The sequence below is a fragment of the Pseudonocardia sp. genome, from assembly GCF_035305885.1.
In the GTDB taxonomy this organism is placed as follows: Bacteria; Actinomycetota; Actinomycetes; order Mycobacteriales; family Pseudonocardiaceae; genus Pseudonocardia.
In genome coordinates this window covers 1-55,077 of sequence record NZ_DATGOP010000022.1, presented here as the reverse complement: position 1 = coordinate 55,077, position 55,077 = coordinate 1, and the positions used below count along the sequence as shown (strand labels likewise).

The 55,077-nt window shown below is 75.3% G+C and carries 58 protein-coding genes; 13 read left to right on the top strand and 45 right to left on the bottom strand.

Going from position 1 to position 55,077, the window contains the following annotated elements; translation table 11 throughout:
- Positions 1-371: 371 nt before the first annotated feature.
- The 3 genes from VKZ81_RS03935 to groES form a co-directional block, all read right to left on the bottom strand.
- On the bottom strand, positions 372-1,304 hold the full coding sequence (locus VKZ81_RS03935; RefSeq protein WP_324240008.1) for a MerR family transcriptional regulator: 933 nt from the start codon (positions 1,302-1,304) through the stop codon (positions 372-374).
- Between the two features lie 119 nt (positions 1,305-1,423).
- Entirely contained in the window at positions 1,424-3,046 is a 1,623-nt protein-coding gene (gene groL / locus VKZ81_RS03930) for a chaperonin GroEL (protein WP_324240007.1), read from the bottom strand.
- 92 nt (positions 3,047-3,138) lie between these two features.
- Positions 3,139-3,429 carry a co-chaperone GroES gene (groES, locus tag VKZ81_RS03925; RefSeq protein ID WP_324240006.1) on the bottom strand — a complete coding sequence of 97 codons (291 nt, stop codon included), beginning with the start codon at positions 3,427-3,429 and terminating at the stop codon, positions 3,139-3,141.
- Positions 3,430-3,706: 277 nt separating this feature from the next.
- On the opposite strand from groES, the gene VKZ81_RS03920 reads away from it, so the two are divergent.
- A complete protein-coding gene (locus VKZ81_RS03920) occupies positions 3,707-4,639 on the top strand; it encodes an aldo/keto reductase (protein ID WP_324240005.1) in 933 nt (310 codons plus the stop codon).
- Here the strand turns inward: VKZ81_RS03920 and VKZ81_RS03915 are convergent.
- Positions 4,596-5,492 (bottom strand): DMT family transporter, encoded by an 897-nt coding sequence (locus VKZ81_RS03915; protein WP_324240004.1) that lies wholly within the window; start codon positions 5,490-5,492, stop codon positions 4,596-4,598. The genes VKZ81_RS03920 and VKZ81_RS03915 overlap by 44 nt on opposite strands.
- Before the next feature lie 81 nt (positions 5,493-5,573).
- Between VKZ81_RS03915 and VKZ81_RS03910 the strand changes: the two genes are divergently transcribed.
- Positions 5,574-6,167 (top strand): CGNR zinc finger domain-containing protein, encoded by a 594-nt coding sequence (locus tag VKZ81_RS03910; RefSeq protein ID WP_324240003.1) that lies wholly within the window; start codon positions 5,574-5,576, stop codon positions 6,165-6,167.
- Here VKZ81_RS03910 and tsaD read toward each other — a convergent pair.
- The 8 genes from tsaD to VKZ81_RS03870 form a co-directional block, all read right to left on the bottom strand.
- Positions 6,145-7,185: a tRNA (adenosine(37)-N6)-threonylcarbamoyltransferase complex transferase subunit TsaD gene (gene tsaD / locus VKZ81_RS03905; RefSeq protein WP_324240002.1), complete on the bottom strand. Its 1,041-nt coding sequence runs from the start codon at positions 7,183-7,185 to the stop codon at positions 6,145-6,147. The two genes, VKZ81_RS03910 and tsaD, sit on opposite strands and share 23 nt — an antisense overlap.
- Positions 7,182-7,661: a ribosomal protein S18-alanine N-acetyltransferase gene (gene rimI / locus VKZ81_RS03900; RefSeq protein ID WP_324240001.1), complete on the bottom strand. Its 480-nt coding sequence runs from the start codon at positions 7,659-7,661 to the stop codon at positions 7,182-7,184. Before rimI ends, tsaD begins: the two co-directional genes overlap by 4 nt.
- The gene (gene tsaB / locus VKZ81_RS03895) at positions 7,661-8,323 is read right to left on the bottom strand and encodes a tRNA (adenosine(37)-N6)-threonylcarbamoyltransferase complex dimerization subunit type 1 TsaB (protein ID WP_324240000.1); all 663 of its coding nucleotides are present in this window, start codon (positions 8,321-8,323) and stop codon (positions 7,661-7,663) included. The genes rimI and tsaB overlap by 1 nt, the downstream gene beginning before the upstream one ends.
- Before the next feature lie 16 nt (positions 8,324-8,339).
- Positions 8,340-9,062: an HAD family hydrolase gene (locus VKZ81_RS03890; protein ID WP_324239999.1), complete on the bottom strand. Its 723-nt coding sequence runs from the start codon at positions 9,060-9,062 to the stop codon at positions 8,340-8,342.
- Positions 9,059-9,517, bottom strand: coding sequence for a tRNA (adenosine(37)-N6)-threonylcarbamoyltransferase complex ATPase subunit type 1 TsaE (gene tsaE, locus VKZ81_RS03885; RefSeq protein WP_324239998.1), 459 nt, complete (start codon positions 9,515-9,517; stop codon positions 9,059-9,061). Before tsaE ends, VKZ81_RS03890 begins: the two co-directional genes overlap by 4 nt.
- A complete protein-coding gene (locus tag VKZ81_RS03880; protein ID WP_324239997.1) occupies positions 9,514-10,551 on the bottom strand; it encodes an alpha/beta fold hydrolase in 1,038 nt (345 codons plus the stop codon). The genes tsaE and VKZ81_RS03880 overlap by 4 nt, the downstream gene beginning before the upstream one ends.
- Before the next feature lie 62 nt (positions 10,552-10,613).
- The gene (gene alr / locus VKZ81_RS03875) at positions 10,614-11,765 is read right to left on the bottom strand and encodes an alanine racemase (protein ID WP_324239996.1); all 1,152 of its coding nucleotides are present in this window, start codon (positions 11,763-11,765) and stop codon (positions 10,614-10,616) included.
- A gap of 31 nt (positions 11,766-11,796) precedes the next feature.
- The gene (locus tag VKZ81_RS03870) at positions 11,797-13,251 is read right to left on the bottom strand and encodes an NAD(P)H-hydrate dehydratase (RefSeq protein ID WP_324239995.1); all 1,455 of its coding nucleotides are present in this window, start codon (positions 13,249-13,251) and stop codon (positions 11,797-11,799) included.
- An 85-nt stretch (positions 13,252-13,336) separates the two neighbouring features.
- Here VKZ81_RS03870 and VKZ81_RS03865 point away from each other — a divergent pair, with 85 nt between their 5' ends.
- Positions 13,337-14,173 (top strand): dienelactone hydrolase family protein, encoded by an 837-nt coding sequence (locus tag VKZ81_RS03865; RefSeq protein ID WP_324239994.1) that lies wholly within the window; start codon positions 13,337-13,339, stop codon positions 14,171-14,173.
- Between the two features lie 190 nt (positions 14,174-14,363).
- Here the strand turns inward: VKZ81_RS03865 and VKZ81_RS03860 are convergent, their stop codons facing one another.
- The 9 genes from VKZ81_RS03860 to eccCa all read right to left on the bottom strand — a co-directional run bounded on the left by VKZ81_RS03860 (position 14,364) and on the right by eccCa (position 23,450).
- Positions 14,364-14,708 (bottom strand): hypothetical protein, encoded by a 345-nt coding sequence (locus tag VKZ81_RS03860; protein ID WP_324239993.1) that lies wholly within the window; start codon positions 14,706-14,708, stop codon positions 14,364-14,366.
- Positions 14,705-14,971 (bottom strand): hypothetical protein, encoded by a 267-nt coding sequence (locus VKZ81_RS03855; protein WP_324239992.1) that lies wholly within the window; start codon positions 14,969-14,971, stop codon positions 14,705-14,707. Before VKZ81_RS03855 ends, VKZ81_RS03860 begins: the two co-directional genes overlap by 4 nt.
- Before the next feature lie 54 nt (positions 14,972-15,025).
- Positions 15,026-16,369: a phosphoglucosamine mutase gene (glmM, locus tag VKZ81_RS03850; protein ID WP_324239991.1), complete on the bottom strand. Its 1,344-nt coding sequence runs from the start codon at positions 16,367-16,369 to the stop codon at positions 15,026-15,028.
- A 4-nt stretch (positions 16,370-16,373) separates the two neighbouring features.
- A complete protein-coding gene (gene rpsI / locus VKZ81_RS03845; protein WP_324240025.1) occupies positions 16,374-16,805 on the bottom strand; it encodes a 30S ribosomal protein S9 in 432 nt (143 codons plus the stop codon).
- Positions 16,806-16,942: 137 nt separating this feature from the next.
- Positions 16,943-17,386: a 50S ribosomal protein L13 gene (gene rplM, locus VKZ81_RS03840; RefSeq protein ID WP_324239990.1), complete on the bottom strand. Its 444-nt coding sequence runs from the start codon at positions 17,384-17,386 to the stop codon at positions 16,943-16,945.
- 206 nt (positions 17,387-17,592) lie between these two features.
- A complete protein-coding gene (locus tag VKZ81_RS03835; RefSeq protein WP_324239989.1) occupies positions 17,593-17,883 on the bottom strand; it encodes a WXG100 family type VII secretion target in 291 nt (96 codons plus the stop codon).
- 9 nt (positions 17,884-17,892) lie between these two features.
- Positions 17,893-18,204, bottom strand: a complete 312-nt coding sequence (locus VKZ81_RS03830) for a WXG100 family type VII secretion target (protein WP_324239988.1) — start codon at positions 18,202-18,204, stop codon at positions 17,893-17,895.
- A gap of 90 nt (positions 18,205-18,294) precedes the next feature.
- The gene (locus VKZ81_RS03825) at positions 18,295-19,620 is read right to left on the bottom strand and encodes a type VII secretion-associated protein (RefSeq protein WP_324239987.1); all 1,326 of its coding nucleotides are present in this window, start codon (positions 19,618-19,620) and stop codon (positions 18,295-18,297) included.
- Positions 19,620-23,450 carry a type VII secretion protein EccCa gene (eccCa, locus tag VKZ81_RS03820; RefSeq protein WP_324239986.1) on the bottom strand — a complete coding sequence of 1,277 codons (3,831 nt, stop codon included), beginning with the start codon at positions 23,448-23,450 and terminating at the stop codon, positions 19,620-19,622. Before eccCa ends, VKZ81_RS03825 begins: the two co-directional genes overlap by 1 nt.
- A 129-nt stretch (positions 23,451-23,579) precedes the next feature.
- Between eccCa and eccD the strand changes: the two genes are divergently transcribed.
- Entirely contained in the window at positions 23,580-24,950 is a 1,371-nt protein-coding gene (gene eccD / locus VKZ81_RS03815) for a type VII secretion integral membrane protein EccD (RefSeq protein ID WP_324239985.1), read from the top strand.
- Positions 24,951-24,958: 8 nt separating this feature from the next.
- Positions 24,959-26,326, top strand: a complete 1,368-nt coding sequence (gene mycP / locus VKZ81_RS03810) for a type VII secretion-associated serine protease mycosin (RefSeq protein WP_324239984.1) — start codon at positions 24,959-24,961, stop codon at positions 26,324-26,326.
- Between the two features lie 180 nt (positions 26,327-26,506).
- On the opposite strand, the gene eccB is transcribed toward mycP, so the two are convergent.
- The gene (eccB, locus tag VKZ81_RS03805; RefSeq protein ID WP_324239983.1) at positions 26,507-27,940 is read right to left on the bottom strand and encodes a type VII secretion protein EccB; all 1,434 of its coding nucleotides are present in this window, start codon (positions 27,938-27,940) and stop codon (positions 26,507-26,509) included.
- A 125-nt stretch (positions 27,941-28,065) separates the two neighbouring features.
- Here eccB and VKZ81_RS03800 point away from each other — a divergent pair, with 125 nt between their 5' ends.
- Positions 28,066-28,740: a hypothetical protein gene (locus tag VKZ81_RS03800; RefSeq protein WP_324239982.1), complete on the top strand. Its 675-nt coding sequence runs from the start codon at positions 28,066-28,068 to the stop codon at positions 28,738-28,740.
- A 10-nt stretch (positions 28,741-28,750) separates the two neighbouring features.
- Here the strand turns inward: VKZ81_RS03800 and VKZ81_RS03795 are convergent, their stop codons facing one another.
- The 12 genes from VKZ81_RS03795 to infA all read right to left on the bottom strand — a co-directional run bounded on the left by VKZ81_RS03795 (position 28,751) and on the right by infA (position 36,725).
- Positions 28,751-29,695 carry an isopenicillin N synthase family dioxygenase gene (locus VKZ81_RS03795; protein ID WP_324239981.1) on the bottom strand — a complete coding sequence of 315 codons (945 nt, stop codon included), beginning with the start codon at positions 29,693-29,695 and terminating at the stop codon, positions 28,751-28,753.
- Positions 29,692-30,147 carry a nucleoside deaminase gene (locus VKZ81_RS03790; protein WP_324239980.1) on the bottom strand — a complete coding sequence of 152 codons (456 nt, stop codon included), beginning with the start codon at positions 30,145-30,147 and terminating at the stop codon, positions 29,692-29,694. The genes VKZ81_RS03795 and VKZ81_RS03790 overlap by 4 nt, the downstream gene beginning before the upstream one ends.
- Before the next feature lie 5 nt (positions 30,148-30,152).
- Positions 30,153-31,571: a purine-cytosine permease family protein gene (locus VKZ81_RS03785; RefSeq protein WP_324239979.1), complete on the bottom strand. Its 1,419-nt coding sequence runs from the start codon at positions 31,569-31,571 to the stop codon at positions 30,153-30,155.
- 52 nt (positions 31,572-31,623) lie between these two features.
- Positions 31,624-31,872, bottom strand: a complete 249-nt coding sequence (locus tag VKZ81_RS03780; RefSeq protein ID WP_324239978.1) for a hypothetical protein — start codon at positions 31,870-31,872, stop codon at positions 31,624-31,626.
- Between the two features lie 156 nt (positions 31,873-32,028).
- On the bottom strand, positions 32,029-32,898 hold the full coding sequence (gene truA, locus VKZ81_RS03775) for a tRNA pseudouridine(38-40) synthase TruA (protein ID WP_324239977.1): 870 nt from the start codon (positions 32,896-32,898) through the stop codon (positions 32,029-32,031).
- Complete coding sequence (rplQ, locus tag VKZ81_RS03770) at positions 32,895-33,650, bottom strand: 50S ribosomal protein L17, sunset domain variant (protein WP_491723608.1); 756 nt, start codon at positions 33,648-33,650, stop codon at positions 32,895-32,897. The genes truA and rplQ overlap by 4 nt, the downstream gene beginning before the upstream one ends.
- A 2-nt stretch (positions 33,651-33,652) precedes the next feature.
- The gene (locus VKZ81_RS03765; RefSeq protein ID WP_324239976.1) at positions 33,653-34,702 is read right to left on the bottom strand and encodes a DNA-directed RNA polymerase subunit alpha; all 1,050 of its coding nucleotides are present in this window, start codon (positions 34,700-34,702) and stop codon (positions 33,653-33,655) included.
- Positions 34,703-34,795: 93 nt separating this feature from the next.
- Entirely contained in the window at positions 34,796-35,401 is a 606-nt protein-coding gene (gene rpsD, locus VKZ81_RS03760; protein WP_324239975.1) for a 30S ribosomal protein S4, read from the bottom strand.
- Between the two features lie 17 nt (positions 35,402-35,418).
- On the bottom strand, positions 35,419-35,826 hold the full coding sequence (gene rpsK, locus VKZ81_RS03755; protein ID WP_142106596.1) for a 30S ribosomal protein S11: 408 nt from the start codon (positions 35,824-35,826) through the stop codon (positions 35,419-35,421).
- Positions 35,826-36,206, bottom strand: a complete 381-nt coding sequence (rpsM, locus tag VKZ81_RS03750) for a 30S ribosomal protein S13 (protein WP_324239974.1) — start codon at positions 36,204-36,206, stop codon at positions 35,826-35,828. Before rpsM ends, rpsK begins: the two co-directional genes overlap by 1 nt.
- Positions 36,207-36,359: 153 nt before the next feature.
- Positions 36,360-36,473: a 50S ribosomal protein L36 gene (gene rpmJ, locus VKZ81_RS03745; protein ID WP_214402186.1), complete on the bottom strand. Its 114-nt coding sequence runs from the start codon at positions 36,471-36,473 to the stop codon at positions 36,360-36,362.
- Between the two features lie 30 nt (positions 36,474-36,503).
- Positions 36,504-36,725, bottom strand: coding sequence for a translation initiation factor IF-1 (infA, locus tag VKZ81_RS03740; protein WP_028929190.1), 222 nt, complete (start codon positions 36,723-36,725; stop codon positions 36,504-36,506).
- 254 nt (positions 36,726-36,979) lie between these two features.
- Here infA and VKZ81_RS03735 point away from each other — a divergent pair, with 254 nt between their 5' ends.
- From VKZ81_RS03735 to VKZ81_RS03725, 3 genes are all read left to right on the top strand, one after another.
- Entirely contained in the window at positions 36,980-38,281 is a 1,302-nt protein-coding gene (locus VKZ81_RS03735) for an MFS transporter (RefSeq protein WP_324239973.1), read from the top strand.
- Between the two features lie 81 nt (positions 38,282-38,362).
- Positions 38,363-39,310, top strand: coding sequence for an NAD-dependent epimerase/dehydratase family protein (locus tag VKZ81_RS03730; RefSeq protein WP_324239972.1), 948 nt, complete (start codon positions 38,363-38,365; stop codon positions 39,308-39,310).
- Positions 39,307-40,236 (top strand): RNA polymerase sigma-70 factor, encoded by a 930-nt coding sequence (locus VKZ81_RS03725; protein ID WP_324239971.1) that lies wholly within the window; start codon positions 39,307-39,309, stop codon positions 40,234-40,236. The genes VKZ81_RS03730 and VKZ81_RS03725 overlap by 4 nt, the downstream gene beginning before the upstream one ends.
- On the opposite strand, the gene VKZ81_RS03720 is transcribed toward VKZ81_RS03725, so the two are convergent.
- Entirely contained in the window at positions 40,217-41,122 is a 906-nt protein-coding gene (locus VKZ81_RS03720; RefSeq protein ID WP_324239970.1) for an AraC family transcriptional regulator, read from the bottom strand. The genes VKZ81_RS03725 and VKZ81_RS03720 overlap by 20 nt on opposite strands.
- A 124-nt stretch (positions 41,123-41,246) precedes the next feature.
- On the opposite strand from VKZ81_RS03720, the gene VKZ81_RS03715 reads away from it, so the two are divergent.
- Positions 41,247-42,266: a saccharopine dehydrogenase family protein gene (locus VKZ81_RS03715; RefSeq protein WP_324239969.1), complete on the top strand. Its 1,020-nt coding sequence runs from the start codon at positions 41,247-41,249 to the stop codon at positions 42,264-42,266.
- Positions 42,267-42,275: 9 nt separating this feature from the next.
- Here the strand turns inward: VKZ81_RS03715 and VKZ81_RS03710 are convergent, their stop codons facing one another.
- The 4 genes from VKZ81_RS03710 to VKZ81_RS03695 all read right to left on the bottom strand — a co-directional run bounded on the left by VKZ81_RS03710 (position 42,276) and on the right by VKZ81_RS03695 (position 45,825).
- Positions 42,276-43,196: a VOC family protein gene (locus tag VKZ81_RS03710; protein WP_324239968.1), complete on the bottom strand. Its 921-nt coding sequence runs from the start codon at positions 43,194-43,196 to the stop codon at positions 42,276-42,278.
- Between the two features lie 321 nt (positions 43,197-43,517).
- Entirely contained in the window at positions 43,518-43,805 is a 288-nt protein-coding gene (locus VKZ81_RS03705) for a hypothetical protein (protein WP_324239967.1), read from the bottom strand.
- The gene (locus VKZ81_RS03700; RefSeq protein ID WP_324239966.1) at positions 43,802-44,350 is read right to left on the bottom strand and encodes an RNA polymerase sigma factor; all 549 of its coding nucleotides are present in this window, start codon (positions 44,348-44,350) and stop codon (positions 43,802-43,804) included. The genes VKZ81_RS03705 and VKZ81_RS03700 overlap by 4 nt, the downstream gene beginning before the upstream one ends.
- On the bottom strand, positions 44,347-45,825 hold the full coding sequence (locus tag VKZ81_RS03695; protein ID WP_324239965.1) for a sodium:solute symporter family protein: 1,479 nt from the start codon (positions 45,823-45,825) through the stop codon (positions 44,347-44,349). Before VKZ81_RS03695 ends, VKZ81_RS03700 begins: the two co-directional genes overlap by 4 nt.
- Positions 45,826-46,011: 186 nt before the next feature.
- Between VKZ81_RS03695 and VKZ81_RS03690 the strand changes: the two genes are divergently transcribed.
- The 3 genes from VKZ81_RS03690 (at position 46,012) to VKZ81_RS03680 (ending at position 49,340) form a co-directional block, all read left to right on the top strand.
- On the top strand, positions 46,012-48,162 hold the full coding sequence (locus VKZ81_RS03690; RefSeq protein ID WP_324239964.1) for a carbon starvation CstA family protein: 2,151 nt from the start codon (positions 46,012-46,014) through the stop codon (positions 48,160-48,162).
- Positions 48,159-48,350 (top strand): YbdD/YjiX family protein, encoded by a 192-nt coding sequence (locus VKZ81_RS03685; RefSeq protein WP_324239963.1) that lies wholly within the window; start codon positions 48,159-48,161, stop codon positions 48,348-48,350. The genes VKZ81_RS03690 and VKZ81_RS03685 overlap by 4 nt, the downstream gene beginning before the upstream one ends.
- Positions 48,351-48,503: 153 nt before the next feature.
- Positions 48,504-49,340: a siderophore-interacting protein gene (locus VKZ81_RS03680; RefSeq protein ID WP_324239962.1), complete on the top strand. Its 837-nt coding sequence runs from the start codon at positions 48,504-48,506 to the stop codon at positions 49,338-49,340.
- A 48-nt stretch (positions 49,341-49,388) separates the two neighbouring features.
- Here the strand turns inward: VKZ81_RS03680 and VKZ81_RS03675 are convergent, their stop codons facing one another.
- The 6 genes from VKZ81_RS03675 to secY form a co-directional block, all read right to left on the bottom strand.
- Entirely contained in the window at positions 49,389-50,771 is a 1,383-nt protein-coding gene (locus VKZ81_RS03675; protein ID WP_324239961.1) for an NAD(P)(+) transhydrogenase (Re/Si-specific) subunit beta, read from the bottom strand.
- A complete protein-coding gene (locus VKZ81_RS03670) occupies positions 50,771-51,109 on the bottom strand; it encodes an NAD(P) transhydrogenase subunit alpha part 2 (protein WP_324239960.1) in 339 nt (112 codons plus the stop codon). The genes VKZ81_RS03675 and VKZ81_RS03670 overlap by 1 nt, the downstream gene beginning before the upstream one ends.
- On the bottom strand, positions 51,109-52,215 hold the full coding sequence (locus tag VKZ81_RS03665) for a Re/Si-specific NAD(P)(+) transhydrogenase subunit alpha (RefSeq protein WP_324239959.1): 1,107 nt from the start codon (positions 52,213-52,215) through the stop codon (positions 51,109-51,111). Before VKZ81_RS03665 ends, VKZ81_RS03670 begins: the two co-directional genes overlap by 1 nt.
- Positions 52,216-52,326: 111 nt before the next feature.
- Positions 52,327-53,154: a type I methionyl aminopeptidase gene (gene map / locus VKZ81_RS03660; protein ID WP_324239958.1), complete on the bottom strand. Its 828-nt coding sequence runs from the start codon at positions 53,152-53,154 to the stop codon at positions 52,327-52,329.
- Positions 53,151-53,705, bottom strand: a complete 555-nt coding sequence (locus VKZ81_RS03655) for an adenylate kinase (RefSeq protein WP_324239957.1) — start codon at positions 53,703-53,705, stop codon at positions 53,151-53,153. Before VKZ81_RS03655 ends, map begins: the two co-directional genes overlap by 4 nt.
- 50 nt (positions 53,706-53,755) lie before the next feature.
- Entirely contained in the window at positions 53,756-55,060 is a 1,305-nt protein-coding gene (gene secY / locus VKZ81_RS03650) for a preprotein translocase subunit SecY (RefSeq protein WP_324239956.1), read from the bottom strand.
- Positions 55,061-55,077: the final 17 nt, after the last annotated feature.

Below are 55,077 nucleotides of genomic sequence, written 5' to 3'. Positions count from 1 at the left end.
CCCCCTCATCGGCGGGTGACAGGTTCACCTTGACACGATCAGGGCCGGTTTGTGCCCTCCATTCGGGAGTGTTGCGCCAAGTGGCACTCGTCATGTGGGTGACGTAGGACCGAACGGAGTAGTGAGGTTACCGGGAGCCGAGCATCTCCGCCCGATCGCACCCGCATCGGGCGGCTCCGGAAGGGGGCACATCGGCGCAGGATGACGCTCATCGTGACGGCCTCGGCGTGTCGTCGGCGTGGCGCGTCGCTCGGCGCGCCACTCACCGATCGATCCGCCGTTCGGGCGGCCCGCTCGTTTGCTGTCGAGACTCCGATCGGGGCGTTTTCGATCTCGTTCGCGCGGCGGGCCCCGGCGCCCGCGCGGGAGGGTCAGACCCGGACGGCCTCAGTGATCGTCGCGACCGCCCCGCGGAGCGAGGTCAGCCGCGCGGTGCGCTGCGGGAGCACGGCGCCGTCCCACCCGGGGCCCGCGGCGAAGGTCCGGTAGCGCGGGCGGGTCCGGGGCATGCCCGACAGCAGCCGCGCATCGGCCGTCTGGGGCATCAGCGACCACAGCACCACGGCGGCGGGCGCCGTGCGCCGGGCCGCCGCCACGAGGGCGTCGGCAGGCAGGTCGGCGCCGAGGTAGCGGTGGGCCACCCCGCGGGCCCGCAGCGCCGCGGCCAGCGCGAGCATCGGCAGGGCGTGCTGCTCCCCCGGCGCGGCGGCGAGCAGCACCGGCCGCGCCTCCCGCACGGACCCGGCCTCCCCCACGAGCGCGCCGAAGACCGCGCTCACGCACGCGGTGACGAGGTGCTCGACCTCCACGCCGGTGGCGGTCTCGGCCCACCGCGAGCCCACGGCCCCGAGCACCGGCCGCACGACGTCGTCCCACGTCGACTCGACACCATCCCTGCGCACCGACTCGGTGAGCAGGTCGGACACGGCCGCGGAGTCGAGCGCCAGCGCCGCGCGGCCCAGCCCGCGGGCACGGCCGTCGGTCCCGCGCAGCCGCAGCACCCGGCCACCGACCCGCGGGCCCTCCCGGTCCGGTTCCACGGGCGCGGGCGCACGGTCCGGCACCGGGGCCGACAGGGCGTAGCGGGCGGCCTCGGCGGGCGACACGCCGCGCACGAGGGCGCGCTTCATCAGCTCGAGGCGGGCGAGGTCGGCGGGCGAGTACCGGCGGTGCCTGCCGGGTGCGTGGTCGCTCGGACCGATCCCGTACCGGCGGTCCCAGGTGCGCAGCGTGCCCGGGGCCACCCCGAGCCGGCGGGCCGTCGCAGCGACGGTGAGCCCCGGCGCGTCCGCTGTGTGGGCCACGGGCCCATCGTCGACGGCGCCGTCGGGCGCGGGCAAGGCGGGCCCTCTACGGACGAACGGCCCCCTCGCCGGGCGGTACCCGGCGAGGGGGCCGTTGCTGGTCGAGCGGTGGGGGCCGGTCAGTGACCGTGCCCGTGCCCGTGGCCGTGGCCGGCCGCGGCGGGGGCGGGCGGCTCCGGCTTGTCGACGACGGAGCTCTCGGTGGTGAGCACCATCCGGGCGATCGACGCGGCGTTCACCACGGCGGACCGGGTGACCTTGACCGGGTCGACGACGCCGTCGGCCATCAGGTCGCCGTAGGTGAGGGTGGCGGCGTTGAAGCCGTGGCCCCACTCCATCTCCGCGACCTTGCCGACCACGACCGCGCCCTCCTGGCCGCCGTTGGCGGCGATCCAGAACAGCGGCGCGGCCAGCGCCTGGCGCACGATCTTGACGCCGGTGGCCTCGTCACCGGACAGGCCGAGGCCGTCGTCGAGCGCCTTGGCCGCCTGCACCAGCGCGGCCCCGCCGCCGGGGACGATGCCCTCCTCGACCGCGGCCCGGGTGGCCGACACCGCGTCCTCGATGCGGTGCTTGCGCTCCTTGAGGGCGGTCTCGGTGGCCGCACCGGCCTTGATGACCGCGACGCCGCCGGCGAGCTTGGCCAGCCGCTCCTGCAGCTTCTCGCGGTCCCAGTCGGAGTCGGTCTCCTCGATCTCGCGGCGCAGCTGGGCCACGCGCCCGTCGATGGCCTCCTTGGACCCGGCGCCCTCGACGAGGGTGGTGGTGTCCTTGGTGACCACGACGCGCCGCACCCGGCCGAGCAGGTCCAGGCCCGCCTCGGAGAGCTTGAGGCCGACCTCCGGCTTGATGACCGTGCCGCCGGTGGCGATCGCGAGGTCCTCCATGAACGCCTTGCGGCGGTCGCCGAAGAACGGCGACTTCACGGCGGCGACCTTGATCGTCTTGCGGATCGAGTTGACGACGAGGGTGGACAGCGCCTCTCCCTCGACGTCCTCGGCCACGATCAGCAGCGGCTTGCCCTCGCCGAGCACCTTCTCCAGCAGCGGGAGCAGGTCGGCGATCGCGCTGATCTTCTCCTGGTGCAGCAGGACGTAGGCGTCCTCGAGCACCGCCTCCATCGACTCGGCGTCGGTGACGAAGTACGGCGAGAGGTAGCCCTTGTCGAACTGCAGGCCCTCGGTGATCTCCAGCTCGGTGGCGAGCGTGGAGCCCTCCTCGACGGTGATGACGCCGTCGGTGCCGACCTTCTCGAGCGCCTCGCTGATCAGCGAGCCGATCTCCTCCTCGCGGGAGGCGATGGTGCCGACCTGGGCGATGGCCTTCCCCTCGACCGGGATGGCCTTCTCCTTCAGCACCTGCTCGACCTTCTCGGCGGCCGCGGCGATGCCCCGGCCGAGCGCGGTCGGGTTGGCGCCCGCAGCCACGTTGCGCAGGCCGGCGCTGACCATCGCCTGCGCGAGCACGGTGGCGGTGGTGGTGCCGTCACCGGCCACGTCGTTGGTCTTGGTGGCGACGGTCTTCGCGAGCTGGGCGCCCAGGTTCTCGAACGGGTCTTCCAGGTCGATCTCGCGAGCGATGGTGACGCCGTCGTTGGTGACGGTCGGCCCACCGAACTTCTTGTCCAGCACGACGTGGCGCCCCCGCGGACCGAGGGTGACCTTGACCGCGTCGGCCAGCTGGTTCACCCCGCGCTCCAGCGCCCGGCGCGCCGTCTCGTCGAAGCTGATCTGCTTCGGCATGCCTGCCTCTCTCGTTCAGCCCGAAACGCCGCCGCCCCGGCGGCCCGCTCGGTCGAGGGACCACCGGGGCGGCGGCAACACGGAGTGTGGGGTCAGTTGACGACCGCGAGCACGTCGCGGGCGGAGAGGATGAGGTACTCCTCGCCGTTGTACTTGACCTCGGTGCCGCCGTACTTCGAGTAGATGACGACGTCGCCGACCTTCACGTCGAGCGGAATGCGGTTGCCCTTGTCGTCGATGCGGCCCGGGCCGACAGCGAGGACCTTGCCCTCCTGCGGCTTCTCCTTCGCCGTGTCCGGGATGACGATGCCGGACGCGGTGGTGGTCTCGGCCTCACTGGCCTGGACGACGATCCTGTCCTCGAGCGGCTTGATGTTCGCCACTTGATGACCTCCCCTTCCTGGGGTGCTGCACTCGCTGGAATGGTTCTGGTGGACAGCGCGCGGGCGCCCCGTCGTCGCGGGTGCCGGAACGTCCGGGCCGTTCCGTTGGCACTCTACCCACGAGAGTGCCAACGTCTCAACGCAGGTGGGTCCGGTCGACCGGTCGGGTCCCCCGACCGCTGGGCCGTTCGGTCGCGCGGGGTTCGTCGGCGCGTTCGCGCAGTTCGGGGGCACCGCACCCGGCCGTGGTCCACCCTTGCTCGTAGGCTTGGCCACCATGGTGAAGATCGGCTCGAGCGACCTCGAGGTCTCGCGGCTCTGCCTCGGCGGCAACGTCTTCGGGTGGACGGCCGACCGCGACACGTCCTTCGCCGTCCTCGACGCCTACGTCGCCGCGGGCGGGAACTTCGTCGACACCGCGGACTCCTACTTCTGGCGCAAGCCGGGCAACTCCGGCGGCGAGTCCGAGACGATCATCGGCGAGTGGCTGGCCTCCCGGCGCAACCGGGACTCGGTCGTGATCGCCACGAAGGTGGGCTCGTGGCCGAAGCGCAAGGGCCTGTCCGCGCGCAACATCGCCGAGGCCGTCGAGGACTCGCTGCGGCGGCTGCAGACGGACTACATCGACCTCTACTACGCCCACCGCGACGACCCCGACACGCCGCAGGAGGAGACCGCCGACGCCTTCGACGCGCTCGTGAAGGCGGGCAAGGTGCGCGCGATCGGCGCCTCCAACTTCACCGCCGACCGGCTGCGCTCGGCGCTGGAGATCTCCGCGCGGGACGGGCTCGCCTCCTACGTCGCGATCCAGCCGCACTACAACCTGATGGAGCGCGAGGAGTACGAGAACGCGCTCGCTCCGCTGGTGGCGAGCGAGGGCCTGGGCTGCATGCCGTACTACGCGCTCGCGAAGGGCTTCCTCACCGGCAAGTACCGGCCCGACACCGAGGTCGAGAGCGAGCGCGCCGAGGGGGCGCTCGCCTACCTCGACGACCGCGGCCGGGCCGTGCTCGCGGTGCTGGACGAGATCGCGGCGGGCCACGGCGTCCCGGTGCCCGCGGTGGCGCTGGCCTGGCTCGCCGCCCAGCCGACCGTCACCGCGCCGATCGCGAGCGCCCGCACCCCCGAGCAGCTCGAGGGCCTGCTCCCGATGCTGGACCTCGAGCTCACCCAGGACGAGATCCGGCTGCTGTCGCACGTCTCGGCGTGACCGGGGCACGCCCCACCAGCACCACCCCGGCCAGGGTGAGGGCGAGGCCGGCGAGCGTGCTCGGTTCGAGCGGCTGCCCCAGCAGGGGCACGGCGAGCACGGCCGTGACCGGCGGGACGACGTAGAGCAGCCCGCTGACCGCCGCCGCCGTGCCCCGGCGCAGCAGCGCGAAGAGCAGCAGGACCGCGACGCCCGAGTTGACGACGGTGACCCAGGCGAGCGCGCCGGCGCCGACCGCGGTCCGCGGCAGGACGACGCCGCCGTCGACGAGGAAGGCGAGCGGCGCCAGCACGGCGGCACCGACCAGCACCTGAACGGCCGAGCCGGTCCGCAGGTCCATCCGGGCACCGACCCGCTTCTGGTGGACGGTGCCCGCGGCGAACCCGGCGAGCCCCAGCCCGAGCAGGGCGAGCCCCGCGGCGCTCCCGCCGTCGTCGAGGTGGTCGAAGCCCGCGACCAGCGCCCCGGCCACCGCGATCCCCGACCCGAGCCACCCGAGCGGGCCGAGCCGTTCCCCGAGCACCGGACCGCCGAGCGCGGCGACGACCACCGGGCTCAGGCACAGCACCAGCGCGGCCAGCCCCGCCGACACACCGAGCGCGAGCGCGCAGCTCGTCGCGCCGTACTGCACCGCCTGCATCAGCACCCCCGCGACGACCAGGTCGCCCCACTCCCGCCTGCCCCGCGGCCACCGGGCGCCGGTCGCCAAGCCGACCGCGGTGAGCAGCCCACCCGCGAGCACCAGCCGCACCGTCGCGAGCGACAACCCGGGCACCTCCCGCGTGCCGAACCCGCCCGCGAGGAACCCCGAGCTCCACAGCAGGACGAACAGCGGCCCCAACAGCCGGTGCACCCACCCACCTCCATGTAACGGTTTGAACCGTTACATGCTCGGGCGGCAGCTCGTAACCTGTCAACCCGTTACATTGGTGGGGTGCCCGCTTCGCCCGAACTGCGCCTCGACGCAGGCGCCGCCTGGTTGGACCTCCTGGCCAGCGTCGGGAACGCCTACGGCCCCGAGCCCGTCGAGCGGCTCACCGGCCCGGGGGTGGTGCTGCGCTGGCTCGACCACCACGGTCTGACCCCGGAGCGGGAGCCGACCGACGCCGACGTCGCCGCGGCCAAGGCGCTGCGGGAGACGCTGCGGCCGCTCGCGCTGGCCGTGCTCGACCGCACGCCGGTCCCGCCCGAGCCGCTGCGGGCCCTGCAGCGCTGGCTCGACGCCGACGCGCCGGCGCGCGCGGTCGAGCGGGACGGCCGCCCCGCCCTCGCCCCGCCGCCCACCACGGCGGCCGCGCTCGCCCGGGTGGCCCGGCAGGCCCTCGAGCACCTCGGCGGGCCGCAGGCCCAGTACCTGCGCGCGTGCGCCGACGACGAGTGCCGGATGGCCTACCTCGACCCCGGCGGGCGCAGGCGCTGGTGCGCGGCGAACCGCTGCGGGGTGCGGGCGCGCGTGCGGGCCCACCGGGCCCGGGCCCGCGGGGCCGACGACCGAGCCGGCCCGATCAGCCGATCAGCACCTCGGTGACCGGCAACGCGGAGTCGGCGGGCAGGTCGGCCGGGCTGGGCTTCGCGCCCGCGGCGAGGAGGTGGGCGCCGAGCGCGGCGACCATCGCCCCGTTGTCGGTGCACAGCCCGGGGCGCGGCACGCGCAGGGTGATCCCGGCGGCGGCGCAGCGCTCCTCGGCGAGCGCCCGCAGCCGGGAGTTCGCGGCCACGCCGCCGCCGAGGAGCAGCGTCTCGGTGCCGCGCTCGCGGGCGGCGCGCACGGCCTTGGCGGTCAGCACGTCGACCACCGCCTCCTGGAAGCTCGCGGCCACGTCCGCGACGGGGATCGGCGTGCCGTCCCGTTCGAGCGCCTCCACGTGGCGGGCGACGGCCGTCTTCAGGCCGGAGAAGGAGAAGTCGAACGGCGCGTCACGCGGACCGGTGAGGCCGCGGGGGAACGGGATCGCGTTCGGGTCGCCCTCGCGGGCCACGCGGTCGATGTGCGGGCCGCCCGGGAACGGCAGCCCGAGCAGCCGCGCGATCTTGTCGAACGCCTCGCCCGCCGCGTCGTCGATCGTGGCGCCGAGCGGCGTGACCGGGCCTGCGAGGTCGGGCACCTCGAGCAGGCTCGAGTGGCCGCCCGAGACGAGCAGGGCGAGGCACGGCGGCAGCGGCCCGTGCTGCAGCGTGTCGACGGCGACGTGCGCGGCCAGGTGGTTCACCCCGTACAGCGGCACGTCCCACGCGGCGGCGTAGGCCTTCGCGGCCGCGACCCCGACGAGCAGGGCGCCGGCGAGCCCGGGGCCCGCGGTGACGGCGACCGCGGCGACGTCCCGGCCCCGCACGCCGGCCGTGGTGAGCGCGCGGCGCACGGCGGGCACCATCGCCTCCAGGTGGGCCCGCGAGGCGACCTCGGGCACCACCCCGCCGAAGCGGGCGTGCTCGTCCACCGACGACGCCACCTCGTTGGCCAGCAGCTCGACGCGGCCGTCGTCGGCGAGGCGGACCAGGCCGACGCCGGTCTCGTCGCAGGAGGTCTCGATCCCGAGGACGATCATGCCTTCGGCTCCCGCCGCATCGTGTAGGCATCGGCGCCGCTGGGCCGGTAGTAGCGCTTGCGCAGCCCGACGACGCTGAAGCCCTCCGTCTCGTAGAGCGTCCGCGCGGCCTCGTTGTCCGTGCGGACCTCGAGGAACACCGTCGCGCCCACCTCGTCGGCGATCGCGAGCAGCCCGCGCAGCAGGGCCCGGCCGATGCCGCGGCGCTGGTGGGCGGGGTCGACGCCGATCGTGTGGATCTCCGCCTCGGCGTGCGGCGGGCCCGCGACGAACCCGAGCCCCGCGTACCCGACGAGCAGGTCGCCGTCGCGCGCGGCGAGGTAGGGGTGGCCCGCCCGCAGCTCCTCGCGGAACGCGCGCTCGCTCCACGGGTCGTCGCCGGGGAAGAGCAGCCGCTCCAGCTCGGCGCAGCGCGGCGCATCCGACTCGCGCAGCGCGTCGATCCGCACCGCCTTGCTCGGCACCGGCGCGGACATCAGGCGGTCACCCGCTTGCGGGCGCCGGGTTCCGCGGCGTCGGGCCGGCGCAGGTAGAGCGGCACCAACGGCTCCGGGGCCGCGCCCGCGCGCAGGGCGGGGGCCGCCACCGCGACGAGCCCGCCCGGCGACGGCGACTCCGGCGGGCGCACCGGCAGCCCGGCCAGCGCGGCCGACCCGCCCGCGGCCGCGACGGCGCCCAGCTCGTGCGCGCGCTCGGCCATCGCGGCCGGGGCCTGCACGTGCGGCCCGTCCGTCCGCTGCCCGGCCTCGTCGTAGGCGGCCCAGTAGACCTCGCGCCGCCGCGCGTCGGTGACCACGACCAGCGGGCCGTCCCCGGCCGCGTCGACCGCGATCGCATCGAGCGAGCACACGCCGTGCACCGGGATCTCCAGCGCGTCGCCCAGCGCCGCCGCGGTGACCATCCCGACCCGCAGCCCGGTGAACGGCCCCGGCCCGACGCCCACGACCACCGCGTCGATCCCGGACAGCGACGTGCCCGCGTCGGCGCACGCGGCCTGCACGGCGGGCATCAGCAGCTCGGCGTGCTTGCGCCCGTCCCGCTCGACGCGCGCGGACCGCACGAGGACGGCGTCCGGGGTCAGCTCGACGACACCCGCGGTGATCGCAGGGGTGGCGGTGTCGACGGCCAGGACCAGCACGCCGTCGAGCCTACGGTCACCAGCCGGCGATGAGGTCCGGCAGGTCCGCGAGGCGGTGCAGCACGGCGTCGGGGTGGACGTCGACCGGCACCTGTTGGACCACCGGGATGTCGGAGTGGGGCACGAGCACGGCGCGCATGCCGACCCCCTTCGCCCCGCTGATGTCGTCGTAGGGGCGGTCGCCGACGTAGACGCACCGCCCCGGGTCGTCGACGCCCACGGCGTCCATCGCGGCCCGGAACGCCTCGGGGTGCGGCTTGGTCCACTCCAGCTCGCTCGACCAGACGCAGGCGTCGAACAGGTGGAGCACGCCGTCGGTGCGGAACCGCTCCTCGTGCCACTCCCGCGGCCACGACGTCGACGACAGCACGCCGAGCTTCAGGCCGCGTTCGCGCAGGGCGGCGAGCACCGGCCCCGCCTCGGGGTCGGTGGGCATCTGCCCGAACCAGAACTCGCGGTGCGTGGCCAGCGCCGACTCCCGGACCTCGGCGGGCACGTCCGCCGGGTGGTGGTCGGCGGCGTCGGCGAGCACCTGCTCGAGGGTGAACGCCCGGTGCTCCTCCCGGGCGGCGGCCCAGCGGGCGTCCTCGGCGGCCAGCAGCGCGTCCGCGAGCGCCGCGGCGCGTTCGGTGTCGCCGTCGTGCAGCACCTCGGCGAGCAGGCGCCATCCCTCCAGGTTGTCGATCGTCTTCCAGGGGGTGAGCGTGCCGCCCCAGTCGAAGATGACCGCTTCGATCACGCCGCCTCCATGCGGGTCACGGTGGCCGTTCGCACGTCGTCGGGTCGGCGTTGCAGCCGCACCAGCAGGTGCCGCGGCGCGAGCCGCTCCGCGACGCCCTCGCCCCACTCCACCACGACGACGGCCTCGGCGAGGTCGGTGTCGAGGTCGAGGTCGTCGAGCTCGGCGGCGCCGCCGAGCCGGTAGGCGTCGACGTGCACGAGCGGCACCCCGCGGCCGCCGGGCAGCGGGCGGTGCTCCCGGGCGATCACGAACGTCGGCGAGGTGACCGGGCCCGCCACCCCGAGCCCGCGGGCGATGCCGCGCACCAGCACCGTCTTGCCCGCGCCCAGCGGCCCGGACAGCACGACGAGGTCCCCCGGTCCGAGCTCGGCGGCGAGCCGCTCCCCGAGCGCCTCGGTGTCGGCGGGCTCGGGGAGCACGTGCTCGACGTCCAGCTCCAACCCCGCGGTCACGCCCGCCACCGGAACCGGCGCGGGCGGACCCGCTCGGCGCTGCGCCGGATGAGCTCGATGAGCGCCTCGTCCATCGCGGCGGGCTGCTCGAGCATCGGCAGGTGCCCGACCCCCTCGTAGTGGACGAGCCGCGCCGCGGGCAGCTCCGCCGCGATCACGTCGCTGTGGGTCACCGGGATCACCCGGTCGGCGGTGCCCGCCGCCACGAGCACCTCGCACCCGGAGAGCGCGGGCAGCGCGGCCACCCGGTTGTGGCTGTTGACCGTGTCGGCGAAATCGATGAGCGCGTCGACGGCGTTGGCGCTGATCATCGTGTCGACCAGGTCGACCAGCCACGGCGCGACGTTGTGGTCGCCGTAGGCGAACTTGCGGGTGAGCGACCAGATCACGTCGCCCAGCGCGCGCCGCGCCGTCTCCACCAGCGTGGGCTGCGCCCTGGCGAGCAGGCCGACGGCCCGGGTGAGCGGGTTGTGCCGGGACAGCAGCGTGCCGGGGAGGCCGCCGCTCGCCACCTCGCCCGCCGACGTCGAGATCAGCGCGACCCCGGCCACCCGCTCGGCGAACAGCGCCGGGTTCTGCTCGGCGAGCGCCATGATCGTCATGCCGCCCATGGAGTGGCCGACGAGCACGAGCGGGCCCTCGGGGGCGAGCGCCCTGATCACCGCGTCCAGGTCGCGGCCCAGCTGCTCGATGGTGCAGCTCTCCCGCGGCGCGCGCTCGGACCGGCCGTGGCTGCGCTGGTCGTAGAGCACGATCCGGATCGAGGGATCGGTGAGCGCGGGCAGCGACTGGCGCTGGAAGTGCCACGTGCGCCGGTCGAGCGCGAAGCCGTGCACGAGCACGACGGTGAGCGCCGGGTTGCCGTCCTTGGCCTCGATCTCCTCCGCCGAGATGCGCACCCCGTCGTCGGCCGTGACCGACGACGGTTCGCTCTGCGGCAGGCCCGCGAGCTGCGGCGGCTTCTCCGCCAGCTGCTCGGCCAGGCGCCTGCGCTCCGCCGCGACCCGCGAGTGCTTGCGGGCCGCCACGCCCACGGCGACTCCCGTGACCGCAGCGCCCGCGGCGCCGGCCACCGTTGTCCAGATCTGTCCTCGTCTCACCCTGTGGTCCCGGTGTGGGTGCGGGTCACGCGCCTGCGGTGCACGCCCGTCACGATCTCGTAGTGGATGGTTCCGAGCGCGTCCGCCCAGTCCTGGGCGGTCGGCTCGCCGTCGTCACCGGGGCCGAAGAACACCGCCGGGTCGCCTTCCCGGACGGTCGCGTCCCCGCAGTCCACGACCACCTGGTCCATGCTCACGCGGCCGACGACGGGGCGCCGCTCGCCGGCGAGCAGCACCTCCATCCGCCCGCTCAGCCTGCGCGGCACGCCGTCGGCGTACCCGAGCGGGACGAGCGCGAGGGTGGTCTCGCGGGGGGTGGTCCACTCGTGCCCGTACGACACGCCCTCGCCCGCGGGCACCCGCTTGACCAGCGCCACCCGCCCGCGCAGCGTCATCGCGGGCCGCAGCGGGGTGTCGGCGACCGGGCGGCCGAGCGGGTCGAGCCCGTACACCGCGATGCCCGGCCGCACGAGGTCGAAGTGCAGGTCGGGCCGGGTGAGCGTGGCGGCGGCGTTGGCGAGGTGGCGGATCGGGGTGAACCCGCGCTCGCGGGCCGCCTGCCAGGCCGCGGTGAGCCGCGCCGCCTGGACGTCGAGGCTCGGGTGGTCGGGGACGTCGGCGTTGGCCAGGTGCGACCAGACCGCCACGACTTCGACGTGCCCGTCGGCGGCCGCCTTCTCGACGTCGTCGAGCAGCGCGGGCCAGTCCGCGGGCTGCGCCCCGTTCCGGCACATCCCGGTGTCGGCCTTGAGGTGCACCCGGGCCGGCCGGCCGGCCCGCCTGGCGCCGGCGACGACCGCGGCCAGGTGCGCCCGCGACGCGACCGACAGGTCGACGGCGGTGGCGACGGCCTCGGTGAAGTCCTCGTCGGGCAGGTGCAGCCACGACAGCAGCGGCGCCGTGATGCCCGCCGCCCGCAGCTCGGCGGCCTCCTCGAGGGTGCAGACGCCCAGCCAGGAGGCGCCCGCGGCGAGCGCGGCCTCCCCGACCGCGACCGCGCCGTGGCCGTACCCGTCGGCCTTGACCACGGCCATCAGCTCGGCCGTCGGGGCCGCTTCCCGCAGCACCCCGACGTTGTGCCGGACGGCGGCGAGGTCGACGAGGGCCTCTGCCCTCGGCGCGCTCGACGGAGACTCCACGACGGCCATCATCGCATCCAGCGCGGGCTGCGCATCCCGGCTAACCAGCACACCCCGCCGCGGCGCGCACGGAGCGGATCGCCTCCGGGAGCGCGGCCTGCAGGCGCGACGCGGGCGCCGGAGCGCCCCGCGCGGCCAGCTCGGCGGCCAGGCCGTGCACGTACGCCGCGCAGCCCGCCGCCCACCACGGCTCGAGGCCCGCGGCGAGCAGCGCGCCGATCACGCCGGTCAGCACGTCCCCGGAGCCCGCGGTGGCCGCCCACGACGACGGTGCCGGCTGGACCAGCGCGCGCCCGTCGGGATCGGCGACGACCGTGGCGTTGCCCTTGAGCAGCACGGTGACGCCCAGCTCGGCGGCCGCCCTGCGCGCGGCGCCGATGCGGTCGGTGCCCACCTCGCCCGCCACCCGGGCGAACTCGCGGTCGTGCGGGGTGAGCACCACCGGCCGCCCCCGCAGCGCCTCGCGGAGGTCGTCGTGCGCGGCGAGCAGCGTGATCCCGTCGGCGTCCACGCACAGCGGCACCTCCTCGGCGATGGCGGCCTCCAGCACCTCGCGGCCCACCTCGTCGGTGCCGATGCCCGGCCCGACGGCCCAGGCCTGCACCCGTCCCGCCTCCTCGATCGAGCCGGTGGCCACGACCTCGGGCCAGTGGTCGCGCACCCCGGGCGCCGCGCTGCCTGCGAAGCGCACCATGCCGCTCGTGGCGAGCGCCGCGGCGCCCGCGGCCAGCACGGCCGCGCCCGGGTAGAGCGCGGACCCGGCCGCGATCCCCGTCACGCCCTGGGTGTACTTGTCGTCGGCCGGGCCGGGGACGGGCCAGCGCGAGCCCACGTCCGGGGCGTCGAGCACGTGGGCGTGCGGCTCGGGCAGCAGCGGCGTGAGGCCGATGTCCACCAGGTGCACCGGGCCGCAGCGGGCCGCGGCGAGCACGTGCACCGGTTTGAGCGCGCCGAACGTCACCGTGGCCGCCGCGGTGACCGCGGGCCCGTCGACGGCGCCCGTGTCCGGGTCGACCCCGCTGGGCAGGTCGACGGCGAGCACCGGCACGCCGGCCCCGTCGGCCGCCGCCACCAGGCGGGCCGCGGGCTCGCGCAGCGCCCCGCGGCCGGAGATGCCCACGATCCCGTCGATCACGAGGTCGGCGCCGGGCACGGCGACCACGCCCGCCTGCGCGTCCACCACACGCCCGCCCGCGCGCACCAGCGCGGCGAGCCCGGCCGGGTGCGCCCGCTCCGGGTTGAGCAGCACGGCCGTGACGCCCACGCCGCGCCTGCGCAGGTCCGCGCCGGCCCACAGCGCGTCGCCGCCGTTGTTGCCCGCGCCGACGAGCAGCACGACCCGCCTGCCCGCGACCGGGCCGCCCGCCGCGAGCATCCGGCGGGCCTGCACCGCGAGCCCGAACGCCGCGCGCCGCATCAGGGCGCCCTCCGGGGTGCGCCCGAGCAGCACGGCCTCGGCGTCGCGCACCTGCTGAGCAGTCCAGACCCCCCGCATGGGAGCGAGCGTAGGACCGATCGTCCGCGGGTGTCGCGCGCGTCGGCGTCGCCGACACCCGACCGGGGCCGCTAACGTGCGCACCGTGACCCGCACCCGCTCCGCCGTCCGGCCGCCCGAGGTCCGCGGGGCCAAGGACGCCGTCGAGCAGCTGTCGCGCCCCGGCCCGCACCCCGTGCTGCGCGGCGACCTCGGCATGGTCGGCCTCCCCGGCGTCGTGTTCGCGCCCGAGGCGGGGCTCGGGCTGCCCGCCGTCGCGTTCGGCCACGACTGGCTGCAGCCCCCGCAGCGCTACGCCGACCTGCTGCGCCACCTCGCGTCGTGGGGCTTCGTGGCCGCCGCCCCCGGCAGCCACCGCGGCCCGCTGCCCAGCCACGCCGGCTTCGCCGCCGACCTGCGCACCGCGCTCGACGTGTGCGTCGGCGTGCGCCTCGGCGACGGGCGGATCAGCGTGGACGCCCGCCGCACCGCGTTCGCGGGCCACGGGATCGGCGGCGCGGCCGCGCTGATGGCCGCCCAGGGGCACCAGCGGGTCGGGGCGGTCGTCACGCTCGCCGTGGCGCAGACCCACACGGCGGTGCACGACGCCGCGCGCGCTGTCACCGTGCCGGTGCTGCACCTGGCCGCGGGGAAGGACACCGTCACCCCGCCCGCGGGCAACGCCGAGCCGGTCGCCGCCGCGGCGGGCGGCCCGGTGTGGCTGCGGACCATCAACAAGGCCACCCACACCGGTTTCCTCGAGGGCAGGCACTGGAGCGACTTCGTGCTCTCCGGCGGCCCCGACGCGAAGACCCGCCGGCTCACCCGCGCCCTGGTCACCGCGTTCCTCATGCACCACCTGCTGGGCGAGGACCGGCTCGAGGTGCTGGTCGACGGCAAGGTGCCCGGCACCACCCTCACCCGCCCGCGGGTCGCGCCCTGAGCACAGGCGAGTCGCGGTCTCGGTGTGGGTGAGTCGCGCCCCCACCACCGGCGAGTCGCGCCGTGGGTGCGCGCGAGCCGCGGGCTGGGTGCGCGCGAGTCGCAGGCTGGGTGCGCGCGAGCCGCGGTGTGGGTGACGGCGAGTCACGCCCCGAGCTGAGCGCGGGCGCGTCGCGGTCCGCGTGCGCTGATCAACCGAGCCGGGGCGGGTCGATCTCGGCGATCCGCATCCCCCGCTCCTCCCCGACGCGCTGGGCCTGCGTGCCGCCGAGGCGGATCCCGGTCCGGCCGCCCGCCGGCGAGCCCGCGGCCGCCTCCCGCGCGTACGCCCCGCCCAGCTCGGCCGCGGCGTCCGCCTCCCGCCCGAGCCGGCTGCCGAGCCGTGCCGCGCGATCGGCCCACTCGCGGCCGCGGTCGTCCGGCCAGTCCCGGGCGAGCGAGTCGCCCAGCTCGGCGGCCCGCCTGCCCACGTCCAGCAGCACCTCGGCGAGCCGGGCGGACCACCGCGCCGCGTCGCCGAACGGGTCGGCGTTCACCGCGGCCCCAGCGCGTCGCCGATCCGGGCGAGCGCGGCCGCCACGTCGCCCTCGACCGCGGACCCCGCGGCCGCGACACCGCGCAGCACGGCGGCGAGCTCGGTGAGCTCCGCCGCGGCCGCCTCGACGACGCCCCGCAGCCGCTCGGCCTCACCGTCGTCCGGTGCTCCGCGCAGCGCCTCGTGCAGCTCGTCGGCGAGCCCGGACGCGCGGCGTGCGTGGTGGTCCAGCGCGTCCGGACGCAGGTGCAGCTCGGGTGGCATGCGCCGATGGTGCCCCGCGAACGCCCGGCCCCGGGGCCGAACGCGAGAACTCGGCTACCGGACGGCGGCGACGACCTCGGCCAGCCGGATCGCGGTGGCCTCCGCCTGCTCGGCCGAGGGCGCCTCGACCATCACACGCACCAGCTGCTCGGTGCCCGACGGCCGCAGCAGCACCCGCCCGGCCCCCCCGAGCGCGACCTCGGCCTTCTCGACCGCCTCGCGAACGGCGGCCGACGCGGCCACCGCGGCCTTGTCGGCGACGCGCACGTTCCGCAGCACCTGCGGCAGCGGCGTGACGATCGAGGCGAGGTCGGCGAGGGTGCGGCCGGTGGCGGTCATGCGGGCCATGAGCCGCAGCGCGGTGAGCAGGCCGTCGCCGGTGGTGGCGTAGCGGGGCATGACCACGTGCCCGGACTGCTCGCCCCCGAGGCTGTAGCCGCCCTGGCGCAGCTCCTCGAGCACGTACCGGTCCCCGACGGCGGTGGTGCGCACGGCGATGCCCACCTCGCGCATCGCGAGGTGCAGGCCGAGGTTGCTCATGACGGTCGCGACGAGCGTGTCGTGGGCGAGCTCACCCGCCTCCCGCATGGCGACGGCGAGGACGGCCATGATCTGGTCGCCGTCGACCTCGGCGCCGGTGGCGTCGACGGCGAGACAGCGGTCGGCGTCGCCGTCGTGGGCGATGCCGAGGTCGGCGCCGTGGGCGCGGACGGCCTCGCGCAGCGGCCCGATGTGGGTGGAGCCGACCCCGTCGTTGATGTTGAGCCCGTCCGGCTCGGCGTGCAGCGCCACGACGTCGGCGCCCGCGCGCCGATAGGTCTCCGGGGCGACGGTCGAGGCGGCGCCGTGCGCGCAGTCGACGACCACGCGCAGCCCGGACAGCGAGCCCGGGGTGACGGAGAGCAGGTGGTCGCGGTACCGCTCGGTCGCGTCGGCGAGATCGCGGACGCGACCGATGGCCGCGCCGGTGGGCCGTTCCGCGGCGGCGCCGATGCCGTCCTCGACCGCGCTCTCCACCGAGTCGGGGAGCTTGTGCCCGCCCGCCGCGAACAGCTTGATGCCGTTGTCGGGCATCGGGTTGTGCGACGCGGAGATCATCACCCCGAAGTCGGCCCCGAGGTCGGCGACGAGGAACGCCACCGCGGGCGTGGGCAGGACCCCGACGCGCACGGCGTCGGCGCCGGCCGAGGTGAGCCCGGCGACGACCGCGGCCTCGAGCATCTCGCCGCTCGCGCGCGGGTCGCGGCCGACGACGGCGACCGGACGGCGCGAGCGGTCGCGCTCGGCGAGCACGCGGGCGGCGGACGCGGAGAGCGCGACGGCGAGCTCCGGGGTGAGGAGCTCGCCGTTGGCCAGTCCGCGGACGCCGTCGGTGCCGAACAGACGCCGTGCGCTCAAGGCGTCAGCGCTTGCTGTACTGAGGCGCCTTGCGGGCCTTCTTGAGGCCGTACTTCTTGCGCTCGATGACGCGCGCGTCGCGGGTGAGGAAGCCGGCCTTCTTCAGCGGCGGGCGGTCCTCCGCGTCGGCCTCGACGAGCGCGCGGGCGATCGCCAGGCGCAGCGCACCGGCCTGGCCGGAGGTGCCGCCGCCCTTGAGGTTGGCGTAGATGTCGTAGCGGTCGGTCTTCTCGACCGTGACGAGCGGCTCCCGGATCAGCTGCTGGTGCAGCTTGCTCGGGAAGTACTCCTCGAGGGACCGGCCGTTGAGGCGGAACTCGCCCGACCCGGGGACCAGCCGGACCCGGACCACGGCCTCCTTGCGGCGGCCGACGGTCTGGATCGGGCGGTCGGAGTAGACGGCCGGGATCTCGGGCAGCGCGACGTCGGCGCCGATCTCGGTGTCGTACGCGTCGGTCGCGTCGGCGTACTCGGTGGCCTCGGCGTCGACCGCAGCCTCCTCGACGGCCTCGTACTCGGACTCGGGGGTGGTCACGGGCTGTCCCTCTTCTGGCGTGGTCGCGTCTGGGTACGTCACTGGGCGACCTGGGTGATCTCGAACGCGGCCGGCTTCTGCGCGGCGTGCGGGTGGTCGGGGCCGGCGTAGACCTTGAGCTTCTTCGCCATCGCCCGGCCGAGGCGGTTCTTCGGGAGCATGCCCTTGACCGCCTTCTCGACGAGCCGGTCCGGGTGCTTCTCCAGCATCTCGCCGACCGTGCGCTTCTTCAGCCCGCCGGGGTAGCCGCTGTGCCGGTAGACGAACTTGTTGTCGCGCTTGGTGCCGCTGACGGCGACCTTGTCGGCGTTGACGATGATGACGAAGTCGCCCGTGTCCATGTGGGGGGCGTAGGTCGGCTTGTGCTTGCCGCGCAGCAAGGTGGCGGCGTGCGATGCGAGGCGCCCGAGCACCACGTCGGTGGCATCGATCACGTGCCAGGCGCGGGAGATCTCGCCGGGCTTGGGGCTGTACGTGGGCACGGACCTACCTCGTCGATGTCGTCTGCTCGTGGGAGCTGCCTCTGGTGCATGAGTGCGGCATGCTGGGGCGCCGGGCCCGTTGGGCGGGCCGTGCGGGCCGTGGTGGCACGGCCGCGGGTGTCCACCCGCCGCACATCGAATAACGAGGGTACCCGGCGCGTCGGAGGGGGTGCAAAACGCCCCCCTCCGACGCCCGCTGCGACGCCTCAGCCGCGCCACCGAGCGGCGTTGACCCGCTCGACGTGCTGGTAGTTCTCGTTCGCCGCGCCGAGCGCGACGCCGATCCTGCCCAGCACGTTCGTGAGGCCCTCGGCGGCGGTGTCCCACTGGCGCTGCCTGGCCCGGTACTCGGCGGCGGCCTGGCCCTGCCACGTGGCGACCAGGGGCGCGAGGAACCGCTTCAGCTCGTCCAGCTGCGTGGTCATCCGCCCGGCCGCGCCCGCGACGTCGGCCTGCGCGGCCTCGAGCGCCGCGAACGTGACGACGATCTCGCTCATCGCTCCCCCTCAGCCCAGCGCCGCGCGGATCGCGGACATGTCGCCCGCCTGCTGGTCCTCCTGGGCCTGGTAGCTCACCCCGCTGCCCCGGATCGACTCGCCGATGCCGCGCAGCGCGTCGTTGAGCGCCTTCGCGTCGGCCTCCCAGCGGGCCATGAGGTTGGCGAACTCGGTGGCGGCCCTGCCCCGCCACGCCCCCGCGAGCGGCGCGAGCCGGGCGCGCAGCGTGGCGAGGTCGTTCTGCACCGTGTCGTTCACGGCGAGCACGTGCTGCGCCGCGGCCTGCATCTCCTCGACGCTCGTGCCGAATCCCTGGGTCATGCCGGTCCCCTTCCGTGCGGTTGCCGCCACGCTCGCACCGGCTCCCGGCCCGCGGGGGCGAACGCGGCGGATCGTTCGCAGGTGTGAACGTCAGGCCGCCCCGACGGACGCCACGACGACCGCGCACGCCGCCCGCACCGCCTCCGCGCCGGCGGCCGTGCGCCGGCAGCCGACGCTGAGCTGCGATCCGGCGTCGAACACCACGTACCAGTCGACGACGGTGCCGCCCGGCTCCTGCTGCCGGTAGGTGGTGACCGCCCGCCCGGCGAACCGGCCTTCCGGGTCGTAGCCGGTGAGCGCCGCGCCGTGGGCGCGCGCGGCGTCGTAGGCGGCGCGCAGCTCGGCCCGCGCCCGCTCGGGCTCGGCGACCGGGTCGTAGCCGAGCGGGGAGCGCTCCACCGCGATGAGGTCGCTGCCCTCGGGCGCGGCCACCGGCGTGAGCAGGACCCGCCGCCGCTCGGGGAGCCCGCCGCTGTGCTCCCAGCCCTCGGGCACGTCGAGCCGGTAGCCGTACTGCACGAGGACCCCCGCCGTGCCGGCCGCCGCGGTGGGCGGGACGAGCCGCCCGAGCGCGGGCACCGCGGCGAGCGCGACCGCGGCGGCGACGCAGGCGAGCGCCACCCGGCCCACCCGCGACCGGGCGGGAGGCGCGGGCAGGTACGGCCCGCCCCCGGCGGGCGCCGGCACCGGACCCGTGGGGCAGTGGGCGCGCGGCAGGTCGGGGTCCAGGGCGCCCAGCACCGCGGCCGCCTCGGGGCGGGGAGCGACCTCGACGCGCGGCAGGTCCGCCTCGTCGAGCGCGCGGGCGAGCTCCGGGGTCCGCGCCACCCCGCCGACGACGAGGACCCGCGGCGCACCCGCCAACACCTCGCGCAGCGCCGCCACCGCCGCCCGCAGCGGCCCGGCGACCGCGGCGCGCACCTCGGCGGCTTCGACCCCGTCGACGGCCGGGAGCAGCGACGACGCCTCCCGCAGGGCCCGCGCTGCGGCCGGATCGCGACCCGTGCGCGCGGCCACGAGCTCGTCGAGGAGCCGCCCTCCCCCGTCGACGGCCGCGGTGGCCCGGACCCGGCCGTCCGCGTCCAGGAGGGTGGCCTCCGCCCCGGACGCGCCGACGTCGAGCACGGCGACGCCACCGCCTCCCGCCGCCGCGAGCGGGGCGGGCACCGTGGCGACGCGGTGCGCGAGGTGCGCGTGCTCGCGGGCCCACCCCGTGACGCGCTGCGGCGACCACCGGCCCGGGTGGACGAGCACCAGCTCCTCCGGCGGCGCCCCGACCAGGTGGGTGAGCAGCGCAGCGGTCCCCGGCCCGGGCGCGGGCAGTTCGGCGATCAGCCGGGGCGTGCCGTCCGACCCGGCACCCGCGACCCGGACGAAGCCCACCCCCTCCTGCACCGCGACGCGGACCGGGCGCACTACGCGTCCTCCGCGGGCTGCAGCCACGCGAGCTGGACGCGGCGGGCCCGGCGGCGCCGGTCGACCAGCACACCGCGCCCGGGCGGCTCCGGCGCGGGCTTGACCGTGCCGAGCAGCGCACCCTCGTCGGGGCTGCCGTTCATGACCAGGCCCGGTGCGGCGAGCTCGCGCAGCCGCCCGAGCACGGGGTCGTACAGGGCCCGCGCCGCGCCGCCGCAGCGCCGGGCGACGACGAGGTGCAGCCCGACGTCCTTGGCCTGCGCGAGGAACTCCACGAGCGGCAGCAGCGGGTTCGCCGTGGCCCCGCCCGGGGCGACCAGGTCGTAGTCGTCGACGAGGACGTACACGTCCGGGCCGCTCCACCAGCTGCGTTCGCGCAGCTCCCGCGGCGTGACGTCGGGCCCGGGCAGCCGCCTGCGCAACGAGTCGGCGACCGCGCGCATCGCCGCCGCGGTGGCGTCGGCGGTGCTCGTGCAGCCGATCAGGTGCGAGTCCGGGACGGCGCCGAGCAGCGTGCGCCGGTGGTCGACGAGCACGATGCGCGCCTGCTGCGGGGTGAAGGCGGTGACGACGCCGTGCGCGACCAGCCGCAGCAGCGTGGTCTTGCCGCTCTCCGCGTCGGCGAAGCACAGCAGGTGGGGTTCGGTGGCGGGGTCGAGCACCACGCGCGCGAGCCGATCCTCGTCCACGCCGAGCGGGATCCCGTCGGGGCCGGGCGGCAGCCGGTCGAGGTCGATGCGGTCGGGCAGCAGCCGCACGGGGGCGAACCCGGGGCCGGGCCGCGCGCGGGCGATCTCGGCCACCAGCCCCGGCAGGTCGGCGGTGGAGGTGCGCGGCGCCGCGACCACGGCGGGCGCGCCGTCGGGCGCGAGCCCGTGCCCCGGTCGCGCGGGGACGCCCGCCGCCCTGCGCCGGTCGACCTCGGACTCGGCGGGTTCCCCCAGGCGCAGCTCGATCCGCCCGCCGACCAGGTCCTTCAGGGCCGGTCGCAGCTCGCTCCAACGGGTTGCCGAGAGCGCGAGGTGCAGCCCGTAGGCCAGGCCCTGCGTCGCGAGCGGGAGCAGGCGCGCCTCCAGGTCGTCGAACTCGCCCCGCAGGACGAGGTAGCCGTCGACGACGAGCAGGACGTCGGTGGCCGGCTCGTCCGGGAACCCGCCCGCCGCCCGTCGGGCCCGGAAGTCCTCGACCGAGGCGATGCCGTGCTCGCGGAACAGCTGCTCGCGCCGGGCGAGCACGGCCGCGAACTCGGCGACGACGCGGCGCACGAGGTCCGGCTGCTGTCGGTCGGCGACCGTGCCGACGTGCGGGAGCCCGGCGAGCGCCGCCAGCGCCCCGCCGCCGAAGTCGAGGACGTGCACGCCGAGCTCGGCGGGCGAGCTCGCCGTCGCGAGCGCCAGCACGGTGGTGGCCAGCGCCGAGGACTTGCCGCTGCGCGGGCCGCCGACCACGGCGAGGTGTCCGGAGCCGCCCGCGAGGTCGACGACGAGTGCGTCGCGGCGCTGCTGGTAGGGGCGGTCGACGAGGCCGACGGCCACCTGCAGCGGGCCGCCGGGTGGGGCGAGCTCGTCGAGCCACGGCGGGTCGCCCAGGGGCGGGAGCCACACCTGGTGCGCGGGCGGGCCGGTGCCCGCCATCGCCGCGATGACGGTCTCGAGGACGGTGGGGCCGTCGCCGGGGTCCGGCCCGAACGGCCGCGCGCGGTCGGGTTCGAGCACCGGTGCCACCTGGAACGGGTGTGCGCGCGGCCGCTGCGGCGCGGGGCCCGCCTGCCGGGGCGCCGCGTCCGGGCCCGACACGTACGCGGCGCGGAACCGGACCAGCTCCCCGGTGCCGGTGGCGAGGAACGCCGAGCCGGGCGCCGACGGCAGCTGGTGCGCATCGGGGACACCGAGGACGGCCCGCGACTCCGCAGCGGAGAACGTCCGCAGCGCGATCCGGTAGGACAGGTGCGACTCGAGCCCGCGCAGCCGCCCCTCGTCGAGGCGCTGCGAGGCGAGCAGCAGGTGCAGCCCGAGCGAGCGCCCGAGCCTGCCGATCGTGACCAGCAGGTCGATCAGCTCCGGCCGCTGCGCGAGCAGCTCGGAGAACTCGTCGACCACGACCAGCAGCGCGGGCAGCGGCGGCAGGTCGGCGCCCGCGCGCCGGGCGGCGGCGTACTCGGTGACGCTCACGAGGTTGCCCGCCGCGCGCAGCAGCTCCTGCCTGCGCGTGATCTCCCCGGCGAGCGCGTCGGCCATGCGGTCGACCAGGCCGATCTCGTCGGCGAGGTTGGTGATCACCGCGGAGACGTGCGGCAGGTCGGCGAACCCGAGGAACGTCGCGCCGCCCTTGAAGTCGACGAGCACGAGGTTGAGGTCCTCGGACGAGTGCGCGGCGGCGAGGCCCAGCACGAGCGTGCGCAGGAGCTCGCTCTTGCCCGAGCCGGTGGCGCCGATGCAGAGCCCGTGCGGGCCGCTGCCGCCCTGGGCGGACTCCTTGAGGTCGAGCGTGACCGGCCCGCCCTTCTCGTCGACGCCGATCGGCACCCGCAGCCGGTCGGCGTCCGAGCGCGCCCAGCGGGCCCGCAGCTCGGCGATGCCCCGCGCCCCGGGCCGCAGGTTCAGCAGCGCGGGCAGCCCCGCCGGGGCCGACGGCGCCGGGTCGCCGGCCGCCGTGACCTCGGCCGCGCGGTGGCGGGCGAGCCTGCGGGCGAGCGCCGTGGCCTCCGCGACGGAGAGCGCGTCGGGCCGCCCGATCACGGCGGGCCGGCCGTCCCCGCCGACGCGCAGCAGGACGTCCGGGGTGACCTGCAACCGCACCACCGACGGGGCGGGCCGCCGCCCGGTGGGCGCCCCGACCCGCAGCACCGTGACTCCCGCGACCCCGGCCCACGTCCCCGGCCCCTCGGCGACGTCGTCGACGACCACCAGCAGGTGCGGCTCGCCCAGCCCGGGCCCGGGCGGGCGCCCGGCGAGCTCGGCCTGCCACCACCGCCGCACGTCGGCCGCGTCCGCGGTGACCATCCGCACCGGGCCGACCAGGTCGTGGCGGCGCGGGTGCCCGGCGTGCGGGAGCCACTTCACCCACTCCCACTCGTGGGCGAGCGAGGGCGGCGCCACGACGGCGAGCAGCGCGTCGGCGGGCGCGTGCCACAGCGCGTACTGGGCGACGACCGCGCGGCCGAGCGCCCGCACCCGGTCCATCCCCGCGCCACCGGCGGGCTCCAGCCACACCACGCCGCTCGCGCGCAGCGACAGCGCCACCGGCAGGTCGGGCACGACCGCGTGGGCGAGCAGGAACCGGCGCAGGGCGAGCGCGGTGACCGGTTCGAGGCCGTCGACCGGTCCGGTCTGCGGCGGCACCAGGCGGGTGGCGAGCCGCTGGGCGCCCCGGCCGACGCGGACGTGGCCGAAGTCGGGGTCGGCGGGCCGCCGTTCCCACATCCGGCCGGCGCGCAGCACCGCGGGCCAGGCCGACGGCTCCGGATGGGACCACTCGAGGGCCGCGCGCTGCTCGGCCGCGATGCCCCGCACCCGCTCGCGCAGCACCGACAGGTACCGCAGGTAGTCGCGGCGGTCCTCGTCGGTGGCGGCGGTGCGGCTGCCGCGGCCGCCCCCGGTGAACAGCATGCCGAGCGCCGAGATCGCGAACATGCCCCCGAACAGCAGCGACGTGGGGTCGCGCAGGCCGACGACGGCGACGAACCCGACCGAGCCGGCGAGCATCGCGAGCGGCAGCACCCGCTGCAGCACCCCGGGCGGGACCACCCGCTCCGGCTCGGGCGGCGGTTCGAGCGTGAGCTCGCCACCCGGCATCCGGGGCGGGGTGAGGCGAGATCGCACGGCGCTCATGTCCGGCTCCCACGAGTTTTCGCGAAACGGCCCACCAGGGCCGCGGGCGCTGCGATGCTAGGCAGCCGACGGGCCGTGCCGGGGCCGTTCCGCGAAACTCGTCCGCCCGGCTCCGCGGAGGGGACCACCATGCTCACCGCTGGTCAGGGGGCGCCGTACCGCCGCGTCACGGTGCTCGCGCCGCGGGCGACGGTCGACGTCGCGCTGCCGGCCGACGTGCCGGTGGCCGAGCTCGTCCCGATGATGCTCGACCTGGTGGGCGAGCCGGTGTTCGGCGTGCGGCCGATGCCGTGGCGGCTCTCCGGGGCGGCGGGCGCGCCGCTGCCGCCGAGCGCGTCGCTCGCGGAGCTGGGCGTTCCCGACGGGGAGCTGCTGCGGCTCGCCCCGGACGCACCCGCGCCGCCGCCGCCCGTGTTCGACGACCCCGTCGACGCGCTCGCCTCCCGGGCGGGCGGGCCGGGCCGCGCGGACCGGCGCTTCGCCGCGCGGGCGCTGCTGCTGGTGTGCGGGACCGCAGCCGCGCTGCTCGCCGCGGGAGGCGTGGACACCGCCACGCCGCGCGCGGTCGTCGCCACGCTGGCGGCCGGCGCCGCGGTGGGCCTGGCCGCGCACTCGGCGCGCTCCGACCCCACGGACCACGGCCGGCTGGCGGGGCGCACGGCCGCGCTCGCGGCCGTTCCGTTCGCCGCCGCCGCGGGCTGGGCGGCGCTCCCCGGCGCGTCCGGCGCGGCGCGGCTGGTGCTCGCCGTCGCCGCTGCGGGCACCGTGGCCGCGGCCGCCCAGATCGCGCTCCGCGTGGTGGCCCCGGCGCTGGTCGCGGCCGTGGTGGCCGCCGCGGCGGCGGGGCTGGGCGGCGTCGCCGTGCTGCGCTTCGGCAGCCCGCCGTCGGCGGTCGCGGCGGCGGCCGCGGCGCTCGCGGTCGCCGCCGGGCCGCTGCTGCCCCGGGTGGCGCTGCGGCTCGCCGGGCTGCCGCGCCCGGTGGTGCCCGCCGACGCCGCCGAGCTCGTCGCCGCCGACCGCGGCCCCGACCTGCTGCCGCCCGAGGAGTTCGCCGAGCGATCCGACCTCGCCCGCGGCTACCTCGCCGGGCTCACCGGCGGCTGCGCAGCCGTCGCCGTCGCCGGGGCGCTCGGTGCCGCGGCCACGGGCGGATGGGCCGGGCCCGCGCTCGCCTGCGTGGTCGTCGCGGTGCTCGCGCTGCGGTCCCGCGGCTTCGCCGACCCGGCACCGGCGCGCACCCTGCTGGGCTGCGCCGCCGTCGGCCTGGCCGGGCTCGCGGCCCTCACCGCGGCCCGCCCGGAGCCGCTGCCGCGGCTGGTCGCCGCCGGCGTCCTGCTCGGGGTGGCGGGCCTCGGGCTCGCCGCGCTCGGCCGCGCCGCCGACGGCACGTCCCCGGTGGTGCGCCGGGCGGTCGACCTGCTCGACGTGGTCCTGGTCGCCGCCGCCGTTCCGTCGGCGTTCGCCGCGATGGACCTGTTCCGGCTCGTCCGCGGGTTGTGAGGGCGCCGATGACCCGATCGAGGTGGTGCGCGCTGGCCGCGGCCGCCCTGGTGGGCCTGGCGTCCGTGACCCCCGCCGCGGCCGACGCCGCCGTGGTGGCCCCGGCCGCGGCGCGTGCCGCCGTGCCCGGCCCCGTCGCCGAACCGGGGCCGCCCGCGCCGCCGCGCGTCTCGGTGACGCCGCCGCGCGGCCTGCCCCCGGGTCCCGCGCCCGGGATCCGCGCCGCCGCGCGCTGCGCGCCGCCCCGGGCCGACGCGGCGGGCGTGCCGTCCGGGCGGGGCAGCGTCGCCGAGCGGCTGCGCCTCGCCGAGGTGCACCGGCTCGCCACCGGCCGCGGCCAGATGATCGCCGTGATCGACACCGGGGTCGCCCCGCACCCGCTGCTGGGCTCACGCCTGCGCGGCGGCGGCGACTACCTCACCGGCGGCGACGGGCTCGACGACTGCGACGGCCACGGCACGGCGGTCGCCGGGCTGCTCGCGGCCGGCCCCGTGCGCGGCGGGCGCTCCGCCACGCCGGTCGGCATCGCGCCGCAGGCGGAGCTGCTCGCGATCCGCCAGTCCAGCCCCTCGTTCGACGTGCCCGCGCCCGACGGCGGGCGGCGCCCGGCCGGCGACACCGCCACCCTCGCCGAGGCGGTGGCGCTCGCCGTCCGCTCGGGCGCCGACGTCGTCAACATCTCCGAAGCCGTCTGCCTGCCCGCCGACCGGGCGGCGACGGCGGGCGCGGCGCTGCAGGCCGCCCTGCGCGCGGCCGCGGCGGCGGACGTGGTGGTGGTCGCGGCGGCGGGCAACGTCGGCTCCGGCGGCTGCACGGCGGACGGCGCGGGTCGGGTCGCCCTGCCGGGTTGGTACGACGCGGACGTGCTGACCGTCGGCGCGGTCGGGCCCGACGACACCCCGGCGCCGTTCACCCTGCCGGGGCCGTGGGTCGACGTGGCGGCGCCCGGCACGGGGCTGCGCTCGCTCGCCGTCGGCGGCGGCACCACCGGCGGTCTCGACGGCACCAGCTTCGCGGCGCCGTGGGTGGCCGGGCTCGCGGCGCTGATCCGCGAGCGGTTCCCCGATCTCACGGCGGCCGAGGTCGTGGACCGCATCCTCGCCACCGCCCGCAGGCCGTCCGCCGACGACGGTGCGCTGGGCCGCGGCGTGATCGACCCGGTCGCCGCGCTCACCACCATGCCCGCGCGCCTCACCCCCGACCCGGCACGGCTCGCGGACGCCGCGGCGCAGGTGGCCGACCTCCCCGGCGCCGGCGATGCGCAGGCCCCGTCGCCGGAGCCCGACCGGCCGCTCGACCTGCTCGCGGCCGCGGTCGTGCTGGCCGCGGCGGGGGTCGCGGTCGCGGTGCTGCGCCGCCGCCCGGGCCGCGGCTGATCTCACGCGTCCCGTTTCCGACGAACGCGCCGTTCGTCGGGAACAGGGGGACCGCGCATGGGCGCCCACCGCCCCGGGCAGCAGCCGCGACATCGATGGCTGGGCCCGCCGGCACGAGCCGCAGGACCGCCGGGAACAGGCGCGGCGCGGACGGGCCGGCCGCGGCGTTCGTCGGATGGGTCAGAGGGCGCCCAGGGCGTCGACCACCTGGCCGGCGGCCGCCAGGTCGAGGGTCGGGCCCTGCGGCAGGAGGCGCAGGACCGCCTCGGGGGCGGGCGCGGTCACCGTGATGCCCAGCGCGGCGGCGGTCGCCTCGTCGGCCACCGCGTGGGCCGCGCCGGTGCTCGACACCAGCCAGAGCGGGCCCGTGGCGGCGTCCCGGCCGGGCCCGGTGCCGCGCACGGCCCCACCCGGGCCCACGACAACCTCGTCGACCCGGTCGCCGGGCCCGTCGGCCTGGGCGAGCCGCACCGGCGTCCCGCCCCGCGGCGCCTCCGCGCCCGCCCGGACGGTGCCGTCGGGGGCGCCGTCGGCCGTCCAGCCCCAGCAGAGCACCGGGGCCTCGGCGGCCTCGACCAGGCGCGGGGCGACGTCCGGCCAGCCGGCTGCCGGCAGCTCGTCCACGACGGCGACCCCGGCGAGCTCCGCGGCCCCCACCGGGCGCGGCTCGCGCGCCCCCGACGCCGCGAGCAACACCTCGGCCAGCACGGCCGGCACCTCCTGCACCCCGCCCGCGAGCACCACGTAGTGCTGCGTGGCGCCGCCGGGCGGCTGCGCCACGAACACGTCGCCGATCCGGCCGGGCAGCCCGCCCGGCGCGCGCCCGCCGCGCCCCGGAACGGGCGGGTTGACCAGCGGTGGCCCTTCGGGGAGCAGCGACAGCAGCGCGGGGGTCGCGGCCCGCGGCACCCGGCCGGTGATCCCGAGCGCCGCGCCGACCAGCCCGTCGTCGGCGTCGACGCGGTGCCTGCGGCCCGCCGTGACGAGCCAGGTGCTGCCGGCCGCGTCGAGCAGCACGCCCGCCTCCGCGGGGCCCGGCGCGAGCGGCGGGGTCCCGCCGAGCACCGTCGTGCCGACGAGCTCCCCGTCGGCGGTCACGGTGTCGCAGACGGCCCAGCTCGGTGGGATCGGCGGACCGTCGGGCCGCACGGCGTGCGCGCCCGGCACGGCGGCCGCGGGCGTGCGCGGAGCGGGGTCGAGCAGGGCGTCCGGGACCGGGACGGGGGTCGCGGTGGCCGGGTCGGCGTCGCTGCTGCCGCCCGCCCGCAGCGCCGCGAGCACGAGCCGCGCGGCAGGCAGGTTGGCGACCGGGACGAGCCGGTCCGGGCCGCGGGCCACCGCGTACAGGGCGCCCGAGTCGGCGCCGACGACCACGTCCTGGCGCCTCCAGTCCGGCTGCGGCGACACCGCGGCCAGCAGCGCGGAGCCGCAGAGGCCGAGCAGCCCGAGCACGACCCCGACGAGCGCCGCGCGTCGCTGGGACCGGATCTGCTCGTGCAGCGGCACCGGGTCGCCGCGCACCAGCGCAGCCTCCATCCGCCGCAGGCCGAACCGGTAGGCGTCGGCCTGGTCGCGGGTGGCCGGCGCCGGCACGGAGCTCGCTCGGCCGGGCACGGGCCGACGGTAGCCGGCCCACCCCGCCCGGCGGGGGCGTTCGGGGGAATCCGCCGCACCGCCCAACCGCGACGGCCGGGGTCGGGTCGTCCGAGGTGTCCCGCCTCGAGCTTCGGGAGGTTCCGATGTCCCGTCGCAGCACCCGCACCATCGGCCGGATCGCCCGGACGGCGGCCGTCGCGCTCGCCGCGGGCGTCGTCCTCGCCGGCTGCAGCATGTCCGTGGAGGGCGTTCCGCACGCCGCGCCCGCACCCACCCGGCCGGTGTCCGTCGCGCCCAGCCCGGCGGCCCTCGTCGAGCCCGCCGAGCCGGGCGACCTGCCCTCGGCGTACCTGGAGTGGATCGCCGACGGGTGGGTCCCGCAGCCGATCCTCCCGGTGATCGACCCGGACAGCGGCGTGTCCGCCTGGCTGATCGGCCCGGCCGAGCCCCAGGAGATCGAAGGAGGGGGCACGCTGTACACCTCGTACGACGCCCCCGCGAGCGTGGTCCACCAGCTCGCGGTCGTCCCCGAGGCACCGGGCGACGCCGACGCCGAACGGACCGCCGCGATCCTGGCGAGCGAGCGCGGTGGCTGGGTGGTCGACTCCGAGCCGATCACGATGCTGGGCCACCCCGGGCTCGACGTGCGCATGGAGTTCTTCGACGACCTCGGCCGGCCCTGCGTCGCGCTGACCCGCTTCGTCGAGCTCCCGCGCCACATCGCCGCCGTCGAGTCGCTCGGGCTGGTGACCGACGAGCGCGTGGTCGAGCAGGTGCAGGAGATCGTGGCCGACCAGCTCTCCCTGCCGACCACCTGAAGCGGGCCGGCTACCCGACCGAGATCGCGTCCAGGCGCTCCCGCAGGAACGGCGCCGACACCACCGGCTCCAGGTCCGCCCGCCGACCCAACGGCGGCGCGAGCGGGGTGACCAGCGCGTCGTGGTCGAGCTCGAAGAAGAACACGAGCGAGATCAGCTCCTCGTCCGGCGCGGCCTCCTGGGGCGGCAGCACGCGGTGCCTGCCCGACCGCCAGCGCAGCCCGGTCCAGTGGGCGAGGAGGTCACCGATGTTGATGGTGAACGCGGCCGGGTCGTACGGGGCGTCCACCCAGCCCGAGGCGTCGACGTCGACCTGGAGCCCACCGGCGCCCGGCTCGCGGTCGAGCACGGTGACCGTGCCGAAGTCGGTGTGCGCGCCGATCCGGAACTGGCCGGGCTCCGGCGGGCCGACCTCGGTGAGCGGCGGGTAGCGGTTGATGTTGAACGTCCAGGTGGGGTTCGTCGCGAGCCGGGTCAGCGCGTCGCGCGGCAGGCCGAGCGCGTCGGCGCACAGCTCCAGCAGCTCGCGCGACACCCTCGTCATCTCCGCGACGTAGCGGCGGACCGCGTCGCGCAGCTCCGGCACCTCGTCGGGCCACACGTTCGGCGGGAACCACACCGCGTCGACCTCGGGGTCGCCGGTGGGCGTCTCCGGCCCGACCGCGAACGACTCCTTGAGGTCCGGCGGGGTCTCCACGCCCTCGACGTTGCCGTTGGCCTCCACGCCGGGGGCGAGCCAGCCGCGGCCCCCGATCCGCACGGAGTACTTCTGTTTGACCTCTGTCGGCAGCGCGAAGAACCGCCGTGCCGCGGCCCGCACCTCGGCCCGGAGCTCGTCGGGCACGCCGTGCCCCGCCGCCAGCAGGAAACCGGCCCGCTGCAGGGCCTCGTCGACGGTCGGGCCGGTCGCCGGGTCACCGGCGCGCCACGCGGCGAGATCGATGGTCGGAATCATGAGGGGACCTCTCCGATGTCCTCGTACCAGAGCTCCGGACGGGCGGCGATGAAGTCGGTCATGAGGGCCACGCACCGCTCGTCGTCCAGCAGCGTGATCCGCACGCCGTGTTCGGCGAGCCAGTCGTGGCCGCCGGAGAACGTGCGGGCCTCACCGATCACCACCGCGCCGATCCCGAACTGGCGCACGAGCCCGGAGCAGTACCAGCACGGCGAGAGCGTGGTGACCATGATCGTGTTGCGGTAGTCCCGCTGCCGCCCCGCCGCCCGGAAGGCCGCGGTCTCGGCGTGCATCGACGGGTCGCCGTCCTGGACGCGTCGGTTGTGCCCGCGCCCGAGCAGGGTGCCGTCGGCGGCGAACAAGGCCGCGCCGATGGGGATGCCGCCCTCGGCGAGGCCGGCCTTCGCCTCCTCGAGGGCGACGTCGAGCAGGGCGGCGGGATCGGAAGCCACGGCCGTCACTCTGCGGCCCCCGGGGTGCGGCCCGCAAGACGCGGGAACAGCAGCGCGTACACCGCGGCCGCCAGCGCGAAGCCGACGAGGAACGTCACGTCGCCGACGCCCGGCACGAGCGTGGGCACCAGCCCGGTGAACAGCGCCTGGTTGGAGAACAGCGGCACGGAGACGACGATGCCGACGACGAGCGCCGCGACGCCCGCGTGGTTGCGGTAGCCGCGGTCGTAGAGCAGCCCGACCGGCGGCCTGCCGCGGCGTAGGAACTGGTCGGTGAGCACCACCCCGAGCCACGGCCCGATCCAGTACACGATGACGAGCAGGAACGCCTCGTAGCTGTGCGCGGCGTCGGCCAGCGCGATGAGCGCGATCACGAACCCGACCGCGCCGAACGCGAGCGCGACGACGGCGCGCGCCCAGCGCAGCGGTACGTCGACGCCGAGGGTGAGGAACGCCATCGCGCCCGAGTAGATGTTCAGCACGTTCGCCGCGACCGCACCGAGCGCGATCGCCAGCAGTGTGAGCGCCGCGAGCACGCCGGGCAGCACGCCGACGAACGCGGTGGTGGGGTTGTCGGACGCGATGCCCACCGCGGCGGTGGCGCTGACCGACGCGGCCCCGACGATCATCAGGGCGCTCGTGGAGGTGAACAGGCCCAGCGCCGCGGAGAGCCCCGTGCGCACGCGCGACGAGCCCTCCGGCAGGTAACGGGCGTAGTCGGCGGCGTACGGGCTCCAGCCCGCCGTGTAGCCGACGACCGCCCCGACGGTGAGCAGGAAGCCGCCGAGGCCCCCGGTGCCGCCGCCCTCGGGCAGGTAGCCGGGGTCAGACCGGGCGAGCACGATCACCGCGCCCACCGCGAACACGACCGCGAGCACCGGGAACGCGAACCGTTCGAACGCCTGCACGAGGTTGTGCCCGAAGAAGGCGACGCCCATCTGCACCAGCACGACGACCACCAGCCAGGCCGCGGCGGGCAGGCCGGTGAGCGACGCCAGCGCGAACGCGGCGCTCACGCTGTTGACGGCGAACCAGCCGAAGCCGGACGTGATCGTCATCAGCGTGCACGGCACGGCGTTGCCCCGGTACCCGAACGCCGCCCGGCCCAGGACCATCTGCGGCACCCCGATCGAGGGTGCCCGCGCCGACAGCGCCCCGTGGGCGAGCGCGGAGATCCCGTTCCCGAGCAGGATGGCCGCGACCGCCTGCGGGAAGGTCAGCCCGAACGCCGACACGGACAGCACACCGACGAAGACGGTGGCGAACTCGAGGTTGGGCGAGGTCCAGGTCCAGAACAGCTGGCGGGGCCGGCCGTGCCGCTCCGAGGCGGGGATGGGTTCGTTCCCACCCGGTTCGACGGCCACCACCCGATCGCCGTAATTGCGGTCGGCGGCGGTGGCAGCGGGTGGTGGATCAGCGCTCACGTGATCACTCTCGACCGCGGGTGCCCGCCATCGCAACGGCCCGGCGCGTTCGTTAACCGCGATGTTCGCTGGAGCGCACGACCGTGAGGTCGAGGGCCCGCAGCACGGCCTGCATCTGCTCGGCCGCGGGCCGGCCGGGCCGTTCCCGCAGCTGGCGCACGGCCTGCTCGACCTGCTCCTCGGTGACGGTCCGCTGCGGTGCGTGGTGCGCGGCGCGCGGGCCGCGGTCGGGGGAGACGCCACGGCGGTGGGCGGCGGTGCGGTCCGGGTTCCCGAGCCGGACGTGAGGCGTCGTCGTCAAGGCGTCTCCGTTCGGTGGCGGCGCAACGGCTGCGACTCAACCCAACGGGTGAGTGGATCGAGCCGAGGATCACGGTACGTGGTGCGCCACGCCGTGTGAACGCCCGCCCGGGAAATCACCGCTGACCCGGGCCGCCGCCCGTTCGGTCCCACCCGCTCAGTGCGGGAGGACGCGCAACCGCCGCGTCTCGGCCGCTCGGGCGGCGAGCTCGCCGGGCGGCGGGTAGTCCACCGCCACCAGGGTCAGGCCGTGCGCGGGCGCCACCGGCACCTCGTTGGCGCGCTCGGAGCGCGCGAGCAGGCCCGCGGGCCACGAGACCGGGCGCCGGCCGCGCCCCACCTCCAGCAGGGCGCCCACCAGGCTGCGCACCATCGAGTGGCAGAACGCGTCGGCGGCCACGGCGGCCTCCACCACCCCGTCGGCGTCCCGGGTCCAGCTGAACTCCTGCAACGCGCGCACCGTGGTGGCGCCCTCGCGCCGCTTGCAGAACGCGGCGAAGTCGTGCTCGCCGAGCAGCCGCTCGGAGGCGGCCCGGACGGCGTCGAGGTCGAGCGGGTGCGGCCAGGAGAGGGTGTCGCGGGCGCGCAGCGGCTCCGCGCCGTACGGGGCCGTCGCGACCCGGTAGCGGTAGTGGCGGCGCAGCGCGGAGAACCGGGCGTCGAACTCGTCCGGCACCGGCGTCACCGCCCGGACGCGCACGTCGGGCGGCAGCAGCCGGGCGAGCCTGCGCACCAGCCACCCGGTGTCCAGATCCGCCGCGAGGTCGGCGTGGGCGACCTGGCCGGTGGCGTGCACGCCCGCGTCCGTGCGGCCCGCGACGGTGAGCGCCACCTCGTCCCGCAGGACGATGCCGAGCGCCTCCTCCAGCACCCCGCAGACGGTGCGCCGGCCGGGCTGGCGCGCCCAGCCGGAGAAGTCGGTGCCGTCGTAGGAGATGTCGAGCCGGTAGCGGCACCGGGCCGCAACGCCGTCGAGCCCGCCGCCCCGGGGGGCGGCGGGCTCGACGGGGTACTGCTGCGCGATCAAGACTCCTCGGAGTCGGCGTCCTCGCTCTGGTCACCGGCCCGCCGGAAGCCCGCGGCCTCGGCGGCCTCGGGCGTGGCGAACCAGACCTCGGCCACGGTGCGGTCGTAGTGCGCCGACCCGGGCTCGTGGTACAGCTTCGAGTCCTCGTTGCCCTTGATCGGGAAGCCGTCCGGGGCCTCGTTCGGGTCGTCCAGCGGGGCGTGGCTGCCCTCGCCGTACGGCGCCTCCTCGGTGGAGGCGCTCTCCTCGACGGCCTCGGCCGTCTCCGTGGCCTCGGTGGCCTCGGCGGCCTTCTCCTCGGCGGGGGCGGACTCCTCGGCCGCCGCCGGGGCAGCGGCCTTCTGCTGCTGCGACGCGGCGACCCGGCGGGCGCGCTCGGCCTCGTCGGTGACGGTCTTCTGCGAGACCAGCTCGATCACCGCCATGGGGGCGTTGTCGCCCTTGCGCGGCAGCGTCTTCGTGATCCGCGTGTAGCCACCGTTGCGGTCGGCGAAGAACGGGCCGATCTCCTCGATGAGGCGGTGCACGACGTCCTTGCGCCGGATCACCTTGAGGATCTCGCGGCGGTTGTGCAGGTCGCCCCGCTTCGCCTTGGTGATCAGCCGCTCCGCGTAGGGCCGCAGCCGGCGCGCCTTCGCCTCGGTGGTGGTGATCCGACCGTGCTCGAAGAGCGCCGTGGCCAGGTTGGCCAGGATCAGCCGCTGGTGCGCGGGCGACCCGCCGAGGCGGGGGCCCTTGGTGGGCTGAGGCATGGCTACAGCTGCTCCGTTTCTGCGTAGTCCTGGCCGTCGTCCCCGTAGCGGTCGGGGTCGAACGATGGGGTCTCGGACCCGTACTCGGCAGCCGCGGCCGACGGGTCGAATCCGGGCGGGCTGTCCTTCAGCGACAGGCCGAGGCCGGCGAGCTTCATCTTGACCTCGTCGATCGACTTGGCGCCGAAGTTGCGGATGTCGAGCAGGTCGGCCTCGCTGCGGCCCACCAGCTCGCCCACGGTGTGGATGCCCTCGCGCTTGAGGCAGTTGTAGGAGCGGACGGTGAGGTCCAGCTCCTCGATCGGCATCGCGTAGGCCGCGATGGTGTCGGCCTCCTGCGGCGACGGGCCGATCTCGATGCCCTCGGCGTCGACGTTGAGCTCGCGCGCGAGCCCGAACAGCTCGACGAGGGTCTTGCCGGCCGAGGCCAGCGCGTCCCGCGGGGTGATCGAGGGCTTGGTCTCGACGTCGAGCACCAGCTTGTCGAAGTCGGTGCGCTGCTCGACGCGGGTGGCCTCGACCTTGTAGGTCACCTTGAGCACCGGCGAGTAGATCGAGTCGACCGGGATGCGGCCGATCTCGGCGCCGGTGGCCTTGTTCTGCTGGGCCGGCACGTAGCCGCGGCCCCGCTCGACGACGAGCTCGACCTCGAGGCGGCCCTTGTCGTTCAGGGTGGCGATGTGCAGGTCCGGGTTGTGCACGGTGACGCCGGCCGGCGGCACGATGTCGCCCGCGGTGACGGTGCCGGGGCCCTGCTTGCGCAGGTACATCGTGACCGGCTCGTCCTCCTCGGAGCTGATCACCAGCTCCTTGAGGTTCAGGATGATGTCGGTGACGTCCTCCTTGACCCCGGGCACGGTGGTGAACTCGTGCAGGACGCCGTCGATGCGGATGCTCGTGACCGCAGCGCCGGGGATGGAGGAGAGCAGCGTGCGCCGGAGCGAGTTGCCCAGCGTGTAGCCGAAACCGGGCTCCAGCGGCTCGATGACGAACCGGGAACGGGTGTCCGTGACCGTTTCCTCGGTCAGGGTGGGTCGCTGAGAGATCAGCATGGGGTTCGTGCCTCCTTAGCACCCGCGGCAACCGCTATTTGATGCCGCGGTGAACCCCCGGCCCCACCCTGCGGGGCCGGGGGGTGCCGAGCGCTACTTGGAGTAGAGCTCGACGATGAGCTGCTCGTTGACCTGCGTGTCGATCTGGGCCCGCTCGGGGAGCTGGTGCACCAGGATCCGCAGGTTCGAGGGAACGACCTGCAGCCAAGCCGGGACCGGACGATCGCCGAGGGTCTCCTTGGCGATGATGAACGGGTCCATGTTCAGCGACTTGGGCCGCACGTCGATGATGTCGTACTGCGCGACGCGGTAGCTGGGGATGTTGACCTTCTCGCCGTTGACGAGGAAGTGGCCGTGGCTCACCAGCTGCCGGGCCATGCGCCGCGTGCGGGCGAGGCCCGCCCGGTACACGACGTTGTCGAGCCGGGACTCGAGGATCTGCAGCAGGTTGTCACCGGTCTTGCCGGGACGGCGGTTGGCCTCGTCGTAGTAGCGGCGGAACTGCTTCTCCAGCACGCCGTACGCGTAGCGGGCCTTCTGCTTCTCCTGCATCTGCAGGAGGTACTCGGTCTCCTTGACCCGGATCCGGCCGTGCTGGCCGGGCGGGTAGGGACGGCGCTCGAACGCCTGGTCACCGCCGACGAGGTCCACCTTCAGCCGGCGCGACTTGCGCGTCATGGGGCCGGTGTAACGAGCCATGTTCGTTCCTCCCTCCCCTAGACCCGGCGCCGCTTGGGCGGACGGCAGCCGTTGTGCGGCTGCGGCGTGACGTCGGAGATCGTGCCGACCTCGAGGCCGGCGGCCTGCAGCGAACGGATCGCGGTCTCCCGGCCGGAACCGGGGCCCTTCACGAACACGTCCACCTTCTTCATGCCGTGCTCGGCGGCCTTGCGCGCGGCGTTCTCGGCGGCCATCTGGGCCGCGAACGGCGTGGACTTGCGCGAGCCCTTGAACCCGACGTGGCCCGCGGACGCCCACGCGATCACGGCACCGTTGGGGTCGGTGATCGAGACGATCGTGTTGTTGAACGTGCTCTTGATGTGGGCCTGGCCCACGGCGACGTTCTTCTTCTCCTTGCGGCGGACCTTCTTCGGCCCGGCCGCAGCGCGGCTGCGGGGCGGCATTACTTCTTACCTGCCTTCTTCTTGCCGGCCACGGTCTTCTTCGGACCCTTGCGGCTGCGGGCATTGGTCTTGGTGCGCTGGCCGCGCACCGGCAGGCCCCGGCGGTGCCTGATTCCCTGGTAGCAGCCGATCTCGATCTTGCGACGGATGTCGGCCTGCACCTCGCGGCGCAGGTCGCCCTCGACGCGGTAGTTGTTCTCGATGTACTCGCGGAGGGCGGCGATGTCCTCGTCCGTGAGGTCCCGCGAGCGCAGGTCCGGGCTGATGCCGGTGGCCTGCAGGATCTCCTTGGACCGGGTGCGCCCGATCCCGTAGATGTACGTCAGCGCGATCTCCATCCGCTTGTCGCGGGGGAGGTCGACGCCCGCTAGACGTGCCATGCGGCGGGGTACTCCTCTTGTCGTCCCAGGTCTTCCCAGCGCCCATCCCGGGTGGCTCGCTCCCGGGCCCCGGCCTGGTTCCGGGGGTACTGGCGCCCGTGTGGCGCGGTAGGCGCGCTGGGTTCCTCTTCGTGCGCGGTCAGGTTGGGGCGATCAGCCCTGGCGCTGCTTGTGGCGCAGGTTCTCGCAGATCACCATGACCCGCCCGTGGCGGCGGATCACCCTGCACTTGTCGCAGATCTTCTTGACGCTCGGCTGGACCTTCACGTCCGTCGCTCTTCTCGTTGGTTCAGATCGTCACTTGTAGCGGTAGACGATGCGGCCGCGGGTCAGGTCGTACGGCGACAGCTCGACCACCACCCGGTCCTCGGGGAGGATCCGGATGTAGTGCTGACGCATCTTGCCGCTGATGTGTGCGAGGACCCGGTGTCCGTTCTCCAGCTCCACGCGGAACATCGCGTTCGGCAGGGGCTCGACGACCCGGCCCTCGACCTCGATCGCCCCGTCCTTCTTGGCCATGTCCTCCGCGTTCCGTGACAGGTGGACGTACTCTTCGTTCGTACTCGGGCACGTCGCTGCTCCGGGACCGTGAGGTGCGGGAGGCACGACGGAACCGGCGCCAGTAGGCGCGCCGAAAACCCAGTGTACGACCGTTGCGCGGTGCCCCGCACACGGGGGTGCGGCTGCGCTGCGGAAATCGAGAGCTCCCCGTCGGTCCCCCACGTTACCGTCCTTGACCTCAACCCAGGTTCACGAGGTCGAGTGGAACGGTGATGTCCGCACAGCACCCCGGCAGCGCCCGGCTCCCCCGGCCGCTGCGACCGTTCCGCCACCGCGACTACCGGCTGCTGGTCGCCTCGATCGCGGCCTCGCTCTTCGCGAGCGGGCTGTGGATCGTGGCGAGCGTCTACCAGGTCATCGCGCTCGGCGGCGGCCCGACCGAGCTCTCGCTGGTGGCCACGGCCGCGGCCACGGGCCTGCTGGTCAGCGTGCTCGGCGGCGGGGTCGCGGCCGACCGGCTGCCCAAGCGGGCCCTGCTGCTCGGCGTGGAGGGCGTGCGGGTCGCCGCGGCCACCACCGCGGGCGCGCTCGCCGTCACGGGGGCGCTGCAGCTGTGGCACCTCGCGGTCATCTCGTTCGTGCTCGGGGCCGCCGAGGCCTTCTTCTTCCCGGCCTACTCGGCGATCCTGCCCGCGCTCCTGCCCGCCGACGAGCTGCTCGCCGCGAACGGCGTCGAGGGCACCCTGCGCCCGGTAGCCCAGCACGCGCTCGGCCCGGCGACCGCGGGCGCGCTGGTCGGGGCGTTCGCGCCCAGCGCCGCGCTGCTCGCCGCGGGGGCCGTCTACGCGCTCGCCGCGGTCTCGCTCGTGGCGATGCGCCGGATCGCGGTGCCGCCCGCGGCCGGGCGCAGCTCGGTGCTCGGCGACCTCGCCGAGGGGTTCCGCTACCTGTTCCGCACCGGGTGGCTGTTCGCCACGCTGGCCTTCGCCTCGCTGTACGTCCTCGTGCTGATGGGCCCGATCGAGGTGCTGCTGCCGTTCGCGGTGCGGGAGCAGACCGGCGGCGGCGCGGGCAGCTTCGCGCTGGTGCTCGGCGCGTTCGGGCTCGGAGGTGCGGCCGGGTCGCTGCTCGTGGCCTCGTGGCGGCTGCCGCGGCGGTACCTCACGGCGATGCTGCTGCTGTGGGGGGCGGGCGCCCTGCCACTCACCCTGATCGGCCTCACCACCCGGTTGTGGATCATGGCCGCCGCCTCGTTCGTCGTCGGCGTCACCGGCGCGGTGGCGATGGTCATCTGGGGCACGCTGCTGCAGCGCCGCGTCCCGCCGCACCTGCTCGGCCGCGTCTCGAGTCTCGACTTCTTCGTCTCGCTCGCCCTGATGCCGGTCTCGATGGCCGTGGCGGGCCCGGTCGGCGAGCGGATCGGCGTGCCGACCACGTTCGTGCTGGCCGGGATGATCCCGGTGTTCCTCGCCGTCGCCGCGCTGGTCGGCTGGCGGCTGCCCGCCGACGAGGTCGCCCATCCCCTCGACGCCCCGGAGGAACCGGAGCACCCTCAGGCCACGCACGCGGCCTGAGGGTGCGACGCGCGCCACTGTCACCGGCTCCCCCGCTTCCTCGTCCGAGGTGGCGACGGGACGAGGGACGAGGAGGGACGGATGCGCGTCTTCGTGGCAGGAGGAACGGGTGCGCTGGGCAGGCGGCTGGTGCCGCAGCTGCTCGCGCGGGGGCACGAGGTGACCGCGACGACCCGCAGCGCGGACAAGGCGGGAGAGCTCGCCGCGCTCGGGGCGCGACCCGCGGTGGTGGACGGGCTGGACGGGGTCGCCGTCGGGCGCGCGGTCGCCGAGGCACGGTCCGACGTGATCGTGCACCAGATGACCGCGCTCGCCGCGGCGCCGGACCTGCGGCATTTCGACCGCTGGTTCGCCACCACCAACGAGCTGCGCACGGCGGGCACCCGGCACCTGCTGGCCGCGGCGCAGGCGAGCGGTGCGGAGAGGGTCGTCGCGCAGAGCTTCACCGGGTGGCCGAACGCCCGCACCGGCGGCCCGGTCAAGACCGAGGACGACCCGCTCGACCCCGAGCCCGCCGCCGCGCAGCGGGAGAGCATGGCCGCGATCCGGTTCCTCGAGCGCGCGGTGACCGAGGCGCCGCTCACCGGCATCGTGCTGCGGTACGGCACCTTCTACGGGCCGGGCGCGTCGGAGCCGATGGTCGAGCTGATCCGCAAGCGCGGGATGCCGATCGTGGGCAGCGGCAGCGGCGTGTGGTCGTTCATCCACCTCGACGACGCCGCGGCCGCTACCGTCGCGGCCGTGGAGCGGGGCAGCGCGGGCCTGTACAACGTCGTCGACGACGACCCGGCGCCGGTGGCGGAGTGGCTGCCGCACCTGGCCGCCGCGGTCGGCGCGAAGCCGCCGCGGCGCGTGCCGGTGTGGCTCGCGCGGCCGCTGGCCGGGGAGGTCGTCGTGCGCTGGATGACCGAGGGCCGCGGCGCGTCCAACGCGAAGGCGAAGCGCGAGCTGGATTGGCGGCCGCGCTGGAGCAGCTGGCGCGACGGGTTCCGGCACGCGCTGACCGACGCGGTGGGTGCCGCCCCGTGACCGAGCCCGACGAGGAGCCGCAGGCGCTGCGACCGCTGCTGTTCTCGATCGCCTATCGGATGCTCGGCTCGGTGAGCGACGCCGAGGACGTGGTGCAGGAGGCCTACCTGCGCCACCAGCGGGCGCTCGCGGACGGAACACGGGTCGAGTCGACGCGGGCGTACCTGTCGGCGGTGACGACGCGGCTGGCGATCGACCACCTCCGCTCGGCCCGCGTGCGCCGCGAGTCCTACGTCGGGCAGTGGCTGCCCGAGCCGCTGCTCACCGACGGCGGCGAGGACGACCCCGCGGCGCACGCGGAGCAGTCCGACTCGCTGTCGATGGCGTTCCTGCTGGTGCTGGAGCGGCTCAACCCGGTCGAGCGGGCGGTGTTCCTGCTCCACGACGTGTTCGGCTACGGCTACGACGAGGTGGCCCGCATCGTCGGCAAGAGCGAGGCGAACACCCGCCAGCTCGCCACCCGCGCCCGCAGGCACCTCGAGGAGAGCAGGCGGCGGTTCGACGCCTCGCGTGCGGAGCAGCGGCAGCTCGCCGAGCGGTTCTTCGCCGCCGTCACGGGCGGTGACGTCGACGAGCTCGTCGACATGTTGGCCGCCGACGTCGTCGTCTACGGCGACGGGGGCGGCAAGGTCCCGCAGTGGATGCGGCCGATCGCGGGCGTCGAGAAGGTGTCGCGCCTGCTCGGCGCGGTGGGCCGCCAGATCCGCGAGCTGGGCATCCGCCTGGAGCTGCGCCAGATCAACAGCCAGCCGGGGGCGATCCTGCGCGACCCGGACGGGTGCATCACCAACGTCTTCGTGCTCGACGTGGCCGACGGCGCCGTGCAGACCATCCGCTCGGTCATCAACCCGGACAAGCTGCGCCACCTCGGGCCGGTCGCCGACGTGCGGGCGCTCGCGCGCCGGCTCAGGTCGCAGCCGCAGTAGCTGCAACGGGCGCCCCGGCCCGCTCGCGGTACCGGCCCGGCGACACCCCGAACTCACGCTTGAACGCCTTCGCGAACGCGAACTCGGAGGCGTAGCCGACCCGCGCCGCGACGGCCCGCAGCGGGCGGTCGGACCCGCGCAGCAGCCGCACGGCCGTCGTCATCCGCCACCAGGTGAGGTAGGTCAACGGGGGCGAGCCGACGGTCTCGGTGAACCGGCGGGCGAACGGCGCGCGGGACAGCCCGCTCAACGCCGCGAGCGACCGGACCGTCCACGGCCGCTCGGGGTGGCTGTGGATGGCGCGCAGCGCCTCCGCGACAGCGGGGTCGGCCAACGCCGCGCTCCAGCCGGTCGCCGCGGTGGGCTGCTCGTCGTACCAGGCGCGCACCAGGTACACGAGCAGCAGGTCGAGCAGCGCCGACGTCGCCGCGGCCGCGCCGGGGGCGCCGCCGCCCTCGGCGGCGAGCAGGTCGAGCGCGCCGCGCAGGGCGGGGTGCCGCGCCGACCGCAGGTGCACGACCTCGGGCAGCTGCGCGACCAGCGGGTGCGGGCGGAACCGGTCGAGCTCGTAGGCCCCGCACAGCATCCGCGTGCGCGGCCCGTTCCCCGCGCCGATGCCGGGCCGGCCGAACTCGACCAGCGGCGTGGTCGGGGTGTCGGCGATGGCGTGGCCGCGCCCGTGGGGCAGGAACACCACGTCGCCCGGCCCGACCGGCACCGGTTCCCCGTCCGCGGGGATGACGACGCCACCGCCCTCGAGGACCGCGTGGAACCCGGCGGCGTCGTGCGCGGGGAACCGGATGCCCCACGGTGCCGCCGGCTCGGTGCGCGAGGCGTGCGGCCGCCCGGTGCGCATGGCGGCGATGACGTCGCTCAGCACGTCCACGCCTCGAGCGTACGGCGGCCGCGGGCCGGGGCGAGACGATCGGGCATCACCACCGGACCCTGGGACATGGGCCGCCGGGCCCGCCGTCCCTAGCGTCGGCCCCGACCGACGGAAGGGGAACGACATGAAGCTCGCCGTCTTCGGCGCGAGCGGCTTCACCGGGGGCCTGGTCACGGGCGAGGCGCGCCGCAGGGGCCTGTCCCCCGTGCTCGTGGGCCGCAACGGGGACCGGCTGCGCAAGGCGGCCGTCGCCGCAGGCGTGGCCGACGCCGAGGTCCGGGTCGCGACCCTGGACGACCCGGCCGCGCTCCCCGCCGCCTTCGCCGACTGCGACGCCGTGGTCAGTGCGGTCGGCCCGTTCACGCTCTGGGGCGAGCCGGTGCTGCGGGCGGCGCTCGCGGCCGGCTGCCACTACGTGGACACCGCCGGGGAGCAGGGCTGGATCAAGCACGTGCTCGACACCGCGGGCCCGGCCGCGGAACGGGCCGGGGTGAGCGTCGTCCCGGCCATGGCCGACGACGGCGGGCCCGGTGACCTGATCGCGCACCTGACCGCTGGCCGGCTCACCGACGTCGCCGACCTGCTGGTCGCCGACGCGCGTCCGCCCGGCGCCGCCTCCCGGGGGACCGCCCGCTCGATGGTCGCCGCGACCGACGCCGTCCCGCTCGAGTACGCGGACGGCGCGTGGCGCCCGGCGGCGGCCGGAGAGCGCCGGATCGGCGTTCCCGGTGAGGCCGAGGAGGTCGTCCTGACCCCGTTCCCGCTGCCCGGCGTGGTCACCGTGCCCCGGCACGTCCGCGCGCGGCGCGTGCGCGCCGGCATCCGGGCCGAGGTGGCGCGGCTGTTCACCGCGCTGACCCCGGACGCGGTCGACTCCGTGCCCGAGGTGCTGGACGCGCGGGCGCGCAGCGGCAGCCGCTGGCTGATGCTGGTCGAGGCGACCGACGGCGGCGGGCGGCGGGCCCGCGGCTGGGCAGGTGGGGCGGACCCCTACGGCCTCACCGCGGTGATCGCCGTCGAAGCCGCGTGCCGGCTCGCCGCCGGTGGCGCCCCGGCAGGGGCGCTCGCGCCGGCCCAGGCGTTCGACGCGGCCTCGTTCCTCGACGCCCTCGCCCCGCACGGCGTCACCTGGCGGGTCGCCTGACCCGGTCGATCACGCCGCCCGGAAGACGACCGCCGCCCCGTGCGCGGCCGCGGCCGGCACGAAGAGATCCCCGGCCGGGGTCGTCCGCAGCGGGAACCCCGCGCCGGCCACGAGCGCGCGGACGTCGTCGGGCCGGCGCACCGTCACCACGTAGCCCGCGAACGCCGGGAGCGCCGGGGGCCGCTCGCCGGGTAGCACGCCGTCCACCCCGGACGCCGCGACGAGCGTGATGCGCCCGCTGTCCAGCTCGAACGAGCGCAGCGGGCCCTCATCCCGCGCGGGGCGGTCGAGGTAGCGCCGGTACCGGCGGGTGTGCGCGGCGAGCTCGTCGTCGGGGACGCACAGGAGCACCTCCACCAGCTCGAGGGCCCCGTTCGGGTGGTCGGCGCGCCCGGCCCCGGCGAGGTCCTCCGCGACCGCGAGCCGGCCCTCGGGGGCGTCCGGGTCGAGCTCCAGCCAACCGATCGGCACCGGCACGCCTCCCGCGGGGCCCGGGCGGTGCACCCGCTGCACCCCGCCGTGCGGGACGCCGCCGGCCGTGAGCCGCGCGGCCGTCGCGTCGGCATCGGACGTCCCGAGCACGAGGATGTGCAGGCCCTCGAACCGGGCGAGCGCGGACGACAGCCGGGCCGCTGTGGCGGCGATGCCCGCCGAGACCCGCTCCGCCGCGCCCAGCGGCACGTCCAACGGCACCACGACGGCGTCCGCGGGCGGGCCGTCGCCGTCGACGACGGTGACCAGCTCGACGAAGCCGCGGCCCAGCTGCACGTGGGTGTTGCCGGCCCCGACGGCCCGCGGCGGCCGCCCCGGGGCGGGCGGGAGCGCCGGGAACTCGGGCGCGGGCACCGCGAACCCGAGCCGCCGGTAGCAGGCGGCGGCCGCCGCGATGTCGCGCACGACGTGCCCGGTGTGGTGCAGGTACGCGGTCATGAACACCCCCGGTCCGACGGCCGAGCCTCTCACGCCGGCCCACTACCACCGTCGAGCGGATCGCCGACGCGGCGGAGGTGTCACCGAGCACGGTCTTCCGCTGCTCCCCGCGAGGCGGTGGCGCGGACGTCCGCCGAGCGCCGGAGGCCGACCGCGCTGCCCGGCTCGAGCACGACGTGGCGGTGCGCGCTCACCGGCGCTGGTGCTCGGCGTGGCCGTGCGGGTGTTCCTCGCCCCCGGGGCCGATCCGACCCGGCGCCCCGCGGCCGACCTCGACGAGTCGCTCGCCGTGCTGGAGGCGGGCCGGCCGCTCCGAGCAGCTCAGGGCTGCCCGATGCGGTCCACCTGCGCGGGCGCCTCGGGGCGGTGCGCCGGGTCGGAGAAGATCACGTGGGTGTTCGGGTCGGCCTGGCTGAGCGCCCACAGCCCGACCGCGTCCGCCGCGGCGAACACCAGGGCGGCGAGGATCGCGAGCACGAGCCGCCTGCGCCGGTACCGCCGCCGCCAGCCCGCGCTGGCCCGCCGGTAGGCGTCCGGGTCGACGCGCACGCCCGAGGCGAGGGCGTCGAGCGCCTCGCGCAACCGCTCGTCGGCACCGGGCGTGCTCATTTGCGCTCCTCGAGCACCCGCGACAGGGCGGCCATCCCGCGGGAGACGTGCACCTTGACCGATCCCGGCGAGATGCCCATCGCGTCGGCGATCTCACTCTCGCGCAGATCGAGCCAGTACCGCAACACCAACGCCTCCCGCTGCCGTGCTGGTAGCGCGCGCACCGCGTCCACCAGCGCTTTCTGGTCCTCCCGGAGCACGGCGCTCTCCTCGCCGGAGGCGACGTGCCCCTGCTCGTCGCCCGAGCGCGCCGCGTGCTTGCGCACCACCTGCAGGTGCCGGATGCGCATCCGCGTCAGGTTCACCACCACCGAGCGCAGGTACGTGGCGGCCGCCTCCGGTGAGCGCAGCCGCGGCCACCGGCGGTAGAGCTGGTAGAAGGCCTCCGCGACGACGTCCTCGGCGTCGTCGGCGCCCAGCAGCACCGCCAGCCGCACCAGCGGCAGGTGGTGGATCTCGAACAGCTCGGCGATGGCCGCCTCCCGGTCCGAGTCGGTCCCGGTGCGCGCTGCGGCCCCGCGCGGCCGGGTCCCGGTCTCCGTCACGGCACCACCTCCGCGCGCCTCGTGAACACCGGCGTGAGCAGGGCCGCCACGGCGAGGTTCACCGCGAGCGCGACCACGGCGACGTAGAGCAGGACGGGCCCGATCGCCACCACCGACGTGAAGCCGCCCGCGACGGCCAGCACGGTACCCACGACCATCCCGGCCGCCCACCCGGCGAGCAGCGCCGAGCGGTGCCACCAGCCGGTGAACAGCCCCACCGCGACGATCGGGAACGTCTGCAGGATCCAGATGCCGCCGAGCAGCTGGAGGTTGATGGCGTCCTGCTCGCGCAGGCCGAACACGAACGCGAGCGCGGCCACCTTCGCCAGCAGCGACACCCAGCGCGCCACCCGCACCTCGTGCTTCGGCGTGGCGTGCGGCAGGAAGAACTCGGCGTAGACGTTGCGGGTGAACAGCGCCGCCACGGCCACCGACATCACCGCGGCGGGCACGAGCGCGCCGACGGCGAGCGCGCCGAACACCGCGCCGCTCGCGAGCTCCGGCAGCACGTCGCGCACCAGGAGCGGGACGGCGACCTCCGCGTTGCCCACCGGCGCCACGACGCCCGCGGCCAGCGCGGCCACGCCGAGCAGCCCGAACAGGCCGAGCACGAACGTCCACGCGGGCATGGCGACGGTGCTGCGCCGCAGCGCGTCCGGGCTCTCCGCGGCGAACGCCGCCGTGAGCACGTGGGGGTACATCGGCAGGGCGAGGGCCGATCCGAGGGCGAGGGTGGCGAACGCCGGGTGCAGGGCCGGGTCGAGCAGCAGGGCCCCGCCCCCGCCCGCGTCGTGCAGCTCGCGCTCCGCCCGGGCGAACACGGTGGCGAACCCGCCGAGGCGGCCGACCGCCACGGCCAGCACCCCGAACGCCACCCCGAAGATCAGCACGCCCTTGACCAGGGAGATCACCGCGGGGACGCGCAGCCCGCTGCGGAACGTGGCCCCGGCGAGCACCGCGAAGACGGCGGTGAGGGCGAGGTCGCCCGCGAGCCCCTCCGGGTAGAGCCCGCCGGCGGCGAGCACCGCGCGCACGCCGAGCAGCTGCAGCGCGATGTAGGGCATGGTCGCGAGCACCCCGGTGAGCGCGACCACGAGCATGAGCGCGGGCGAGTCGTAGCGGACCCGCACGTAGTCGGCGACGGTCACCGCGCCCGTCCGCCGGGCCGCCGCCCACAGCCTGGGCAGCAGCACGAACAGCACCGGGCAGAGGATCACCGTGTAGGTCAGCGGGAAGAAGCCCAGCGCGCCGGTGCCGTAGGCGAGTCCGGGCACCGCGGCGAACGTGTAGGCGGTGAAGATCGAGCCGCCGAGCAGGAACCAGGTGACCCCGGTGCCGAACCGCCGGTCGCCGAGCGCCCAGCCCTCCAGGTGCGGCAGGACGTCGCGGCGGTGGAACCAGCGCGCCGTGAACCCCAGCATCGACGTCACGCCCAGCACGGCGATGAACGCGAGGGTGGCCAGCGGCTCGTCCATGGCCCCCACACCTCATCAGGCACTTCGGCCGAAGTCCATGCCGGAACCGGAAAAAGGTTCCGACGGCTGTCAACCGGGCGCGAGGGGTCGGCAACTACTGCTCGGACCGCGGCGACGTCGCCGCGGAAGGCGAGGAGATGTGATGTTGCACATGCTCGTGCCCGGGCACCTCCCGGGAGGGAACGCATGACGCTGACCGAAGCGCGGTCGCGGATGAACCCGCGATCGATACTGATCTGGACGGCCGTCGCCATCGTCGGTGCGGTGGCGTGGGGCGTGCTCGCCCTGGCCCGCGGGGAGAACATCTCCGCGATCTGGCTGGTGGCGGCCGCACTGGGGTCGTACGCGATCGCCTACCGCTTCTACGCGCGGTTCATCGTCAGGCGCGTCCTGCAGGCCGACGACAGCCGGGCGACCCCCGGCGAACGCGTGAACAACGGCACCGACTTCCAGCCGATGGACCGGCGCGTGCTGTTCGGCCACCACTTCGCGGCGATCGCGGGTGCGGGCCCGCTCGTCGGTCCGGTGCTGGCCGCGCAGATGGGCTACCTGCCCGGCACGATCTGGATCATCGTCGGCGTCATCTTCGCGGGCGCCGTGCAGGACATGGTCGTGCTGTTCTTCTCGATGCGCCGCGACGGGCGCAGCCTCGGCCAGATGGCCCGCGACGAGATCGGGGTCGTCGGCGGCATCGCGGCGCTGATCGCGGTGTTCGCCATCATGATCATCCTGCTGGCGGTGCTGGCGCTGGTCGTCGTGAACGCGCTCGCGCACTCGCCGTGGGGCACGTTCTCCATCGCGATGACGATCCCCATCGCGCTGTTCATGGGCGTCTACATGCGCAGCATCCGGCCCGGCCGGGTGGTGGAGACCAGCCTCATCGGGGTGGCGCTGCTGCTGCTCGCGATCCTCGCGGGCGGCTGGGTGCAGAACTCCAGCTGGGCCGAGGCGTTCACCCTCGACCCGCGCACGCTGGTGATCTGCCTGGTGATCTACGGCTTCGCGGCCTCGGTGCTGCCGGTGTGGATGCTGCTCGCGCCGCGCGACTACCTGTCGACCTTCATGAAGATCGGCACGATCGTGCTGCTCGCGCTCGGCGTCGTCTTCACCGCCCCCGTGCTGCAGACCGAGGCGTTCACCCGGTTCGCGTTCTCCGGCGAGGGGCCGGTGTTCGCCGGGTCGCTGTTCCCGTTCGTGTTCATCACGATCGCGTGCGGGGCGCTCTCCGGCTTCCACGCGCTCGTCTCGTCGGGTACCACGCCGAAGCTGATCCAGAAGGAGTCCCAGGTCCGGCTCATCGGCTACGGCGCGATGCTCATGGAGTCCTTCGTCGCGGTCATGGCGCTGATCGCCGCCTGCATCCTCGACCCGGGCCTCTACTTCGCGATGAACGCGCCCGCGGGCCTGCTCGGCAGCACGGTCGAGTCGGCGTCGGAGGCGGTGAACAACCTCGGGTTCCAGATCACGCCGCAGGAGCTCAGCGCGGCCGCCGCCGCGGTGCAGGAGAGCACGCTGGTGGCCCGCACCGGCGGGGCGCCCACCCTGGCCGTCGGCATGTCGGAGATCTTCTCCGGCGCCTTCGGCGGCGACGCCCTCAAGGCGTTCTGGTACCACTTCGCGATCATGTTCGAGGCCCTGTTCATCCTCACGACGGTGGACGCGGGCACCCGGGTGGGGCGCTACATGCTCCAGGACACCCTGGGCAACGTCTACAAGCCGTTCTCGGACGTGAACTGGAAGCCCGGCCTGTGGTTCACCAGCGCCGTCGTCGTGCTGGCGTGGGGCTACTTCCTGTACGCGGGCGTCACCGACCCGCTCGGCGGCATCAACCAGCTCTTCCCGCTGTTCGGCATCGCCAACCAGCTGCTGGCGGCCGTCGCGCTGACGGTGGCGACCACGATCCTGATCAAGACCGGGCGCGCGAAGTACGCATGGGTCACGCTCGTCCCGCTGGCCTGGGACGCGGCGGTCACGCTGACGGCGAGCTGGCAGAAGATCTTCTCCGCCGACCCGAAGCTCGGGTTCTTCGCCCAGCGCGACCGCTACGCCGCGGCGCTGGAGGAGGGCCAGGTGCTCGCCCCCGCGACGGACCTGGACGACATGCGCGCCGTCGTGACGAACTCCACGGTCGACGGGGTGCTGTCGATCCTGTTCGCGGCCCTGATCGTCATCGTGATCGCGAACGCGGTGGTGGTGTGGTACCGCGCGCTCACCTCGAGCGAGCCGCTGCCCAGCACCGAGGTGCCCGCGGTGCCCTCCACCATCGTGGCGCCGTCGGGGCTCATCGCCACGGCCGAGGAGAAGCGGGCGCTGGCGGCGGCCGGGGAGCGGTCGTGACCTCGCTCGCCGAGGCCTGGCGGGGCGTGCGCTGGTACCTGCGCGAGCTCACCGGGGAGTCGCAGTACGAGCGCTACCTCGAGCGGCACGCCCGCGAGCACGCGGGCACCCCGCCGCTGTCCCGGCGGGAGTTCGAGCGCCGCCGGATCGACGGGCTGGAGCCCAGGCCCGGCAGCCGCTGCTGCTGAGCGCCCCGGCCCGATCGCAGCGCGGCCACCTCCATGCCACACGTGGCGTGGAGGTGGCCGCGCTGCACCGGGGGCCGCCCCCTGGCCTCGCCGGGCGTGGTGAGGCTAGCCTTACCTCGTGATCTCTCTCGACCAGCCCGCCGCGGGGGCCTGATGGGCACCCAGCTGGACCTGCTCACCGCCCGCGTGCAGTCCGTGCGCCCCCTCGGACCCAACATGATCCGGATCGTCCTCGGCGGCGACGGTCTCGCCGGCTACGTCCCGGCAGGCGTGCCGGACGAGGCGGTCGCGCTCTGGTTCCGGGGGCCGGACCCGGCCGCGGACCCGATCGGCCGCAACTACAGCGTCCGGTCCTACGACGCGGCCCGCTCCGAGCTCACCATCGACTTCGTCGTGCACGACGGCGGTGTCGCCGCCCGGTGGGCGCGGGGCGCCGCCCCCGGCGACGAGGTGGAGCTCAGCAGGCCGCGCTGCTGGTACCGGCCGGCCGCCGACGCGCGGTGGCACCTGCTCGTGGCCGACCTCACCGGGCTCCCCGCGCTCGCCCGGATCCTCGAGGAGCGCGACCCGGCGGTGCCCGCGCACGTCATCGTCGAGGTCATCGACGACCGGGAGCTCGCGCTGCTGCCGCGGGTGCCGGGCGTCACCGTCACCGCCAGCACCGGCACCGGCAACGGGGTGGCACCCAGCGTGCTGGCCGAGCGGGTCCGCGGGCACGCCCTGCCGCCCGGCCCCGGGTACGTCTGGTTCGCCGGCGAGGCGAGCGAGGCGCGGGCCGTGCGCAAGTTCCTGCGCAACGACCACGGCTGGAGCCGCGACCGGCTCGACGTCATCGGCTACTGGCGGGTCGACGCCGAGCGCTGGACCGCCCGCTACCAGCGGATGCAGGACGAGCTGATCGCCGTCTACCAGCGCGCGCTGGAGTCCGGCCGCGACGAGAAGGAAGCCACCGAGCTCTACGACGACGCGCTCGAGCGCGTGGGCCTCTGAGACCCGTGCGTGGTGGCCGCGCGGGTGCGGCCACCACGCACGGGCCGGTCAGAGCGCCTTGAGCTCCTCGGTGACCTCGGTGACGCTCTTCTTCGCGTCGCCGAAGAGCATCGAGGTGTTGTCGGCGTAGAACAGCGGGTTGTCGATGCCGGCGAAGCCGCTGCTCATCGAGCGCTTGAGCACGATCACCGACTTCGACTCGTCGACGTTGAGGATCGGCATGCCGTGGATGGGCGAGTTCGGATCGGTGCGCGCCGCCGGGTTGGTGACGTCGTTCGCCCCGATCACGAGCGTGACGTCGGTGCGGCTGAACTCCCCGTTGATCTCGTCCATCTCCTTGAGCGAGTCGTAGGGGACGTCGGCCTCGGCGAGCAGCACGTTCATGTGGCCGGGCATCCGGCCCGCCACGGGGTGGATGGCGTACTTGACCTCCACGCCCCTCGCCTCGAGCAGGTCGGCCATCTCCTTGACCGCGTGCTGGGCCTGCGCGACCGCCATGCCGTAGCCGGGCACGACGATGACCTGCGACGCGTAGGCCATCTGGATCGCGGCGTCGGCCGCGGACGTCGCCTTGACGGTGCGCTCGACGCCGTCGCCCGCGCCCGCCTGCGCGCCGCCACCGCCGAACCCGCCCGCGACGATCGCCGGGATCGACCGGTTCATCGCCTTGGCCATCAGGTTGGTCAGGATGGTGCCGGACGCGCCGACGATCATGCCGGCGACGATCATCGCCGTGTTGTCCAGCGCGAGGCCGGCCGCGGCGGCCGAGAGGCCGGTCAGCGCGTTGAGCAGGGAGATGACGACCGGCATGTCGGCGCCGCCGATCGGCAGCACCACGAGCACACCGAGGAGCGCGGCGAGCACGAGCAGCCCGATGATCCAGATCTGCGGGGCCCCGCCGAGGCCCGCCACCACTGCACAGGCCACGGCGCCGACCAGCAGCAGCCCGTTCACCGGCTGCTGGGCCTTGCCGAGCCCGATCGGGCGCCCGGGCAGGATCTCCTGCAGCTTGCCGAACGCGATGAGCGACCCCCAGAACGAGACCGAGCCGATGATCGCCGCGAACAGCGACGCCACGATCACGTGGACCGGCTCGCCGGAGAAGCCCTCGGACGTGCGGAACTCCGACCACGCGATGAGGGCGACCGCGCCGCCGCCGACGCCGTTGAACAGCGCCACCATCTGCGGCATCGCGGTCATCTTGACCTGCCGCGCCGACGGCACGCCCAGCGCGGCGCCGACGACCAGGCCGATGATGATCAGGAGCCAGTTGTGCTCCACCTGCAGGAGCGTGGCGCCCACGGCGATCGCCATGCCGACCGCGGCGATCCAGTTGCCGCGCACCGCCGTCTTCGGGCCGGTCAGCCCCATCAGGCCGTAGATGAACAGCGCGAACGCGATGATGTAGAGGATCGCGACGAGAGCGTCCATCAGGAGCGGCCCTTCCCGTTCGACGCGATCTTGTCCGCGGCCGGCGCCTGCGGCTTGGTCTTGAACATGCCGAGCATCCGGTCGGTCACGAGGAAGCCGCCGACGACGTTGATCATGCCGAACGCGATCGCGACGACCAGGATGATCGCGTCCACCACGGACGGGTTCTCCAGGTGCCCGAGCACGATCAGGCCGCCGAGCAGCACGATGCCGTGGATGGCGTTCGTGCCCGACATCAGCGGCGTGTGCAGCGTGTTGGGCACCTTCGAGATCACCGCGAAGCCGACGAAGCCGGCCAGCACCAGGATCGCGAGGTTGGCGAGCAGTCCGGTGTCCATCAGTTCCTCCCGCGGGTGACGCAGGACTTCGCGAGCACCTCGTCGTCCCAGTTCGGCGCGACCGCGCCGTCGTCGTCCAGCACCAGTTCCAGCAGCGCGGAGATGTTGCGGGCGTAGAGCTCCGAGGCGTGCTCGGGCATCGTGGCCGGCAGGTTGAGCGGCGCGGCGATCGTGACGTCGTGCTTCACGACCACCTCGCCGGGCTCGGAGAGCTCGCAGTTGCCGCCGCTCTCGCCCGCGAGGTCGACCACGACGCTGCCGGGCCGCATGCCCTTCACGGCCGCCGCGGTGACGAGCGTGGGGGCGGTGCGCCCGGGCACGTTCGCCGTGGTGATGACGACGTCGAAGCCCGTGATCGCCTCCTCCAGGCGCTTCTGCTGCTGCGCGCGCTCCTCGGCGGTGAGCTCGCGGGCGTAGCCGCCCTCGCCGACGGCCTCGATGCCGAGGTCGAGCCACTGCGCACCCAGCGAGCGCACCTGGTCGGCCACCTCGGGCCGCACGTCGTAACCGGTGGTGCGGGCACCGAGCCGCTTCGCCGTGGCGAGTGCCTGCAGGCCGGCCACGCCCACGCCGAGCACGAGCGCGGTGGCCGGCTTCACCGTGCCCGCCGCCGTGGTGAGCATCGGGAAGTAGCGCGTGCAGTGCTCCGCGGCGAGCAGCACGGCCTTGTAGCCCGCCACGTTCGCCTGCGACGACAGCGCGTCCATCGACTGCGCCCGCGAGATCCGCGGGATCGCCTCCATGGCGAAGGCCTGCACCCCGCGTTCGGCCAGCGCGTCGACCGTCTGCGGTGAGGTCAGCGGCGCGAGGAAGCCGATCAGCGTGCCGCCCTCGCGCAGCCTGCCGATCTCCTCGGCCGTCGGCGGGTTCACCTTGACCACGACGTCGCACGGCCACGGATCGCCGATCGTGGCCCCCGCCTGCGTGAACAGTTCGTCGGGGATCAACGCACCGAGCCCGGCCCCGGCCTCGACCACGACGTCCACACCCCGCGTGCGGAGCTTCTCGACGACCTTCGGCACCAAGGCGACCCGGCGCTCTCCGGCGGCAGACTCGCGCGGCACCCCGACGGTGGTCCGCCGCGGTACTGTGGATTCTGTATTCACAAGACAGGAGCGTAGCCCAGCGTGCACCCGTCCAGGTGGGGAGTGTGACCTGGGCCGTTCCCCGCCCCGCCACTCGACCGATACAGGCCGACCTGCGGGTCCGCCTTGCGGTCAGTCCGGCAACGTCAGGATGCGGGGCCCGTCCTCGGTGATCGCCACGGTGTGCTCCCAGTGCACCGCGCGGCTGCCGTCGGCGGTGACGACCGTCCAGCCGTCCTCGAGCTCCCGGGTCTCGGGGTCGCCCGCGGTGAGCATCGGCTCCACCGCGAGCGCCATGCCCGGCACCAGGCGCGGCCCCTGGCCGGGCTCACCGTAGTTGGGCAGGAACGGGTCCATGTGCATCGCGGTGCCGATGCCGTGGCCGCCGTACTCGGCGACGATCCCGTACCGGACGCCGTCGCGCTCGCCCGCGGCCTCGGCCGCCTTCTGCACGGCGTGCGAGATGTCGGTGAGCCTGCCGCCGGGGCGCACCGCGCGGATCCCGGCGTGCAGCGCCTCCTCGCAGGCGGCCGACAGGGCGAGGTCGGCGGCCGACACGGCGCCGATCGGGATGGTGACCGCAGCGTCGCCGTGCCAGCCCTCCAGGATCGCCCCGCAGTCGACCGAGATGATGTCGCCGTCCTCGAGGACCTGGGTCGGGGCCGGGATGCCGTGCACGATCTGGTCGTTCACCGAGGCGCAGATCGACGCGGGGTAGCCGTGGTAGCCGAGGAACGACGGGATCGCGCCGCCGTCCCGGATCGTCTGCTCGGCGAGCGCGTCCAGCTCGGCCGTGCTCACGCCGGCCTTCGCCGCCTCGGCCACGGCCGCGAGCGTCCGGGCCACGAGCGCGCCCGCGGCGCGCATCGCGTCCAGCTCACCCGGCGTCTTCAGCTCGATGTCGCGGCCCCGCCACCGCGCGATGAGCCCGCGAACGCCCCGGCGCCCCGCACCGTTCATCGATCCCGCAGCGCGTCGGACACCCGGTCGGTGATCTCCTCGACGGCACCGACGGCGTCGATCGACACGAGCCGGTCGCGGTAGTGCTCCAGCAGCGGCGCGGTCTCCTCGCGGTAGACCTGCTGCCGGCGGCGGATGACGTCCTCGGTGTCGTCGGTGCGGCCCCGACCGAGCAGCCGGCGCACCAGCTCGTCCTCCGGCACCTTCAGCTCGACGACCGCGTCGATGTCCTCGCCGCGCTCGGCGAGCAGCTGGTCGAGCGCGCCCGCCTGGCTCAGGTTGCGCGGGAAGCCGTCGAGGACGAAGCCCTTGGTCGCGTCGTCCTCGGCGAGGCGATCGCGCATCATCGCGATGGTGACGCTGTCGGGCACCAGCTCACCCGCATCGATGTACCGCTTCGCCTCGAGCCCGATCGGCGTCTCCGCCCCGGGCTTGAGGTTGGCGCGGAACAGGTCCCCGCTCGAGATGTGCGGGACGTCCAGACGCTCCGCGAGACGCACCGCCTGGGTGCCCTTGCCCGCGCCTGGTGGACCGACCAAGAGAAGACGCACGCGACACCGACCTCCTGTACTCGACGACGAACCGAACCGACCGACGGACGCTAACGCAGGAAACCGTCGTAGTTGCGCTGCATGAGCTGGCTCTCGATCTGCTTCACGGTGTCGAGGCCAACTCCGACCATGATCAGCACAGCGGTGCCCCCGAAGGGGAAGTTCTGGTTCTGGCCCGTGCCGGTGATGCCGAGGAAGAAGTTCGGCAGCACGGCGATGATGCCGAGGTACAGGGAGCCGGGCAACGTGATGCGGGACAGGACGTACTGCAGGTACTCCGCGGTGGGCCTGCCGGGGCGGATCCCGGGGATGAACCCGCCGTACTTCTTCATGTCGTCGGCCCGCTCCTCGGGGTTGAACGTGATGCCGACGTAGAAGTAGGTGAAGAAGATGATCAGCGCGACGTACAGCGTGATGTGGACCCAACTCGACTGGTCGACGAGATAGGTCTGCACGAACTGCGCGAACGAGCCCGTGCTACCGGCCAGCCGGGAGATGAGGTCCGGCAGGTACAGCAGGGACGAGCCGAAGATGACCGGGATGACGCCGGCCTGGTTGACCTTCAGCGGCAGGTAGGTGGACGTGCCGCCGTACATGCGGCGCCCGACCATCCGCTTGGCGTACTGGACGGGGATGCGGCGCTGGCCCTGCTCGACGAACACGACGCTCGCGATGATGGCCAGGCCGAAGAAGCAGACGCCCGCGAAGATCAGGCCGCCGTTCTGGAGGATGTTGGCGCCCTCGGCGGGGATGCGCGCCGCGATCGAGGTGAAGATCAGCAGCGACATGCCGTTCCCGATGCCGCGCTCGCTCACCTGCTCGCCGAGCCACATGATGAGCGCGGTGCCCGCCGTCATCACGATCACGATCACCACGAGCGTGAAGACGGTGGAGTCGGGGATGATCGGCAGGGCGCAGTTGGCGAACAGCTGCCCGCGGTCGGCCAGCGCGACGATACCGGTGGCCTGCAGGATCGCGAGGGCGATGGTCAGGTAGCGGCCGTACTGGAGCAGCTTGCTCTGACCGGACTGCCCTTCCTTCTTGAGCTGCTCGAAGCGCGGGATGACCACCGTGAGCAGCTGGATGATGATGCTCGCGGTGATGTACGGCATGATCCCGAGCGCGAAGATCGACAGCTGCAGGAGCGCGCCACCCGAGAACAGGTTGATCAGCGAGTAGATGCTCGCGTTGTCGCTCTGCTCGACCTGCTCGATGCACTGCTGGATGTTGGGGTAGGACACCCCGGGCGACGGGATCGCGCACCCGATGCGGTACACCGCGAGGATCCCCAGCGTGAAGAGGATCTTCTTCCGCAGGTCAGGCGTGGTCAGTGCCGACCGAAAAGCGCTGAGCACTCGGTGATCCTCCTGTA

What these genes read in the sequence shown, in the direction of transcription:
- VKZ81_RS03680 (WP_324239962.1), top strand. Translation starts at nt 48,504, where the DNA reads ATGGGCACCCAGCTGGACCTGCTCACCGCCCGCGTGCAGTCCGTGCGC.
- VKZ81_RS03695 (WP_324239965.1), bottom strand. Translation starts at nt 45,825, where the DNA reads ATGGACGAGCCGCTGGCCACCCTCGCGTTCATCGCCGTGCTGGGCGTG.
- groL (WP_324240007.1), bottom strand. Translation starts at nt 3,046, where the DNA reads ATGCCGAAGCAGATCAGCTTCGACGAGACGGCGCGCCGGGCGCTGGAG.
- VKZ81_RS03670 (WP_324239960.1), bottom strand. Translation starts at nt 51,109, where the DNA reads ATGGACACCGGACTGCTCGCCAACCTCGCGATCCTGGTGCTGGCCGGC.
- VKZ81_RS03735 (WP_324239973.1), top strand. Translation starts at nt 36,980, where the DNA reads ATGTCCGCACAGCACCCCGGCAGCGCCCGGCTCCCCCGGCCGCTGCGA.
- VKZ81_RS03830 (WP_324239988.1), bottom strand. Translation starts at nt 18,204, where the DNA reads ATGACCCAGGGATTCGGCACGAGCGTCGAGGAGATGCAGGCCGCGGCG.
- rimI (WP_324240001.1), bottom strand. Translation starts at nt 7,661, where the DNA reads ATGTCCGCGCCGGTGCCGAGCAAGGCGGTGCGGATCGACGCGCTGCGC.
- VKZ81_RS03795 (WP_324239981.1), bottom strand. Translation starts at nt 29,695, where the DNA reads ATGATTCCGACCATCGATCTCGCCGCGTGGCGCGCCGGTGACCCGGCG.
- VKZ81_RS03730 (WP_324239972.1), top strand. Translation starts at nt 38,363, where the DNA reads ATGCGCGTCTTCGTGGCAGGAGGAACGGGTGCGCTGGGCAGGCGGCTG.
- map (WP_324239958.1), bottom strand. Translation starts at nt 53,154, where the DNA reads ATGAACGGTGCGGGGCGCCGGGGCGTTCGCGGGCTCATCGCGCGGTGG.
- VKZ81_RS03855 (WP_324239992.1), bottom strand. Translation starts at nt 14,971, where the DNA reads ATGCCACCCGAGCTGCACCTGCGTCCGGACGCGCTGGACCACCACGCA.
- VKZ81_RS03715 (WP_324239969.1), top strand. Translation starts at nt 41,247, where the DNA reads ATGAAGCTCGCCGTCTTCGGCGCGAGCGGCTTCACCGGGGGCCTGGTC.
- VKZ81_RS03690 (WP_324239964.1), top strand. Translation starts at nt 46,012, where the DNA reads ATGACGCTGACCGAAGCGCGGTCGCGGATGAACCCGCGATCGATACTG.
- VKZ81_RS03705 (WP_324239967.1), bottom strand. Translation starts at nt 43,805, where the DNA reads ATGAGCACGCCCGGTGCCGACGAGCGGTTGCGCGAGGCGCTCGACGCC.
- VKZ81_RS03835 (WP_324239989.1), bottom strand. Translation starts at nt 17,883, where the DNA reads ATGAGCGAGATCGTCGTCACGTTCGCGGCGCTCGAGGCCGCGCAGGCC.
- mycP (WP_324239984.1), top strand. Translation starts at nt 24,959, where the DNA reads ATGACCCGATCGAGGTGGTGCGCGCTGGCCGCGGCCGCCCTGGTGGGC.
- VKZ81_RS03920 (WP_324240005.1), top strand. Translation starts at nt 3,707, where the DNA reads ATGGTGAAGATCGGCTCGAGCGACCTCGAGGTCTCGCGGCTCTGCCTC.
- infA (WP_028929190.1), bottom strand. Translation starts at nt 36,725, where the DNA reads ATGGCCAAGAAGGACGGGGCGATCGAGGTCGAGGGCCGGGTCGTCGAG.
- rplQ (WP_491723608.1), bottom strand. Translation starts at nt 33,650, where the DNA reads ATGCCTCAGCCCACCAAGGGCCCCCGCCTCGGCGGGTCGCCCGCGCAC.
- VKZ81_RS03800 (WP_324239982.1), top strand. Translation starts at nt 28,066, where the DNA reads ATGTCCCGTCGCAGCACCCGCACCATCGGCCGGATCGCCCGGACGGCG.
- rpsK (WP_142106596.1), bottom strand. Translation starts at nt 35,826, where the DNA reads ATGCCGCCCCGCAGCCGCGCTGCGGCCGGGCCGAAGAAGGTCCGCCGC.
- VKZ81_RS03765 (WP_324239976.1), bottom strand. Translation starts at nt 34,702, where the DNA reads ATGCTGATCTCTCAGCGACCCACCCTGACCGAGGAAACGGTCACGGAC.
- VKZ81_RS03710 (WP_324239968.1), bottom strand. Translation starts at nt 43,196, where the DNA reads ATGACCGCGTACCTGCACCACACCGGGCACGTCGTGCGCGACATCGCG.
- VKZ81_RS03870 (WP_324239995.1), bottom strand. Translation starts at nt 13,251, where the DNA reads ATGCGGGGGGTCTGGACTGCTCAGCAGGTGCGCGACGCCGAGGCCGTG.
- rpsM (WP_324239974.1), bottom strand. Translation starts at nt 36,206, where the DNA reads ATGGCACGTCTAGCGGGCGTCGACCTCCCCCGCGACAAGCGGATGGAG.
- tsaD (WP_324240002.1), bottom strand. Translation starts at nt 7,185, where the DNA reads ATGATCGTCCTCGGGATCGAGACCTCCTGCGACGAGACCGGCGTCGGC.
- rpsD (WP_324239975.1), bottom strand. Translation starts at nt 35,401, where the DNA reads ATGGCTCGTTACACCGGCCCCATGACGCGCAAGTCGCGCCGGCTGAAG.
- VKZ81_RS03675 (WP_324239961.1), bottom strand. Translation starts at nt 50,771, where the DNA reads ATGGACGCTCTCGTCGCGATCCTCTACATCATCGCGTTCGCGCTGTTC.
- eccD (WP_324239985.1), top strand. Translation starts at nt 23,580, where the DNA reads ATGCTCACCGCTGGTCAGGGGGCGCCGTACCGCCGCGTCACGGTGCTC.
- eccCa (WP_324239986.1), bottom strand. Translation starts at nt 23,450, where the DNA reads ATGAGCGCCGTGCGATCTCGCCTCACCCCGCCCCGGATGCCGGGTGGC.
- alr (WP_324239996.1), bottom strand. Translation starts at nt 11,765, where the DNA reads ATGGCCGTCGTGGAGTCTCCGTCGAGCGCGCCGAGGGCAGAGGCCCTC.